The organism is Luteimonas salinilitoris, assembly GCF_041300785.1.
Classification (GTDB): domain Bacteria; phylum Pseudomonadota; class Gammaproteobacteria; order Xanthomonadales; family Xanthomonadaceae; genus Luteimonas; species Luteimonas salinilitoris.
Map to the genome: position 1 here is coordinate 687,659 of NZ_JBFWIB010000001.1, position 57,671 is coordinate 745,329.

General features: G+C 68.9%; 47 protein-coding genes and 2 tRNA genes (2 of these 49 running past the window's edge). 39 read left to right on the forward strand and 10 right to left on the reverse strand.

The window, feature by feature from the left end; translation table 11 throughout:
• The 3 genes from AB5T46_RS02870 to AB5T46_RS02880 all read left to right on the forward strand — a co-directional run.
• Positions 1-866, forward strand: partial view of an HlyD family secretion protein gene (locus AB5T46_RS02870; protein WP_370562317.1) — the 3' portion only. The gene continues 217 nt to the left of window position 1, outside the view; the window shows 866 of its 1,083 coding nt (coding positions 218-1,083); its start codon lies beyond the left edge, outside the window; its stop codon occupies positions 864-866.
• A gap of 83 nt (positions 867-949) precedes the next feature.
• Positions 950-1,879 (forward strand): ABC transporter ATP-binding protein, encoded by a 930-nt coding sequence (locus AB5T46_RS02875; protein ID WP_370562443.1) that lies wholly within the window; start codon positions 950-952, stop codon positions 1,877-1,879.
• A gap of 367 nt (positions 1,880-2,246) precedes the next feature.
• Positions 2,247-3,353, forward strand: coding sequence for an ABC transporter permease (locus AB5T46_RS02880; protein WP_370562318.1), 1,107 nt, complete (start codon positions 2,247-2,249; stop codon positions 3,351-3,353).
• Between the two features lie 67 nt (positions 3,354-3,420).
• Here the strand turns inward: AB5T46_RS02880 and miaB are convergent, their stop codons facing one another.
• On the reverse strand, positions 3,421-4,884 hold the full coding sequence (gene miaB / locus AB5T46_RS02885; RefSeq protein ID WP_370562319.1) for a tRNA (N6-isopentenyl adenosine(37)-C2)-methylthiotransferase MiaB: 1,464 nt from the start codon (positions 4,882-4,884) through the stop codon (positions 3,421-3,423).
• A 129-nt stretch (positions 4,885-5,013) separates the two neighbouring features.
• Between miaB and AB5T46_RS02890 the strand changes: the two genes are divergently transcribed.
• The 7 genes from AB5T46_RS02890 (at position 5,014) to AB5T46_RS02920 (ending at position 10,607) form a co-directional block, all read left to right on the forward strand.
• The gene (locus AB5T46_RS02890; protein ID WP_370562320.1) at positions 5,014-5,958 is read left to right on the forward strand and encodes a lytic transglycosylase domain-containing protein; all 945 of its coding nucleotides are present in this window, start codon (positions 5,014-5,016) and stop codon (positions 5,956-5,958) included.
• Between the two features lie 304 nt (positions 5,959-6,262).
• Positions 6,263-6,916 (forward strand): ubiquinol-cytochrome c reductase iron-sulfur subunit, encoded by a 654-nt coding sequence (gene petA / locus AB5T46_RS02895; protein ID WP_370562322.1) that lies wholly within the window; start codon positions 6,263-6,265, stop codon positions 6,914-6,916.
• Positions 6,917-8,206: a cytochrome b gene (locus AB5T46_RS02900; RefSeq protein ID WP_370562323.1), complete on the forward strand. Its 1,290-nt coding sequence runs from the start codon at positions 6,917-6,919 to the stop codon at positions 8,204-8,206.
• On the forward strand, positions 8,199-8,996 hold the full coding sequence (locus tag AB5T46_RS02905) for a cytochrome c1 (protein WP_370562324.1): 798 nt from the start codon (positions 8,199-8,201) through the stop codon (positions 8,994-8,996). The genes AB5T46_RS02900 and AB5T46_RS02905 overlap by 8 nt, the downstream gene beginning before the upstream one ends.
• A 172-nt stretch (positions 8,997-9,168) precedes the next feature.
• Positions 9,169-9,804 (forward strand): glutathione S-transferase N-terminal domain-containing protein, encoded by a 636-nt coding sequence (locus tag AB5T46_RS02910; protein ID WP_370562444.1) that lies wholly within the window; start codon positions 9,169-9,171, stop codon positions 9,802-9,804.
• A 138-nt stretch (positions 9,805-9,942) separates the two neighbouring features.
• On the forward strand, positions 9,943-10,386 hold the full coding sequence (locus AB5T46_RS02915; protein WP_370562325.1) for a ClpXP protease specificity-enhancing factor: 444 nt from the start codon (positions 9,943-9,945) through the stop codon (positions 10,384-10,386).
• 74 nt (positions 10,387-10,460) lie between these two features.
• Complete coding sequence (locus tag AB5T46_RS02920; protein ID WP_370562326.1) at positions 10,461-10,607, forward strand: hypothetical protein; 147 nt, start codon at positions 10,461-10,463, stop codon at positions 10,605-10,607.
• A gap of 145 nt (positions 10,608-10,752) precedes the next feature.
• Here AB5T46_RS02920 and AB5T46_RS02925 read toward each other — a convergent pair whose 3' ends face one another.
• The 3 genes from AB5T46_RS02925 to AB5T46_RS02935 all read right to left on the reverse strand — a co-directional run bounded on the left by AB5T46_RS02925 (position 10,753) and on the right by AB5T46_RS02935 (position 12,689).
• Positions 10,753-11,076: a DUF3301 domain-containing protein gene (locus AB5T46_RS02925; RefSeq protein ID WP_370562327.1), complete on the reverse strand. Its 324-nt coding sequence runs from the start codon at positions 11,074-11,076 to the stop codon at positions 10,753-10,755.
• A 415-nt stretch (positions 11,077-11,491) separates the two neighbouring features.
• Positions 11,492-12,412 (reverse strand): carboxylating nicotinate-nucleotide diphosphorylase, encoded by a 921-nt coding sequence (gene nadC / locus AB5T46_RS02930; protein WP_370562328.1) that lies wholly within the window; start codon positions 12,410-12,412, stop codon positions 11,492-11,494.
• A gap of 7 nt (positions 12,413-12,419) precedes the next feature.
• Positions 12,420-12,689, reverse strand: coding sequence for a Trm112 family protein (locus AB5T46_RS02935; protein ID WP_370562329.1), 270 nt, complete (start codon positions 12,687-12,689; stop codon positions 12,420-12,422).
• 190 nt (positions 12,690-12,879) lie between these two features.
• On the opposite strand from AB5T46_RS02935, the gene purE reads away from it, so the two are divergent.
• Positions 12,880-13,419, forward strand: coding sequence for a 5-(carboxyamino)imidazole ribonucleotide mutase (purE, locus tag AB5T46_RS02940; RefSeq protein ID WP_370562330.1), 540 nt, complete (start codon positions 12,880-12,882; stop codon positions 13,417-13,419).
• 142 nt (positions 13,420-13,561) lie between these two features.
• On the forward strand, positions 13,562-14,740 hold the full coding sequence (locus tag AB5T46_RS02945; RefSeq protein WP_370562331.1) for a 5-(carboxyamino)imidazole ribonucleotide synthase: 1,179 nt from the start codon (positions 13,562-13,564) through the stop codon (positions 14,738-14,740).
• Positions 14,741-15,079: 339 nt separating this feature from the next.
• Here AB5T46_RS02945 and AB5T46_RS02950 read toward each other — a convergent pair whose 3' ends face one another.
• Positions 15,080-15,667: a Fe-Mn family superoxide dismutase gene (locus AB5T46_RS02950; protein WP_370562332.1), complete on the reverse strand. Its 588-nt coding sequence runs from the start codon at positions 15,665-15,667 to the stop codon at positions 15,080-15,082.
• Positions 15,668-15,819: 152 nt separating this feature from the next.
• Between AB5T46_RS02950 and grxD the strand changes: the two genes are divergently transcribed.
• From grxD to AB5T46_RS03010, 12 genes are all read left to right on the forward strand, one after another.
• On the forward strand, positions 15,820-16,140 hold the full coding sequence (grxD, locus tag AB5T46_RS02955) for a Grx4 family monothiol glutaredoxin (RefSeq protein ID WP_370562333.1): 321 nt from the start codon (positions 15,820-15,822) through the stop codon (positions 16,138-16,140).
• A gap of 5 nt (positions 16,141-16,145) precedes the next feature.
• A complete protein-coding gene (locus tag AB5T46_RS02960) occupies positions 16,146-16,889 on the forward strand; it encodes an SDR family NAD(P)-dependent oxidoreductase (RefSeq protein ID WP_370562445.1) in 744 nt (247 codons plus the stop codon).
• A 39-nt stretch (positions 16,890-16,928) separates the two neighbouring features.
• Positions 16,929-17,528 (forward strand): YhgN family NAAT transporter, encoded by a 600-nt coding sequence (locus AB5T46_RS02965; RefSeq protein ID WP_370562446.1) that lies wholly within the window; start codon positions 16,929-16,931, stop codon positions 17,526-17,528.
• A gap of 250 nt (positions 17,529-17,778) precedes the next feature.
• Positions 17,779-20,952, forward strand: coding sequence for a TonB-dependent receptor (locus tag AB5T46_RS02970; RefSeq protein ID WP_370562334.1), 3,174 nt, complete (start codon positions 17,779-17,781; stop codon positions 20,950-20,952).
• 119 nt (positions 20,953-21,071) lie between these two features.
• Positions 21,072-21,203: a hypothetical protein gene (locus AB5T46_RS02975; protein ID WP_370562335.1), complete on the forward strand. Its 132-nt coding sequence runs from the start codon at positions 21,072-21,074 to the stop codon at positions 21,201-21,203.
• 106 nt (positions 21,204-21,309) lie between these two features.
• Positions 21,310-22,695, forward strand: coding sequence for a nucleotide 5'-monophosphate nucleosidase PpnN (gene ppnN / locus AB5T46_RS02980; RefSeq protein ID WP_370562336.1), 1,386 nt, complete (start codon positions 21,310-21,312; stop codon positions 22,693-22,695).
• A 179-nt stretch (positions 22,696-22,874) separates the two neighbouring features.
• A complete protein-coding gene (locus AB5T46_RS02985) occupies positions 22,875-23,405 on the forward strand; it encodes a GspH/FimT family pseudopilin (RefSeq protein ID WP_370562337.1) in 531 nt (176 codons plus the stop codon).
• Complete coding sequence (gene pilV, locus AB5T46_RS02990) at positions 23,396-23,890, forward strand: type IV pilus modification protein PilV (RefSeq protein ID WP_370562338.1); 495 nt, start codon at positions 23,396-23,398, stop codon at positions 23,888-23,890. Before AB5T46_RS02985 ends, pilV begins: the two co-directional genes overlap by 10 nt.
• Positions 23,887-25,032 (forward strand): PilW family protein, encoded by a 1,146-nt coding sequence (locus AB5T46_RS02995; protein ID WP_370562339.1) that lies wholly within the window; start codon positions 23,887-23,889, stop codon positions 25,030-25,032. The genes pilV and AB5T46_RS02995 overlap by 4 nt, the downstream gene beginning before the upstream one ends.
• A gap of 11 nt (positions 25,033-25,043) precedes the next feature.
• Entirely contained in the window at positions 25,044-25,580 is a 537-nt protein-coding gene (locus AB5T46_RS03000) for a pilus assembly PilX family protein (RefSeq protein WP_370562340.1), read from the forward strand.
• 12 nt (positions 25,581-25,592) lie between these two features.
• Positions 25,593-29,414, forward strand: coding sequence for a pilus assembly protein (locus AB5T46_RS03005; protein WP_370562342.1), 3,822 nt, complete (start codon positions 25,593-25,595; stop codon positions 29,412-29,414).
• 14 nt (positions 29,415-29,428) lie between these two features.
• Positions 29,429-29,905 (forward strand): type IV pilin protein, encoded by a 477-nt coding sequence (locus tag AB5T46_RS03010; protein WP_370562343.1) that lies wholly within the window; start codon positions 29,429-29,431, stop codon positions 29,903-29,905.
• A 50-nt stretch (positions 29,906-29,955) separates the two neighbouring features.
• Here the strand turns inward: AB5T46_RS03010 and AB5T46_RS03015 are convergent.
• The 4 genes from AB5T46_RS03015 to AB5T46_RS03030 all read right to left on the reverse strand — a co-directional run bounded on the left by AB5T46_RS03015 (position 29,956) and on the right by AB5T46_RS03030 (position 31,568).
• Positions 29,956-30,032 (reverse strand) — tRNA-Asn (locus AB5T46_RS03015).
• Between the two features lie 56 nt (positions 30,033-30,088).
• Positions 30,089-30,373 (reverse strand): addiction module antidote protein, encoded by a 285-nt coding sequence (locus AB5T46_RS03020; RefSeq protein WP_370562344.1) that lies wholly within the window; start codon positions 30,371-30,373, stop codon positions 30,089-30,091.
• Positions 30,374-30,375: 2 nt separating this feature from the next.
• Positions 30,376-30,687 carry a type II toxin-antitoxin system RelE/ParE family toxin gene (locus AB5T46_RS03025; protein ID WP_370562345.1) on the reverse strand — a complete coding sequence of 104 codons (312 nt, stop codon included), beginning with the start codon at positions 30,685-30,687 and terminating at the stop codon, positions 30,376-30,378.
• A 125-nt stretch (positions 30,688-30,812) separates the two neighbouring features.
• Positions 30,813-31,568, reverse strand: a complete 756-nt coding sequence (locus AB5T46_RS03030; RefSeq protein ID WP_370562346.1) for a GspH/FimT family pseudopilin — start codon at positions 31,566-31,568, stop codon at positions 30,813-30,815.
• Positions 31,569-31,626: 58 nt separating this feature from the next.
• Between AB5T46_RS03030 and uvrB the strand changes: the two genes are divergently transcribed.
• The 12 genes from uvrB to AB5T46_RS03090 all read left to right on the forward strand — a co-directional run bounded on the left by uvrB (position 31,627) and on the right by AB5T46_RS03090 (position 50,395).
• A complete protein-coding gene (uvrB, locus tag AB5T46_RS03035) occupies positions 31,627-33,660 on the forward strand; it encodes an excinuclease ABC subunit UvrB (protein ID WP_370562347.1) in 2,034 nt (677 codons plus the stop codon).
• Between the two features lie 228 nt (positions 33,661-33,888).
• A tRNA-Val gene (locus tag AB5T46_RS03040) sits at positions 33,889-33,963 on the forward strand.
• 297 nt (positions 33,964-34,260) lie between these two features.
• Entirely contained in the window at positions 34,261-35,136 is an 876-nt protein-coding gene (locus AB5T46_RS03045) for an HpcH/HpaI aldolase/citrate lyase family protein (RefSeq protein WP_370562348.1), read from the forward strand.
• A 175-nt stretch (positions 35,137-35,311) separates the two neighbouring features.
• Positions 35,312-37,612: a sodium:solute symporter family protein gene (locus AB5T46_RS03050; protein ID WP_370562350.1), complete on the forward strand. Its 2,301-nt coding sequence runs from the start codon at positions 35,312-35,314 to the stop codon at positions 37,610-37,612.
• Positions 37,613-37,991: 379 nt separating this feature from the next.
• Positions 37,992-38,864, forward strand: a complete 873-nt coding sequence (locus tag AB5T46_RS03055) for a LysR family transcriptional regulator (RefSeq protein WP_370562351.1) — start codon at positions 37,992-37,994, stop codon at positions 38,862-38,864.
• Positions 38,865-39,254: 390 nt separating this feature from the next.
• Positions 39,255-41,477, forward strand: coding sequence for a TonB-dependent receptor (locus AB5T46_RS03060; RefSeq protein WP_370562352.1), 2,223 nt, complete (start codon positions 39,255-39,257; stop codon positions 41,475-41,477).
• A gap of 88 nt (positions 41,478-41,565) precedes the next feature.
• Entirely contained in the window at positions 41,566-42,801 is a 1,236-nt protein-coding gene (locus tag AB5T46_RS03065; protein ID WP_370562353.1) for a serine hydrolase domain-containing protein, read from the forward strand.
• A gap of 2 nt (positions 42,802-42,803) precedes the next feature.
• Positions 42,804-43,754: a ribokinase gene (locus tag AB5T46_RS03070; RefSeq protein WP_370562354.1), complete on the forward strand. Its 951-nt coding sequence runs from the start codon at positions 42,804-42,806 to the stop codon at positions 43,752-43,754.
• Between the two features lie 27 nt (positions 43,755-43,781).
• Positions 43,782-45,974: a formylglycine-generating enzyme family protein gene (locus AB5T46_RS03075; protein ID WP_370562355.1), complete on the forward strand. Its 2,193-nt coding sequence runs from the start codon at positions 43,782-43,784 to the stop codon at positions 45,972-45,974.
• The gene (locus AB5T46_RS03080; RefSeq protein WP_370562356.1) at positions 45,971-47,854 is read left to right on the forward strand and encodes a glycoside hydrolase family 127 protein; all 1,884 of its coding nucleotides are present in this window, start codon (positions 45,971-45,973) and stop codon (positions 47,852-47,854) included. Before AB5T46_RS03075 ends, AB5T46_RS03080 begins: the two co-directional genes overlap by 4 nt.
• Before the next feature lie 193 nt (positions 47,855-48,047).
• The gene (locus AB5T46_RS03085) at positions 48,048-49,250 is read left to right on the forward strand and encodes a CaiB/BaiF CoA transferase family protein (RefSeq protein ID WP_370562357.1); all 1,203 of its coding nucleotides are present in this window, start codon (positions 48,048-48,050) and stop codon (positions 49,248-49,250) included.
• 140 nt (positions 49,251-49,390) lie between these two features.
• Complete coding sequence (locus tag AB5T46_RS03090) at positions 49,391-50,395, forward strand: transaldolase (RefSeq protein WP_370562358.1); 1,005 nt, start codon at positions 49,391-49,393, stop codon at positions 50,393-50,395.
• A 138-nt stretch (positions 50,396-50,533) separates the two neighbouring features.
• Here AB5T46_RS03090 and AB5T46_RS03095 read toward each other — a convergent pair whose 3' ends face one another.
• Positions 50,534-53,251, reverse strand: a complete 2,718-nt coding sequence (locus AB5T46_RS03095) for a TonB-dependent receptor (RefSeq protein WP_370562359.1) — start codon at positions 53,249-53,251, stop codon at positions 50,534-50,536.
• Positions 53,252-53,517: 266 nt separating this feature from the next.
• Here AB5T46_RS03095 and AB5T46_RS03100 point away from each other — a divergent pair, with 266 nt between their 5' ends.
• The 3 genes from AB5T46_RS03100 to AB5T46_RS03110 form a co-directional block, all read left to right on the forward strand.
• Positions 53,518-56,163 (forward strand): alpha-amylase family glycosyl hydrolase, encoded by a 2,646-nt coding sequence (locus tag AB5T46_RS03100; protein WP_370562360.1) that lies wholly within the window; start codon positions 53,518-53,520, stop codon positions 56,161-56,163.
• 361 nt (positions 56,164-56,524) lie between these two features.
• Complete coding sequence (locus tag AB5T46_RS03105; RefSeq protein ID WP_370562361.1) at positions 56,525-57,487, forward strand: oxygenase MpaB family protein; 963 nt, start codon at positions 56,525-56,527, stop codon at positions 57,485-57,487.
• Positions 57,484-57,671, forward strand: the beginning of a protein-coding gene (locus tag AB5T46_RS03110; protein ID WP_370562362.1) for a class I SAM-dependent methyltransferase. Its footprint extends 484 nt past the window's final position; only the first 188 of its 672 coding nucleotides appear in the window; it begins with the start codon at positions 57,484-57,486; its stop codon lies off the right edge, out of view. Before AB5T46_RS03105 ends, AB5T46_RS03110 begins: the two co-directional genes overlap by 4 nt.

The following is a 57,671-nucleotide window of genomic DNA, read 5'->3' on the forward strand; positions in this document are numbered from 1 at the left end:
AATACGACCGCATCAGCCTGCCGGCGCCGGCGGCCGAGCGCATCGTCGCGATCGAAGTGCGCGAGGGCGAGCGGGTGGAGGCGGGCGCCGCGCTGCTGACCCTGGAGCGCACCCGTGGTGACGCGCAGCTGCAGGCCAGCCTGGCGGAGGTCGAGCGCCAGCGCGACACCCTGGCCGAATTGCGCGCCGGCGCGCGCCGCGAGGACATCGACCAGGCGCGCGCCAACCTGGCCGCGACACAGGCCCAGGCGCGCGATGCCCGCGCCTATTACGCGCGCCTGCAGCCGCTCGGCAGCCGGCAGCTGGTCGCCGCGTCCGACGTCGACCGCGCCCGCGCCGCCGCCGGCAACGCCCAGGCGCAGGTGGCGGCGGCGCAGGCGGCGCTGGACGAGCTGCGCAACGGCGTGCGTCCGGAGCAGATCGCCCAGGCCGAGGCGGCGTTGCGCGCGGCCGAGGCGCAGGCGCGGACGCAGCAGGCGACCTCGGAAAAGCTGAGCGTGGTCGCGCCGCGTGCCGGTCGCGTCGACAGCCTGCCGTACCGGCTCGGCGACCAGGCGCCGGTCGGCGCGCCGCTGGCGGTACTGCTGGTGGGCGAGGCGCCGTATGCGCGCGTCTACGTGCCCGAGCCGATCCGTGCCGACGTCGCCGTCGGCGATGCCGCGCGCATCTTCGTCGACGGCCGCGACCAGGCGTACCGCGGGCGCGTGCGGATGATCCGCAGCGAACCGAGCTTCACGCCCTACTACGCGCTGACCGGCGAGGACGCCGCGCGCCTGAGCTACCTGGCCGAAGTGCAGCTCGACGCCGAAGCCGCCGAACTGCCGGCCGGGCTGCCGGTGCGGGTCGAGTTCCATGCGCCCGAATGACCCGACTCCCCCTCCTACAGAGACGGCAGGAGCAGGGCGGGCAGGAACAGGCCGGGCAGGAGCAGGGCGGGCAGGAGCCGGCCATCCGCGCGCGCGGCCTGACCAAGCGCTTCGGCGAACTGGTGGCGGTCGACGATGTCGACCTGACCGTGCCGAAGGCCCATGTGTACGGCTTTCTCGGTCCGAACGGCTCCGGCAAGTCCACCACCATCCGCATGCTCTGCGGGCTGTTGACGCCGAGCGCGGGCGAGATCGAGGTGCTGGGGCTGAAGATCCCGGAGCAGGCGGAGAAGTTGCGCCTGCGGATCGGCTACATGACCCAGCGGTTCTCGCTGTTCGAGGACCTGAGCGTGCGCGAGAACCTGGAGTTCCTCGCGGCCGTGCAGGGCATGCCGAAGCAGGATTCGAAACGGCGCATCGACGCGCTGGTCGAGCAGTACCATTTCCGGGGCCGCGAGAAGCAGCTCGCCGGCACCATGAGCGGCGGGCAGAAGCAGCGCCTGGCGCTGGCCGGCGCGGTGATCCACGAACCGGAACTGCTGTTCCTGGACGAGCCGACCAGCGCGGTCGACCCGGAGTCGCGCCGCGACTTCTGGGAGAAGCTCTTTGATCTCGCCGATGCCGGCACCACGATCCTGGTGTCGACGCACTACATGGACGAGGCCGAGCGCTGCCATCGCCTCGCCATCCTCGACCGCGGCGCGCTGGTCGCCGACGGCACGCCGGTCGAGCTGACCGCGGAGCTGGAGGGGCGCAGCGTCGAGGTCGCGGCGGAGCAGCCGCGGCGTGCGCAGAAGATGCTGATGGACGTGCCCGGCGTGCTCAGCGTGGCGCAGATCGGCAACAGCCTGCGGGTGCTGACCGGCGAGGACAGCGATGCCGTGCAGCGCATCCGGGCGGCACTCTCGCAGGCGGGGCTGCAGGCCGAAGTGGCCGCGTCGCAGCCGAACCTCGAGGACGTGTTCGTCTCCGCCACCCGCGGCCGCCCGCGCGAAACGGAGGCGGCCGAGTGACGCTGTCCACGCCAAGGCAAGAGCAAATCCCTCCTGCCCCCCTTTTTCAAAGGGGGGTAATCGCGGCTCGAAAGGCAGGTAACCCCGGCTCGAAGGGGATAAGCGTGGCTCGAAGGGAAGTCAGCCCGGCTCGAAGAAGAGCAAGTCTTGTCCGCCGGAGGATAGGGTCGGCCTCCACAGGTCGCGCCGTGCTTGGCGAAACCGGTCCCGGTGCCCTGTGCATCCGCCGCAGCGCTGGTCCGCGACTCTCGCCGTGGGTTGTGATAGCCGCCGCGTTCCCACCTTTGAAAAGGGGGGGCAGGGGGGATTTGCTCTTCACCGTCGGCATCAAAGGCGGTACCCGGCCGCAGGCACCGGGGAATGCCCGATGAACCTGCGCCGCCTGTTCGCGATCGTGCTCAAGGAGCTGCGGCAGATGCGCCGCGACCGCGTCACCCTGGCGATGATCGTCGGCATCCCGGTGATGCAGCTGGTGCTGTTCGGCTATGCCATCAACCTCAACCTGCGCGGCCTGGATGCCGGCATCGCCGACCAGGCGAACACCGCGGCCTCGCGGGCGGTGATCATGGACATGGTCGCCACCGGCGTGATCGCGCCGACCGCCGACGTCGACACGCCGCAGCAGCTGATGGAGATGCTGCGCCGTGGCGAGATCAGCGTCGGCGTGGTGGTGCCGCCGGATTTCGAGCGCCGGGTGAGCGAGGGCCGCGAGGCGGTGCAGGTGCTGGTCGACGGCAGCGACACCGTGGTGCAGAGCGCGGCGATCCAGCTGGCGCAGCTGCCGCTGCAAGGCGCCGCCAACGGCGGCAACGGCCGGCCGCCGCAGGCCGGAAGCGGGCAGATCGCCGTGGTCGCCTTCTACAACCCGGAGCGGCGGTCGGCGGTCAACATCGTGCCGGGCCTGATCGGCGTGATCCTGACGATGACCATGGTGCTGTTCACCGGGGTGGCGATCGTGCGCGAGCGCGAGCGCGGCAACATGGAACTGCTGATCGCCACCCCGGTCAGCCGTTCCGAGCTGATGGTCGGCAAGGTGCTGCCGTATGCGGCGATCGGCCTGGTGCAGACCACCGTGATCCTGCTGCTCGGGCTGTGGCTGTTCCAGGTGCCGGTGCTCGGCAGCGTGCTGCACGTCTACCTGGCGGCGGTGCTGCTGATCCTCGCCAACCTCACCCTCGGCTTGCTGATCTCGACCAAGGCGCAGTCGCAGTTCCAGGCGATGCAGATGACCTTCTTCGTGTTCCTGCCGTCGATCCTGCTGTCCGGCTTCATGTTCCCGTTCGCCGGCATGCCGAAGGCGGTGCAGTGGCTGGCCGAGGTGCTGCCGCTGACGCATTTCCTGCGCCTGATCCGCGGCGTCATGCTGCGTGGCGCCAGCCTGTGGGAGCTGTGGCCCGAGGTGCTGGCGCTGCTGGCGTTCACCACGGTGATGATGACCCTGGCGATCCTGCGCTTCCGCAAGCGGCTGGACTGAAAAAGCGAGGAACGAGTGAAGAGGAACGAGGAACGAGAGAAGGGCTGCCGTATTCCGATACTCGTTCCTAACTTACGGTCACGCGTCCGCGCAGCGAGTTGCTCATCGCCTCGGTGATCGTCACGTCGACGAACTGCCCGATCAGCCGCGGGTGCCCGGCGAAGTTCACCGAACGCATGTTCTCGGTCTTGCCGGTCAGCTCGTTCGGATCCTTCCGCGACGGACCCTCCACCAGCACCGACTGCACGCTGCCGACCATCGCCTGCGAGATCCGCGCCGCGTTGGCGTTGATGTGCGCCTGCAGCCGCGACAGCCGCGCGTGCTTTTCCGCGGCGTCGGTCGCGTCCCCCAGGTCCGCGGCGGGCGTGCCGGGGCGGCGCGAGTAGATGAAGGAGAAGCTCTGGTCGAAGCCGACGTCCTCGATCAGCTTCATCGTCTTGTCGAAATCGGCCGCGGTCTCGCCGGGGAAACCGACGATGAAGTCGGATGAGATCGAGATGTCCGGCCGCACCGCGCGCAGCTTGCGGATCTTCTGCTTGAATTCGATCGCGGTGTAGCCGCGCTTCATCGCCGCCAGGATCCGGTCGCTGCCCGACTGCACCGGCAGGTGCAGGTAGTTGGCCAGCTGCGGTACGTCGCGATAGGCCTCGATCAGCGAATCGGAGAATTCCAGCGGGTGCGAGGTGGTGAAGCGGATGCGGTCGATGCCGTCGATCTCGGCGATGGTGCGGATCAGCAGTCCGAGATCGGCATGGCCCGCCGCATTGTCGCCCGCGCCCTCGGCAGGCGCGATCGGCCCGCGATAGGCGTTGACGTTCTGCCCGAGCAGGTTGACCTCGCGCACGCCCTGCGCCGCCAGTTGCACCACTTCCACCAGCACGTCCTCGAACGGCCGGCTGACCTCCTCGCCGCGCGTGTAGGGCACTACGCAGAAGCTGCAGTACTTGCTGCAGCCTTCCATGATCGAGACGAACGCGCTCGGGCCCTCGGCGCGCGGCTCCGGCAGGCGATCGAACTTCTCGATCTCGGGGAAGCTGATGTCGACCTGCGGCCGGCCGGACTCGCGGCGGGCGCGGATCAGTTCCGGCAGCCGGTGCAGGGTCTGCGGCCCGAACACGAGGTCGACGTAGGGCGCGCGCTTGACGATCGCCGCCCCCTCCTGCGAGGCGACGCAGCCGCCGACCCCGATCAGCACCGGACGGTCGCCCTGCTTGAGCGTCTTCCAGCGGCCGAGCTGGCTGAACACCTTCTCCTGCGCCTTCTCGCGGATCGAGCAGGTATTGACCAGGATCACGTCGGCCTCGGCGGCGTCGTCGGTTAGCTCCAGGCCGTCGCTGGCGGCGAGCACGTCGGCCATCTTGGCCGAGTCGTACTCGTTCATCTGGCAGCCGTGGGTCTGGATATAGAGCTTCTTCGCGGCAGGCGAGCCTGCCGCGGGCCTGTCGGCGGCAGGTCGTGGCGCGGCGGGGCGGGCATCGGCGGGGGCGGGCAGGGTGCCGTCGGCGCCCTGCGGGGCGGTCGTGGTGGTCATGGCGTCTCCGGGGCGCGGTGCTGAGTCCGGGCCGGATGGCTGGTTTTTCGGCCGAACAGTGTAGCCGGTCACGGCCCGGCGCCGTCCGAGGGCTTGGCAACGCCGGGAAATGAGGCGAGACTCCGCCGCATGAAGGGGGCCAGGGGAACCATCCTCACCGTACTGTGCGCACTCGCGGCCTTCCCGGCGGCGGCGGGCACCTTGTACCGCTGCGACAGCGGCGACGGCGTGCCCCAGTACGTCAGCAAGCGGATCAGCGGCGCCGCTTGCACCGTGATCAGCAGCTATCGGCCGGAGCCCGGTCGCGCGCGATCCACGGCCGCGCCGGCCGCCGCCGGAAAGGTCACCGCCGGCAATCGCGTGGAGGGTTCGCCGGCCACGCTGCACAACAACCCGCCGGCGACCTTCATGGGCGAGGGCGCTGCCGCGCCTGTCGCGACAGCCACCGCGCCGGCGAAGCCGCCGGCCACGCAACCGCGCACCCGCCACGTGCAGGGACAGGTCTATTCCTATATCAAGGACGGCGTGCGCCACTACACCAGCCGCGCGCCCAAGGGCGTGGCAGGCGCGAGCTCGGTGCGCACCATCCGCTACAGCTTCATGGAGACCTGCTACGCCTGCGGTGCCGCGCCGGGGGTCAGCTTCGGCACGGTGCGGTTGAACACCGACGCCTACCGCGACGAGATCGCCGCCGCGGCGCGCCGCTTCGGGATCGAGGAGGCGATCGTCCGCGCGATCATCCACGCCGAGTCCGCGTTCAATCCCAACGCGCTGTCCCGGGTCGGCGCACAGGGGTTGATGCAGCTGATGCCGGCCACCGCGCAGCGCTTCGGCGTCGGCAATCCCTTCGACCCGGGGCAGAACATCCTCGGCGGCGTCGAGTACCTGGCCTGGCTGCTGAAGCGCTTCAACGGCGACCTGACCCTGGCCGCGGCCGGCTACAACGCCGGCGAAGGCGCGGTCGACCGCCACGGCGGCGTGCCGCCGTACAGCGAGACCCGGCGCTACGTCGAGCGGGTGGGCGTGCTGGCCGAGCGCTACCGCGGCCACCTGGCCTCCAATACCGCCCCCTGACGCCAGTCGCGCGCTGTAGGAGGGGCTTCAGCCCCGACCCCGCCAAGGAGGGCCCATCGACGATGAACGCGCCGCCGCGCGTTGCGACGGGAAACGAGGGTGGGCCTGTCGTCAGCTTGCGCGGTCGGGGCTGAAGCCCCTCCTACAAGACGGGGCGCCGGAGTCGTGCGGGTGTCAAGACATTGTCGGCCGATTCAGCGTTCCGTTACACTTTACCGTCTTTGCGGCCGCTTCCGGCGAGGGAGCCGGCATGCGGCAGCCAGAATTCAACAAGTAGCTACCGAAAGGGTTTGCGGAGTGCAGGATGGTCAATGAAGCGGTGATCGATCCCGCCGGCGGTGAGGATTCAATCAACACGGGGCGGCGCCGGTTCCTGACCGCGACCACGTCGGTGGTCGGTGCGGTCGGCGTGGGCATCGCGGCGGTCCCGTTCATCAAGTCCTGGAACCCGAGCGCGCGCGCGCTGCTCGCCGGTGCGCCGGTGACCGTCGATATCAGCGCGCTGCAGGAAGGCCAGCGGCTGGTGGTGGAATGGCGTGGGCAGCCGATCTGGATCGTCAAGCGCTCCAAGGCGATCCTCGAGGCGCTGCCGACCCTGGACAGCCAGCTGCGCGACCCCGAGTCCGAGAACACCGACCAGCAGCCGGAGTACGTGCGCGAAGCCAATCCCGAGCTGCGCTCGATCCGCCCCGAGATCTCGGTGCTGGTGGGCCTGTGCACCCACCTGGGCTGCTCGCCGGAGATGGTCGCCGAGATCCGCCCCGAGCCGTTCGATCCGAACTGGAAGGGCGGCTATTTCTGCCCCTGCCACAAGTCGAAGTTCGACATGGCCGGCCGGGTCTACAAGGGCGTGCCGGCGCCGATCAACCTGGCCGTCCCGCCGCACTACTACACCGACGACAACACCATCGTCGTCGGCGTCGATCCCTCGCAGTCCAACGATACGGGGGCCGCATAAATGGCGAACATCGACGACAAGGCCTCCGCGCCCAACGATCCCACCACCGGCGTCATCGCCGCGTTCCAGGCCTGGTTCAACGACCGCACGCCTGGCCTGCTGCCCGTGTACCGCAAGCACATGACGGAGTACTTCGCGCCGAAGAACTTCAACGTCATGTACTACTTCGGTTCGCTGGCGCTGCTGGTGCTGGTGAACCAGATCGTCACCGGCATCTTCCTGACGATGCACTTCAAGCCGAGCGCCGCCGAGGCCTTCAGCTCGGTCGAGTACATCATGCGCGACGTCGAGTGGGGCTGGCTGATCCGCTACATGCACTCCACCGGCGCGTCGCTGTTCTTCATCGTCGTCTACCTGCACATGTTCCGCGGGCTGATGTACGGTAGCTACCAGAAGCCGCGCGAGCTGGTGTGGGTCCTGGGCATGCTGATCTACCTGGTGCTGATGGCCGAGGCCTTCATGGGCTACGTGTTGCCCTGGGGGCAGATGTCGTTCTGGGGCGCCAAGGTGATCATCTCGTTGTTCGGCGCGATCCCGGTGATCGGCAACGGCCTGACCGAGTGGATCATGGGCGACTTCCTGCCCGGCGACGCCACCATCAACCGCTTCTTCGCGCTGCACGTGATCGCGCTGCCGCTGGTGCTGCTGCTGCTGGTGGTGCTGCACCTGGGCGCGCTGCACGAGGTCGGCTCCAACAACCCCGACGGCGTCGACATCAAGAAGGGGCCGAAGGGCAACCGCTGGTCCGCCAAGGCGCCGCTCGACTCCATCCCCTTCCATCCGTACTACACGGTCAAGGACCTGGTCGGCGTCGGCTTCCTGCTGATCCTGGCCGCCTTCATCATCTTCTTCACTCCGGAGATGGGTGGCTGGTTCCTCGAACACGACAACTTCGTCGAGGCCAATCCGCTGGTCACGCCGGAGCACATCAAGCCGGTCTGGTACTACACGCCGTACTACGCGATGCTGCGTGTGATCCCGCACAAGCTGAGCGGCGTGCTGGTGATGTTCGGCGCGATCGCGATCCTGTTCGCGGTGCCGTGGCTCGACCGCGCCAAGGTCAAGTCCTACCGCTACCGCGGCCTGCTGTCGAAGGTGCTGCTGGGCCTGTTCGCGATCAGCTTCATCTGGCTGGGCAAGATCGGCGCCGGCCCGGGCACCGATCCGGTCGAGACCATCATCGGCCGCTTCCTGACCTTCTTCTACTTCGCGTTCTTCATCACCATGCCGCTATGGACCAGGATCGACCGGACCAAGCCGGTGCCGGAGCGGGTGACGACCCATGACTAACTCGGGAATCGGGAATCGGGAATCGGGAATCGTGAGCAGCCGATACCGAGGCTTCGTCCGCAGTGCGGCCGCGTTCGTCGTCAGCCTGTTGATTCCGGCCGCCGCACTCGCTGCCGAAGGCGGCGCGCTGCAGCAGTCGGGTGCCGACATCGCCGACCGCGCGTCCCTGCAGCGCGGCGCGCAGCTGTTCATGAACTATTGCTCCGGCTGCCATTCGCTGAAGTACCTGCGCTACTCGCGCATGGCCGACGATCTCGGGCTCAGCGAAGAGGAGGTCATGCAGAACCTCAACTTCTCCGGCGCCGACTACGGCGAGCACGTCATCGCGTCGATGCCGGCCGCGCATGCCGAGGACTGGTTCGGCAAGGCGCCGCCTGACCTGTCGCTGATCGTGCGCACCAAGGCCGGTGGTCCCGACTGGATCTATACCTTCCTCAAGTCCTTCTACCAGGACGAGTCGAGCACGCTGGGCTGGAACAACACGCTCTATCCGAACGTGTCGATGCCGAACCCGCTGTGGGAGATGCAGGGCCTGCAGCGTCCGGTGTACGGCGAGCCCGACGAGATCGGCGAGCCGACGATCGAGCATCTGGAACTGGCGCAGGCAGGCACGCAGAGCGCCGCCGAGTTCGACCGTACCGCGCGCGACATTTCAGCTTTTCTCGAGTACGCCAGCGAGCCGGCCGCGCTCAAACGCCAGGGTATCGGCGTGTGGGTGATCCTGTTCCTGGCGTTCTTCACGTTCCTCGCCTGGTTGTTGAAGCAGGAGTACTGGCGGGACGTGCACTAGGCGGACCCTCCGCGGGAGCCCGGTCGTCCAGCCGGGTTTTTCCGGATCAGGCCGTCGCAGAACGGCCGATGCGAGAAGGGGAGGGGACGGCTCGGGAACCGGGGCGACCGCCCGCAGTGGGCAGGCGGCGTCGATGCGGCCGGCGGTATCCGGCTGCGGGAGAGAGCCGATGATGGCCGCGAATCCGCGTATGCGTAATGCCCTGACCCTGTTTTCGTCCGTCGACGATGTGCTCTGCCATCGCGTGCGCCTGGTGCTGGCCGCGAAAGGCGTCACCTACGACCTGATCCAGGTGGATCCGCAGAATCCTCCCGAGGACCTGATCGACCTCAACCCGTACCACTCGGTGCCCACCCTGGTCGAGCGCGACCTGGTGCTGTACGCCGCATCGGTGGTCTGCGAATACCTCGACGAGCGTTATCCGCATCCGCCGCTGATGCCGGTCGATCCGCTTTCCCGCGCGCGCCTGCGCCTGGCGATGCTGCGCCTGGAGCATGACTGGGTGCCGCAGATCCAGGCGATCCAGATCGGCAACAAGCAGCAGGCCGAGGCCGCCCGCAAGCGCCTGAGGGAGCTGCTGACCGCGTCGGTGCCGCTGTTCAAGGCCAGCAAGTTCTTCCTGAGTGCGGAAATGAGCCTGGCCGACTGCGCGATGGCCCCGATCATCTGGCGCCTGCGCACGCTCGACGTGCCGCTGCCGAAGGACGGCAAGGCGATCGAGGACTACGGCAACCGCATCTTCCGCGGTCCCGGTTTCGTACGCAGCCTGACGCCGCAGGAAAAGAACCTGCGGGAACTGCCCGGCTGAGTGCGCCGCCGACGCTGCGCAGGCTCCGGAACACGCCGTCCGTCCGTAGGAGCGCCGGGCCTGCAGCCGCTGTCGGAGGCCTAGGAAAGCCGACAGCGCCGGCGGCAACCGGCGGCCTCCGCAGGTACACTTCCGGCCATGAGCGATGAGCACGTACAACGCATGACCAGCCATCGCCCGTACCTGCTGCGGGCGCTGTACGAGTGGATCGTCGACAACGGCATGACGCCGCACGTTCTGGTCGACGCGGAGCAGCCCGGGGTGCGCGTGCCCACGCATGCGGTGAAGGAAGGCCGGGTGGTGCTCAACATCGCCGAGCGTGCGGTGACCCGGCTCGAGATGGACAACGCCGGCGTGCGTTTCAGCGCGCGCTTCGGCGGCGCCAGCCATCCGGTCGACGTACCGATCTCGGCGGTGCTGGCGATCTATGCGCGCGAGACCGGGCACGGAATGGTGCTGCCGGAGGATGTCGGCGGGTCCGCGCCGGATCCCGACGACGAGCCGCCGGCGCCCGACGACGGCCCCGGCGGCGACGATGCGCCGACGCCCAAACGCGGCTCGCATCTGCGGGTAGTGAAGTAGCCGGGATTCGGAACGCGAAACGCAGGACTTGGGAAGCGGAACGCGGGCCGCGGGCGCGGGATTCAGGATTCGGGATGACCAGCCGTTCGGCTGTTGAAAACCGGGATTCGGGGAACGCTAACGGCTCGTCATTCCAGCGCAAGCGGGGATCCATCTTGATCTTGCTGTCGTTCCAGCGTCGCCAGGCTGCTGCAAATGGTTCCCCGCTTGCGCTGGAATGACGAGCAAAACTCTGGCCGGCAGATCCAGCTTGCGCTGGGATGACGAGAAAAAACGCGGTCGGCAGACCCAACTTGCGCCGGGATGACGAGCAAAACGCGGTCGGGCTCCTATGGGCACCGGGTCCCGCACCCGGTGCACCGGCGCTCAATGTGGCAACGTATCCGCCGCTCGCACCGGGCCGCTGAACGACACCAGGGTGTCGCCGCGCAGCACCAGCCGGCCGACGTGCCGCTCGACGCCGTCCTCGGAGTACTCGAAGCGGAAGCTGCGCTCGAAACCGAGTCGGCCGTCGTCGCCGCGGCGCAGGCGCAGGCCGGCGGCATGCACGGTCTGGTCCAGCCATTGCACGCCGGCGGCGCGGCAGGCCTGGCGCCCGATGCGCCCGGCACGCTCGGCGGCGGCGCGCGAGGCACTCCAGAACGCGAACGCCGCGGCGGCGGCGATCATCAGCAGGATCAATCCGGACATGGCGTTACTGTGGGGGCGCCTGGGGGAACGGGCAAGCGGTTCCGGTGACGACGGCGCTCGATACGTTCCGGCACTTGCCTATGGGGGCGGCGGCCCAGGCATGGTGACATGCGACGGCGTGGTTGTAGTCGCCGAGGCCGTCCTCCCGTAGGAGCGCGCCATGCGCGCGATACCCCCGAACCGTGCCGACCAGCGCCTTCCGCCATCCCGGGTGGCTACCGCCTCATGCCGTGGGTGGTCGTCATGGTTCCGCCATACCCGGCATATCCAGCATCGCTGGCATCGCGCATGATGCCGCGCCAGGCCGGTCTTCTCCGCCGCGGTGAGAAATGGGCCGTTGCCGCGGGCGGTGCGAATTCGGTAGTCGAGCTTAGCAAGACGGACCGGCACCTTACCCTTTGGCTTGAGGCGCCGGCTATTCATTGGCGGCACCCGTGGCGACGGGTCTGATCTCACCGCGGCGGAGAAGACCGCCTGGCGCGCCCAGCTTCAGCGACAGGTCGATCGCGTGCACGTGCTTGGTCAGCGCGCCGATCGAGATGCAGTCGACGCCGTCGGCGGCCACGGCGCGCACGCTGTCCAGGTCGACGCCGCCGGAGACCTCCAGCGGAATGCGGGCGCCGGCCGGGGCCTCCGCGGCGATCCGCACCGCCTCGCGGCGCGTGGCGGCATCGAAGTCGTCGATCAGGATGCGGTCGCAGCCGGCCGCCAGCGCCTCGCGCAGCTGCGCCAGGGTCTCGACCTCGACGATCAGCGGCAGCGCCGGATGCAGCGCCCGCGCCGCGGCGATCGCGGCGGCGACCGATCCGCAGACGCGCACGTGGTTTTCCTTCAGCATCACCGCGTCGAACAGGCCGATGCGATGGTTGACGCCGCCGCCGACGCGCACGGCGTACTTCTGCGCCTGGCGCAGCCCGGGCAAGGTCTTGCGGGTGTCGAGGATGCGCGCGCCGGTGCCGTGCACGGCATCGACGTAGGCGGCGGTGGCGGTGGCGGTACCGCTCAGCGTCTGCATGAAGTTGAGCGAGGCGCGCTCGGCGCTGACCAGGGCGCGGGCGCGGCCCGACAGCGTGGCCAGCACGGTCCCGGCCGCGACCCGGTCGCCCTCGTCCACGCGCCAGTCGATGCGCACGTCGGGGTCGAGCGCGCGGTGGCAGGCGTCGAACCAGGGCCGGCCGCACACCACCGCGGCCTCCTTGCACAGCAGGAACGCGCGGTCGGCGGTGTCGGGCAGCAGCGCGGCGGTGACGTCGCCGTCGCCGAGATCCTCCGCCAGCGCGCGCGCGACGTCGGCCTCGACGACCTCTGCCGGAGGCGCTGCGGTCGCGATCGTCATCGCGGCGTCAACCGGCGGGAAAGCCGTCGATCTGTCCGGTGGGAATCGCCTCTTCCACCAGCAGTACCGGGATGCCGTCGTCGATCCGGTAGACGCGCTTGCGGTCGCGGGTCACCAGCGCCGCCTGCAGCGGTTCGGTCTGCACGCTGTCGTCGACGCGGGTGACGCCACCACCGGCCACCGCGCGGTTCAGCGCCTCCAGGCCGGCCTTGGAGAGCAGCGCCAGCGGCTGCCGGCTGGCGGGGCAGACGAGAATGTCGAGCAGCTTGTGGTCCATGAGAGCCGGGATTGGGGATTCGGGATTGGGATTCGTTCAAAAGCGTATCACCTCGGCGTCGCCGCAAGCTCGCGGTCGAACGATGCGGTCGCTTCGGCTCTTGCCGGTTCCGGTGTCCGACAGCCGAATGGCTGGTCATCCCCGATCTCCAATCCCGGCTAAAATACGTTTTTAGCGCCCGGAAACGACCATGCCAGCCACGCCAGCCAATCCCGCAGCGCCGCTCGTCGGCATCGTGATGGGCTCGCGCTCGGACTGGGAGACGATGCGGCACGCCGCCGAACGTCTCGATGCGCTGGGCGTGCCGCACGAGGTCCGCGTGGTCTCGGCGCACCGCACCCCGGACGCGATGTTCGACTACGCGGCATCGGCGCAGGCACGCGGCCTGCGCGCGATCGTCGCCGGCGCCGGCGGCGCCGCCCACCTGCCGGGCATGCTGGCGGCCAAGACCGCGGTGCCGGTGCTCGGCGTGCCGGTGCAGTCGAAGACCCTCAACGGGCTCGACTCGCTGCTGTCGATCGTGCAGATGCCGGCCGGGGTGCCGGTGGCGACGTTCGCGATCGGCAAGGCCGGCGCGATCAACGCCGCGCTGTTCGCCGCGGCCCTGCTGGCTGCCGATCACGAGGACATCGCCGCCGCGCTGGCGGCGTTCCGCCAGCGGCAGACCGACGCCGTGGCCGGCGACGACGACCCGCGGCGCCCGCCGGCAGAGCCCGGTACGCCGGCGTGACCACGGTTGGCATCCACAAGCACGCGCCCGGCGCGCGCTTGTTTCCCTCTCCCCGTCCCTCTCCCGCAAGCGGGAGAGGGGGAGTCGGTGCCATGCGGGCGCGTCGTAGCCGGCAATCCGGATTTCTGGAGCACTTTCGCCCATGACGACAGTAGGAATATTGGGCGGCGGGCAGTTGGCCCGCATGCTGGCGCTTGCCGGCGCGCCGCTGGGCCTGCGCTTCCTGGTGATGGACACGTCGGCGGAGGCCTGCGCCGGGCAGTTCGCGCCGCTGCTGGTCGGCGACTACCGCGACGAGTCGGCGCTGGCGGAGTTCGCCTCGCGCGTGGACGTGGCCACGTTCGATTTCGAGAACGTCCCGGCCGAATCGGCACAGTGGCTGAGCGCGCGCGTGCCGGTGTTCCCGAATCCGCGCGCCCTCGGCCTGGCCCAGGACCGGCTGGCCGAGAAGACCCTGTTCCGCGAACTCGGCATCCCGGTGCCGGCCTTCGCCGATGTCGGTTCGCGCGCGGCGCTGGAGACGGCGCTGGCGGCGATCGGCTTGCCGGCGATCCTCAAGACCCGGCGCCTGGGCTACGACGGCAAGGGCCAGTTCCGATTGAAGCCGGGAGTAGGGAATGGGGATTCGGGATTCGGAGAAGCAGAGGCCGCGGCGGACGCGGCGTGGGCGGCGCTGGGGCCGCAGGCGGATCGCGTCGGCCTGATCCTCGAAGCCTTCGTGCCGTTCGAGCGCGAGTTGAGCGTGGTCGCCGTGCGCGGGCGCGACGGCAGTTTCCGCACTTGGCCGCTGACCGAGAACTGGCATGTCGACGGCGTGCTGTCCGCCAGCCTGGCGCCCGCCAGGGTCGACCCGGCGCTGGCCGAGGCCGCCATCGCGCATGCGGGCAGGCTGGCCGAGGCGCTGGACTACGTCGGCGTGTTCGCGCTGGAGCTGTTCTGCCGTGACGGCGAACTGCTCGCCAACGAACTGGCGCCGCGCGTGCACAACTCCGGGCACTGGACCATCGAGGGCGCGGAGACCTCGCAGTTCGAGAACCACCTGCGCGCGGTGCTCGGCCGCACCTCCGGCGCGACCAGCATGCGCGGGCATGCCTGCATGCTCAACTGGATCGGGGAACTGCCCGACTCGGTGTCGGTGCTGGCGGAGCCGGGCGGTCATTGGCACGACTACGGCAAGTCGACGCGCGCGGGGCGCAAGGTGGGGCATGCCACCGTGCGCGCGGACACCCCAGAGGCGCTGGCCGGCATGCTGCGGCGCATCGGCGACGCCCTGGGCCGGCAGGCGCAGGTGGAACCGGTGATCGCGGCGCTGTCCCGGTAAAGGCCTTGGAGGGGCTTTTGCCGCAAACCGCGCGTTCGTCAGGCCCAAGTTCCCAGATCGGTTGCCGGGCATTGTGATCGAACTCCACCCGCAGGAGGCGCGAATATCGGCACCCGTAGAGCCGAGCTTGCTCGGCTGCGCGGCATGGCATCCGGAGCCACCTGAAGGCAGCGGAGCAAGCTCCGCTCTACGGAACATGGCGCGTCTGCCGCATCGGCTCCTGAGCCTGCGCCCCGTAGAGCCGAGCTTGCTCGGCTGCGCGGCATGGCATCCGGAGCCATCTGAAGGCAGCGGAGCAAGCTCCGCTCTACGCAGGCGGCGGAAACGGAGCCTGGGCGTTCAGCCCAGCCGCGAGGCGGCGAACTCCCAGTTCACCAGCTGCCAGAACGCGTCCAGGTATTTCTCGCGGTTGTCGCGGTAGTCGAGAAAGTACGCGTGCTCCCATAGGCAGCAGGCGAGCAGCGGCGTGTCGCTGCCGGTCAGCGGCGTGACCGTGTGCGGCGTGGCCGCGATCGCCAGGCGGCCGTCGTCGCGCCGCAGCAGCCAGATCCAGCCGGCGCCGAAGCCGCGCAGGGCGGTGGCGGTGAACTGCGCGCGGAAGCCGGCGACATCCCCGAACGCGACTGCCAGCGCGTCGGCCAACGCGCCTTCCGGCTCGCCGCCGCCGCCGGCCGCCGCCGGCTTCAGGCAGCTCCAGTAGAACGCGGTGCTCCAGGCCTGCGCTGCGTGTTCGGCCATCGCGCCCTGGGCCTTGCGCACGATCTCCTCCAACTCGAGCCCGGCGAAGGCGGTGCCCGCGGCCATGGCGTTGAGCCGGTCCACGTGGCCGCGCTGGTGGCGGCCGTGGTGCTGGTCGACGGTGTCGCCGGAAATATGCGGTTCCAGCGCCGTGCGGTCGTACGGAAGGGCGGGCAGTTCGATGGCCATCGGCACCGGTGTTCGGGGGGAATGCGCGGCGGGCGGCCAGGGCCCGCGATCGCATGAAGGCTTACAATGCACGATTCTAACCCCACGTCCCGCAGCCGGCCTTCGCAATTCCTTCGCGCGCCGGCGCGCGGCGTATTGCAGGAGAACGCCCCATGGCTGTCATGCAGCGGATCCAGGCCGAGGTCGAGGGCCACCCGATCGTCCTTTTCATGAAAGGCACCCCGCAATTCCCGATGTGCGGCTTTTCCAGCCGCACGGTGAAGGCGCTGAAGGATGCCGGCGTCACCGACCTGCGCACCATCAACGTGCTCGAGGAGCCGGAGATCCGCGCCAACCTGCCGCGCTACTCCAACTGGCCGACGTTTCCGCAACTGTTCGTCCACGGCGAGCTGATCGGCGGCTGCGACATCGCCCTGGAACTGTACGAGTCCGGCGAGCTGGCGCGGATGATCTCGGAGGCGCAGAAGGCGTGAACGCGGTGCCGCCCGATGCGCGGCCGGCGACGGCCGCGGCGCTGCACGGGCGCGTGGTGCTGGTGGTGGGGGCGCACGGCGGGCTCGGCCGCGCCGCCGCGCTGGCCTGCGCCCGCGCCGGCGCCCGCCTGGTGCTGCTCGGGCGCCGCGTTCCCAAGCTCAACCGGGTGCACGACGCGATCGTGCAGGGCGGCGGCGAGGCGACGCTGTACCCGCTCGACCTGGAAGGCGCCAGCGCCGACGACTACGCCGAACTGGCCGCGCGCATCGAGGCCGAGTTCGGCCGTCTCGACGGCCTGCTGCACTGCGCCGCCTGGTTCCGCGGCCTGACCCCGCTCGAGCACACCGAACCGGCCGCGTTCGCGCGCGCGCTGCATGTCAATCTCACCGCGCGCTGGTGGCTCACCCAGGCCTGCCTGCCGCTGCTGCGGCGCGCGGCCGACAGCGCGGTGGTGTTCGTGATCGACGATCCCGACGCGACCCGCCAGGCTTATTGGGGCGGCTACGGCATCGCCCAGTCCGGGCAGCAGGCGCTGGTGCCGATGCTGCACGCCGAACTCGCCGCGACGCCGGTGCGGATCAGCGGCCTGCAGCCGGGGCCGATGCGCACCGCGTTGCGGGCGCAGATCAGCGCCGAGGGCGACCGGGGGCAGGCGCGTGATCCGGGCGACTACGCCGACGCGTGCGTCCACCTGCTGTCGGCCGAAGGCGCGGCGCAGCGTGGCCGGATCTGGTGCCCGGCGCCGTGAGCCATGCGCCGATGACCGCCTTCCGATGACGGCATGCCGATGACGATCGCCTCCGCCGCACTGCTGCTGTTCCTGATCTTGGATCCCTTGGGCAACGTGCCCGTGTTCCTGAGCATGCTGCGGCGCCTGACACCCAGGCGCCAGCGGGTCGTGCTGGCGCGCGAGCTGCTGATCGCGCTGGCGGTGCTGATGCTGTTCCTGTGGGCCGGCAAGTACGCGCTGGAGCTGATGCACCTGCGCCAGGAATCGGTGGCGATCGCCGGCGGCATCGTGCTGTTCCTGATCGGCCTGCGCATGATCTTCCCGCCGCCGCAGGGGCTGATGGGCGAGCTGCCGGACGGCGAGCCGTTCATCGTCCCCATGGCCATCCCGCTGGTCGCCGGCCCCTCGGGCATGGCGGCGGTGATGCTGATGGGCAGCAACGAGCCCGAGCGCCTGGGCGAGTGGAGCCTGGCGTTGCTGATCGCCTGGGCGGGAACCGCGGCGATCCTGTTCTCGTCCACCTATCTCTACAAGCTGCTCGGCATCCGCGCGCTGACCGCCATCGAGCGGCTGATGGGCATGCTGCTGGTCGCGATCTCGGTGCAGATGCTGCTCGACGGCATCGTCGGCTATCTCCGGATCGGCACGCCGGCCTGAGCGGCGACCACGTGACAAGCACTTAGCGCGCCTTGCTAAGGTGCCGGATAAAAGGCAAGCGGGTCAGTGGCTTGCATCGTTTCGGACCTGTCATTCCGCTGTCATCCGCGGCCATTACCGTGTTAATCTGAAGTTAACCGCTGCGCCTGCATTCGCGTCTCGCGGCCGGGGCTCCCATTTTCCGCATCGCCAGAAACTGGCCGCGCGCACGCACGTGTGGCCGCCACCCACGTATCCGAGGTTATCGACAATGACTCACAAGCACCGCGTCCGACTCTCCAAGCTGTCGCTCGGTCTGATCGTCGCGCTCGCCGCAGCGCCCGCCTTTGCGCAAAGCACGTCCGCCGGTGTCGGCGGTCAGGTGATGGGAGCCGATGGCCAGCCGGTCGCAGGTGCAGAGGTGACGATCGTCCATACCGAGTCGGGCACGGTGAACCGGACCACGACCGATGCGAGCGGACGCTATGACGCACGCGGCCTGCGCGTGGGCGGCCCCTACACGATCACTGTCAACAAGGCCGGTGTCGGTACCGATACCGAGGAAGGCATCTATCTCGATCTGAACAGGGTCAACGCCGTCAACGCGCAACTCGGCGTCGATGCGACGACGCTGGGGACTGTCGCGGTCACCGGCTCGCGCCTGCTGGGCACGTTCAACGCAGACAACAAGGGCGTGGGCACCTCGGTCAGCGGGCGCCAGATGGAACTCCTGCCGCAGGGTAGCCGTTCGCTCGACGATGTCGCGCGTCTGGATCCGCGCGTTTCGGTGACCGACCAGGCCAGCGGCGCGATCTCCGTCGCCGGCGTCAACAATCGCTACAACACCATCTCCGTCGATGGACTGTCGCAGGGTGATCCCTTCGGCCTGAACAGCAACGGCATGCCGTATACCGGCAGCCCGATCTCGGTCGACACCATCGCCGCCTACGACATCAAGATTTCCGATTACGACGTCGCGACAGACACCGTGGGTGCGACCGTCAACGCGGTCACCAAGTCCGGCACGAACGAATTCCACGGCTCCGTGTACTACGTGTACAAGAACGCCGAGGACATGGTCGGCAGCCGCGATGGGGACGACTACAGCCTGTTCGACACCGATACGACCATGGGCTTCACCGTCGGTGGCCCGATCGTGAAGGACAAGCTGTTCTTCTTTGCCTCGTACGAAGAGCAGGAGATCACCGATTTCGGTGGCGCGTCCACGGCCGACGGCTTGACCAATGGCTTTGTGGATCCCGGGGAACTCGAGGACGCGATTGCGGCCGCCAGCGCCCTGGGCATGGAGCCCGGTACCTACGGCTCCGGAGGCGTCAATCTCGACAACGAGCGCTACTTGGTCAAGCTGGACTGGAACATCAGCGACTTCCACCGTGCCAGCCTGACTTACCAGCAGACGGAGGAATTCCGCCCGTCGCCGTACGACGCGTTTTCCGACACCGTGGTGCTGTCCAGCCACTGGTACAACATCGACAACATCACCAAGAACACGTCGCTGCAGCTGTTCAGCGACTGGACCGATAACTTCTCCACCGAGGTCAAGCTCAGCCACCAGAAGTTCGACCAGGTCAACGGCAACCCGATCGACCAGCCGGAAGTGGAGATCGAGACCGCGAACGGCGGTTCGATCTTCATCGGTGAGGACAACAACCGCCACGAGAACCAGATCAACACCGAGCGCTATACCCTGTCTGCGTTCGGTACCTATTACGCCGGCAACCATGCGATCAAGGGAGGTTTCGACTACCTGCGCCACGACGTGTTCAACCTGTACGGGCGTGACCTGCACGGCTCGTACGTGTTCGCCAGCGTCGACGATTTCGCCGCGGGCAACTACGACGTGTACAACCTGCGTCGCCCGTCCGCCGGCTTCACCGAGACGGATACGGCTGCCGCGCTGGTCTATAGCCAGTTCAGCCCGTTCCTGCAGGACACTTGGCAGGTCACCGACAACCTGTCTCTGACCTACGGCGTGCGCATGAACATCCCCAAAGCCGACAAGGCCCCGGTCCGCACCCCCGGCTTCGAAGAGGCCTTCGGTTTCCCGAACGATTACAAGCTGGGTTCGGACAACAAGGTCGTCATGCCGCGCCTGTCCTTCAACTACATGTTCGACACCGAGCGGTATTCGCAGTTGCGCGGTGGCGCGGGCGTCTTCCAAAGCATCCCGCCGTTCGTCTGGTTGGCCAATCCCTACCAGAACAACGGTGTGACCGCGTTGTCGTACCGCTCGTTCGACCCGGCCGACGCGCCGTTCAGCCCCGATCCGTATAACCAGAACGTGCCGGGGGGTGGATCGCCTTCGTTCCAGATCGACTCGATCGACCCGGACTTCAAGCTGCCGACCGTCTACAAGTTCAGCCTCGGCTACGACACGGAACTGCCGTGGATGGGCCTGATCGGTACGGTCGAGCTGCAGCAGATCCAGGCCAAGGACGCCGTGTTCTACCAGGCGCTGAACCTGGGCCCCGCGCAGGGCACTCTGGCCGATGGACGTCAGTACTTCTGGTGCGAGCTCGGCAGCACCAGCAGCAGCAACCGGACCTGCGGCGCCAACCCCGACTTCACCACCAACTCCACGGTCATGGGCAATACGAACAAGGGTTCGGCCACCTCGATGACGTTCGCCCTCAACAAGCCCCTGTCCGAAAACTGGTTCGGCAGCCTCAGCTACACCTTCACCGACGCAGAGGAAGTCGCCTCGGACGGCAGCTCCCAGGCCTGGTCCAGCTATCAGTACGTGTCGCGCGTGAATCCGAACCAGGAGATCACCACCAGGGCCGGCCGCATGGTCCGCGATTCGATCAAGGCCACGCTCGGCTGGGAAAAGGCGCTGTTCGGAAACTACAAGACCAGCATCGCCGCGTACTACAACGGTCGTTCCGGCCTGCCGTACACCTGGACCGTCAACGGTGACACGAACGGCGATGGGATCTTCCAGGATCCGGCGTACATCCCGATGGTCGGCGATCCGATCGTGAGCTACGGCTCGGCCTCGCCCGAGCAGATCGCGGCTTTCCACGAGTTCATTTCGAACAACCCGTACCTCGCCGCGCGCCGCGGCGGCATCGCGGACCGGAACGGCGACCGTTACTCGTGGGTGAACCAGATCGATGTCAGTCTTCAGCAGGAACTTCCCGGCTTCTTCGAGGAACACAAGACGGTGGTCCGACTGGACATCTACAACTTCCTCAACCTGCTGAACAGCGATTGGGGCGAGACGATGGGCGAGACCTTCTCCGACAACACCCGCTACTTGGCCCGGCTGGCATCGGTCAACGCCGATGGCACCTATACGTACGACCTTGGCAGCGCCGACAACCCGACGTGGGAGAGCCTGACTCCGTACGACGCCAGCGGCTCGTATCCTTCCCGCGTGGTATCGCGCTGGTCGGCGATGCTGACCCTGCGTTACCAGTTCTGACCCGCAGTCAATCCTGCAATGCGGAACGGCCGGGCAACCCGGCCGTTCCTGTTTGTGGAGGACGGCCTGCCCGGCCCGCCAACGAGATCGGCTTCCCGCACGGTCGCCGCGTCGCCCGCATGAACGGCATCAACGAGGACGGCCAGTACATCTACGACTTCGACGCGGATGGCGTCTTCGAAGAGCGCCTGTACGACAACACCGGACAGTCGCGCTGGGCGCTGCAGCTCGGCTTCCGCTACAAGTTCTGATCCACGCCGGAACAGGGATTCGAGGAACGGCCGGGCTTGCCCGGCCGTTTCCTTTTCCGGTCGGGGCTGCGCTACAGTGCCGCCCCAACCAAGAAGAACGGCGGCTATGGCAGGCGAGATCAAGGCATCGAGGGCGATGCCGGTGGTGAACGCGCGGATCTACCCGCGCGGCGGGCTGGACGTGCTGTCGCGCGAGGAAGTGGCGCGGCTGAAGGACGCCTCCCATGGCGGCATGCACGACCTGCTGCGCCGCTGCGCGCTGGCGGTGCTGACCAGCGGCAGCGCCTCGGACGACCCGCGCGCCGCGCAGGAGCTGTATCCGGACTTCGACATCCAGGTGCTGCAGCAGGACCGCGGGGTGCGTATCGAGCTGGTCAACGCGCCGGCGATGGCCTTCGTCGACGGCGAGATCATCCGCGGCATCGCCGAGCTGCTGTTCGCCGTGGTGCGCGACCTGGCCTACACCGCGATCGAGCTCGGCGAGGACGCCGTCGACCTGGAGACGACCTCCGGCATCACCGACGCCGTGTTCGGGCTGCTGCGCAACGCGCGCATCCTGCAGCCGGCCGACCCCAACCTGGTGGTCTGCTGGGGCGGGCACTCGATCAACCGCGACGAGTACGACTACACCAAGCTGGTCGGCTACGAGCTCGGCCTGCGCGGCTTCGACATCTGCACCGGCTGCGGCCCGGGCGCGATGAAGGGGCCGATGAAGGGCGCCAACGTCGCCCACGCCAAGCAGCGCCGTTACCAGTCGCGCTACATCGGCATCACCGAGCCGGGCATCATCGCCGCCGAGTCGCCGAACCCGATTGTCAACCACCTGGTGATCATGCCGGACATCGAGAAGCGCCTCGAGGCGTTCGTCCGCCTCGGCCACGGCATCATCGTGTTCCCGGGCGGCGTCGGCACCGCCGAGGAGATCCTGTACCTGCTCGGGCTGATGCTGCGCGAGGAGAATGCGGACCTGCCGTTCCCGCTGATCCTGACCGGCCCGACCGCCTCGGCGCCTTACTTCGAGCAGATCGACCGGTTCCTGCGCCTGACCCTGGGCGAGGCGGCGACCTCGCGCTACGAGATCATCATCTCGGACCCGGAAAAGGTGGCCCGGCGCATGGCCGAGGGCGTCAAGCGCGTGCGCGAGCACCGCCTCGCGCAGCAGGATTCGTTCTACTTCAACTGGTCGCTGGAGATCCCGCTGGAGTTCCAGCAGCCGTTCGTGCCCACCCACGAGGCGATGGCCGCGCTGGACCTGCACCACGGCCGCAAGCCGCACCAGCTGGCCGCCGACCTGCGCCGCGCCTTCTCCGGCATCGTCGCCGGCAACGTCAAGGAGGACGGCATGCGCCGGGTGGAGGAGTTCGGCCCGTTCCAGATCCACGGCGACACCGACATGATGCAGGCCCTCGACGCCCTGCTGCGCGCCTTCGTCGAGCAGCGGCGGATGAAGATCTCGGGGCAGTACCGGCCGTGCTACGAGGTGCTGGCCTGACACAGGTGCCGCGGTAGCCTGGCTGGCGGGGCGGTGGTCTGCCGCTATCCGGCTCCGGATTCCGCCATGGCCCGCGTTCGTCGGGCCAGACGACCGCCTGTCCCTCCTGCGGTTGCACGTGGGCATCTGCCGTATAGGCTACCTGCGCACCCGTCCAGGCGGGCAGGGGAGGAGATCGGATGCGCAATCGGGGGTTCACGCTGGTCGAGCTGATGGTGACGATCGCCATCGTCGCGATCCTGCTGGCGATCGGATTGCCCAGCTTCCAGGGGACGATGCGCTCCAACCGCGTCGCCACCGCCACCAACGAGCTGGTCGGGGCGCTGTCGCTGGCACGCTCGGAGGCGCTCCGCAGTCCCGGCGGGGCGCTCGTCTGCACCACGTCAGACGGAAGCGACTGCGACGGCACTTCCTGGGACGACGGCTGGATGGTGTGGCTGGACTGGAACGGCGACGAAAAAATCGACGATCCCAAGGACCGCCTGCTGCGCTACGTCGAGGGCAACGACAAGCTGCAGATCGTCGCTGAATCGGACGGCGGCGTGACCTACGAGAACATGATCCTGTTCGATTCTCGCGGTCGGACAAAGGACCATTCTGTCGACCTCACCGTGCAGCCGGTCGACTGCCCCACCGGGCACGACCTGGTGCGCACGATCGAAATCACCGCCACAGGTCAGGTCCGTATGGAGAAGAGCGCATGCACCTGAACGTCATCCGTCGCGGCGGCTTCCGCGGCGGCGCCAGCGCGAGCGGTTTCAGCCTGATCGAGGTGATGGTGGCGCTGCTGGTGCTGGCGCTCGGGCTGCTCGGCTTCGCGCTGCTGCAGACGCTCAACCTGCGCTACACCCAGAGCGCCGACTATCGCACCCGCGCCACCAACCTGGCCAACGAGCTGCTCGACCAGATGCGCGTCAACAGCCTGTCGGCGGCGGATTACCCCGCCGCCAGCTTCGATCCGGGCGAAGCGCCCGAGGGTCCATGTGTCCGCACTGTCGACGATGCCATCACGGTGACCGGCGACGACGGCGTGATCGAGCGCTGGCAGTGCCAGGTCGCCGAATCGCTGGGCCCGCAAGCCAGCGCGGTGGTGGCCTACGATCCGGCCAGCGGCCTGGCCAGCGTGGAGATCACCTGGGGCGAACGCTTCACCGCCGATCCGCAGACCACGTTCGAGGTGGAGACCTACCTGTGAGAATCCGTCACCAGCGCGTGCAGGGCCTGTCGCTGATCGAGATCATGATCGCGCTGCTGATCGGCAGCCTCCTGATCCTCGGCCTCGTCCAGGTGTTCGCCGCCTCGCGCACCGCCTACCAGATGTCCGAGGGCATGGCCCGGGTGCAGGAGAATGCGCGCTTCGCGCTCGACTTCATCCAGCGCGACCTGCGCATGGCCGGACACTTCGGTTGTGTCAACGACCAGTCGCACCTGCAGACCCCGGGCGCGATGCGCACCCATTTCGGCGCGACGGCGCTGTACGATCCGCTCAATTTCACCGTGTCCATTGCCGGTTTCGAGGCGCCGGGCACGGCGCCGGGCGACACGCTGGAGATCGGCAGCGCCCCCGCCCTGGGCGCCCTTCCCGGAGGGCTGGGGACGCTCTCTCCACAGCCGATTCCCGGTAGCGACGTGCTGGTGCTGCGCTATCTCGGCAACGTGGGCGCGCCGGTGACCGGCATCGCCGATGTCGGCCCGACCGAGGAGCTGACCCTCGCGACCGGTCGTTGGGACGCACTGATCACCGGTGGCCGTCCCGATCCGGGCTTGTATGGGATCGCCGACTGCAGCCATGTTGACGTCTTCGAGGGGACCTCGACCGGCGGCACCGACGCCGTGGTCACCGTCACCCAACCGGGAGCCTCGCAGGACACCGACCTGGTCGGTCGCTATACGCCGCAACCCTCGGGCCAGACGATGCTCTACCGTGCCGAGTCGCTGGTCTATTACGTATCCACCGGTGCCGGCGGACAACCCTCCCTGTACCGCGCTTATCACAACGGCGCGGAGTACTCCGAGGAGGAACTGGTGGAAGGCATCGCGAGCATGCAACTCGTCTTCGGCCTCGACCGCGAGGATGAACTCGACACCAAGCCCCCGACGGGTTACATCGACAATCTCGACATCGCCCAAGCCGGCTGGGACGACCTGGACTGGCGCCGGGTGGGCATGGTGCAGGTCGGCCTGCTCGCCAGCAGTCCGAACCGCGCCGCGGCGGAGCAGGCCGCAGACCGCCACGTGCTCGGCGTGAACTTCACTCCGCCCGCGGACAACGACGGCCTGTATCGCAGCGGCTACGAATCCACCGTCGCCCTGCGCAACCGTCTCTACGGCAACTGAGGACAGCAGCGATGACACGTCCGGTTTCCGCCCTCCGCAGCAACGCGCGCGCCCAGTCCGGCGCGGTGCTCTACATCGCCCTGATCATGCTGGTGCTGCTGGCCCTGATCGGCATCGTCGGCATGCAGGTCGCTGGCATGCAGGAGCGCATGTCCGCCAACTACCGTGCGGTCAACATCGCCTTCCAGAATGCCGAGGGCATCGCGCGCGCGACCGAATGCGCCATCGAGGACCTGGTCAACCGCACCACCACGCCCGGTTGCGCCCCCGTCACGCCCAACCAGGTTTGCGACGACGGCTTCGACCCGCTGCAATGGGATGTGGACCGGAAGATGGATGCCGTCACCAGCGTCAATACCCGCCTCATCGGCCCCTGCATCAGCGGCAATACTTCGCTGGACATGGGCAGGCCTCTCAACGAGGACCCGAATCCGATCTATCAGATCACCGCTTTCGCCACCGACGAGGCGGATCTCGATCCCGACATCGGCATCCCGCGCCCCGAAGCGACTTCGGCGGCCACCATCGACACCATCTTCAGGCCCTGAGGACCGCGACCCATGGCTTCCCGTCGCATCAAGCTGATCTCCGCCGCGGCCCTCGCTACGCTGGGCGCGGCGGGCTACTTCATCTACTCGGTCTTCGCCGTCCAGGGCCAGGGTGCGCTGGCGCAGGCGCCGCTCAACAATCAGGTGCAGATCCCTCCGGCGTTCATCATGGCGGTGGACGACTCTGGTTCGATGACCTTCCAAAATCAGTTTCCGGGAAGGGACGGCTACGCATGTTGGAGCAGCGGAAGCTTCTTCAGTTCTCCTGGCGTCCTCAGGACCAGCGGAACGTGCAGTTTCGCCTATTCCTATACCGGGCCGCGCATCAGCGACGGCCATTACGGCATTCCGCCAGTGGACAATTACGGCTTCGCCCGCTCGTCCGAGTTCAATCCTGCCTACTACGACCCCACGCTGGATTACCAGCCGTGGCTGAAGAGCAACGGCGACCCCTACGAAGAGGCGAGCATTCCCAACACCCGGATCGACCCGCGGCAGACAGCGACGCTCGCGCTGGCGGACTGGCTGGAGGAAGCAAACGACCGCTCGCGATTCCAGACCAGGACGGGAATGAGGCTTCCGCAAGGCACGCGCTACCGGACCACCGGCTGGGGAGGGTGCGGGGGGCTTTCCGGCGGCAACGATTGGCATACGGTCGGTGAAGCGGCCGGTCACGTGATGACCGCGAACTGCGCCGTCTACATCGGCTATTGGCCGGCCACGTTCTACATGCGCTGGACGTCGAATACGGATCCGTGGCCGCAGCTGCAGGGAACGCCGAACGCCTACAACTCGACCACCGCGCCGCGTGAACGCGTGGACGACGCCTGCGGTACCGGATGCCACATGTGGCGCCACCGGATCCAGCCAAACACGGAGGCGCACCGGAACTTCGCCAACTGGTTCACGTTCTACGGCAACCGCAACCGCGCGATGATCGCCGGCATGACGCGATCGATGGCGGCGGTCAACAACATGCGCGTGGGCTTCTTCACCATCAACAGCCACGGCAGCCACGACAATCCGCTCGCCAATGGCAACGAGCGGGTGTTCATGCGCGACACGGCCGACAAGTCCGATGGCGGAGATCGGGAGCTGCTCTATGCCGACATGATCAGTCTGCCCGCCAACGGCAGCACTCCGAACAGGCAGGCGGTCGCCGCTGCAGCCGAGCAGTTCAGGAGAACCGACGACCAGCGAGGTGGCGCACCGGTACAGCTGTCCTGCCAGCGAAACGCGCTGATGCTGTTCACCGACGGCTACAGCAATCAGGACGGACCCACCGTCGGAAATCTCGACGGCACGATGGGCGCGCCGTTCCAGGACGGCCACTCCGACACGATGGCCGACATCGTTACCCAGTACTACCTGGACAATGGCGGACAGTCGCCGATCAGGCCTGACATGAACCCCGCCCACAACGTGCCGGTGCCGGAGTCCTGCAAAAGCGGTGATGCTGATTCCGAGGTCAACTGCCAGGACAACCTGCACGTCAACTTCTATGGCGTCACCTTGGGCGGCCGGGGTGATCTTTTCGATCCAGACGACGAAACGCAGGATCCTTACGAGGACGCTGCGATCTACAACAACTGGCCTTCACGCCAGAACGACAATCGCAGCACCATCGACGATATCTGGCACGCAACGGTGAACACCCGCGGCGAATACATCAACGCGCGCACGCCGTCGGACATCACCGAGGCGATGCGCCGCATCCTGGCTTCGGTCAGCTCCGGCCAGTCGCCGTCCGGGAGCATCGCCCTGACAGGCGCCCGGCTCGGAACAGGCTCGCTATCCGTGGAACCTACCTACGCCATCGAGAACGAGGGCACCGACTGGTTCAGCAGGCTGCGGGGCTACACCCTCAAGCTCAATCCGGTGTCTCGCGCGGTGGAGGAGACCGAGGCATGGGAGGCCGCCTCGGAGCTGCCGGCTGCGGCTTCGCGGAGAATCTGGGTCGGCCGGGACACGGGCGCCCAGACGTTCGAACCCGCCAACGTCAGCGGAGCCGAGCTGTGCAACAGCTCCGCGCCCGGCATGTCGCGCTGCGATCCGTACTCCTCCTATTTCGGCGACAGCGGCAGTCGCATCGACATCAGCGAGACCGACGCCATCAACTATCTTCGCGGCGACGCGAGCCTGGAGAAATCCAACGGTGGGAAACTGCGCGACCGCACTACCCTGCTCGGAGACATCGTCAACTCCACGCCGGTGGTAAGTGCGCCGACCGACGACTATGGGTATCGTTCGCTGGCGCACACCCTGTGGGCAAGCAGCTATGCGGGCTACCTGGACGACAAGCGTGACGATCGCCGGGTGATGGTGTATGCAGGTGCCAACGACGGGATGTTGCACGCATTCGACGGCGGCATGGGGGTGAACGGCGTGCAGGATTCCAACGGCGGAGTCGAGCGGTTCGCCTACATCCCGCAGGTCGTGCTCGGTCACATGGGCAACCTGCTGTTCCCGCATGACCCCGAGGACGGGTACGACCAGAAGTTCCAGCACCGCTACTACGTGGACGGTCCTGTCACGGTGGGCGATGCGCACTACGCCGGCGCCTGGGAGACGGTACTGGTGGGCACTACCGGTGCGGGTGGCCGCGGCGTCTTCGCGCTCGACGTGTCGGCGGCGGCCACCGCCGGATCGACCAACTCTTTCTCCTCCAGTGCGCGGCTGTGGGAGATCAACAACATCAACGCCAACCTGCACGCCACGGTGCGCGACAACATCGGCCACGTGCTGGGCAAGCCGGTCATCGTGCCGTTCAAGAACGCGGCTGGGGACGTCAGTTTCAAGGCCATCTTCGGCAACGGCTACAGCAGCACCAGCGGCAAGGCGGTACTGTTCGTGGTCGACATCGATACCGGCTCGCCCGGTATCCGCATGATCGAGGCCGTGGAAGACGGGGCCCCGGCCGGCAGCAACGGCCTGGGCAACCTGGTCGCGGTCGACCGCTGGAGCGGCACCGGACTCACCACCCCGGCACGTGACGGTTTCGCCGATACCGTGTACGCCGCCGACCAGAAGGGCGCGGTGTGGAAGTTCGACCTGCGCAACGACCTGCCGGCAGCTGCCAACGGCATGGGATCAATCGATACACCGCTGTTCACTACGTTGGAGCACGAAGAAGACGGTGAGACCTACCGTCAGCCGATCCTGGGCGGGTTGACCGCGGCCGCGGGTCCGGGCGGTGGCGTGATGTTGTTCTTCGGGACCGGCAGCTTCTCCTTCGTCAGCGATGCCAGCGACGATTCGATCCAGTCCCTGTACGGCATCGTCGACCGTGGCGCTGGTGTCACACTGACCCGCAGCAATCTGCTGGAGCAGATCGTTGGCGTTCCCGGAGACGACGAGTCCCGTCAAGTGTCGACCAACACCATGGGGGCCGCGCATCGTGGCTGGTATCTCGATCTGCCGGCGGGCGAACGCGCGGTGGGTTATCCGCGGGTGGAGAGCGGTGTCATCTTCATCCCCACCTATTCGCCGACGGAGGTGGACGGCTGCTCGACCGCCGGGTTCAACTCCCTGTTCGGGCTCAATGCGCTCAGCGGCGCCGCGGCATTGTCGAACGTGCGCCAGGGCGCTCCGGATGGCGAGTCGTACGAAGAGGGAACCGGTGCGATCGCGCTGGATACCGGCGGCACGGCACCGGTGAAGGACGTCGAGGTGATGTCCACGCCGCGCATTCCGCCGTTGAGCGCAGGTGCCGATCCCGATGATCTGGACGAGGCGCTCGAAGCGCAATGCAACATGATCGTCCAGGTGGCCGGCGCTCCGGCGCTGTACCTGCCGCGCGCCTGCGGCCGGCAGTCCTGGCGCCAGATCCGATGACTAGGGGAAAGAGGATGGAACTCGCCAGCACGGCCACGGGAAAGCGTTCGAGCCGCCGATCACCGCGGCGGCCACGCGGGTTCACGCTGATCGAACTGATGGTCGTGGTTGCGATCGTCGCGATCCTCGCGGCGATTGCCTATCCCTCGTACCAGGAGCAGGTGCGCAAGTCGCGACGTGGGCAGGTCAAGGTCGACCTGGTGGAACTGGCGCAGCGGGCGGAGCGCTTTCACTCCGTCAACAACACGTATGAAGGTTTCGAGGCTTCCTTGGCGACGGGGGATCTCGAGTCGCCACGTGGTGGAGGAACGGTGTTCTACACCCTGGCCATTACCGAAGAGGAGGCGGCGGAGTTCGAGATCGCGGCGACCCCGGCGAGCGGCAGCCCGCAGGCCATCGACAGGTGCGGTGTGCTCACCATCAATTCCGCTGGTGTCCGGACGCACTCAAAAGGGAACGATGACGAGTGCCAGTTCGGCAGTACGCCCTGAAGCAGGCAACGAAAAAGCCGCGGATCGCTCCGCGGCTTTTTTGTTCAATCTGGCGCCCGAAGTTGGACTCGAACCAACGACCCCCTGATTAACAGTCAAGTGCTCTAACCAGCTGAGCTATTCGGGCGGGGACGGTCATTTTAGTGGCTTGTCGGCGCGGGTCAAGGTGCCGGTCAGCTGACATTACGCCGCTCCGGCGTGCAACTGCACGCCCACGGCGCGGATCACCTTGAAGAGTGTCTCCGCGCGCGGCTTGGCGCCGGGCGCCAGTGCCTTGTACAGGCTTTCGCGGCCCAGGCCGGCGTCCTTGGCCACTTGGGTCATGCCGCGCGCCTTGGCGACATGGCCAAGTGCACGCACCAGTTCGTCGGTGTCGCCGTCGGCCAGCACCTGGTTCAGGTACTCGGCGATCGCTGCCGGGCTGTCCAGGTGCGCCGCCATGTCGAAAGGGAGCCGTTTCCGGGCCATCATCATCTCTCCGCTGCCAATCGTCGCGCCCGCCTGATGTCCGCCGTCTGGCTATGCTTGTCGCCGCCGCAGAGCAGGATCACCACGACGCCCCGGCGCCGGGTGAAATACACGCGGTAGCCGGGACCTGCATCGACCCGCAACTCCGATACGCCACCTCCGACTGATTTCGCGTCGCCGAGATTGCCGGCAGCCATCCGCTCGATCCGCCGTGCGATGGCGATGCGGGCCTGCAGGTCGCGCAGACCGGCGTGCCATTCGGCGAAGGTCTCAGACTGCTCGACCAGGTAGGCAGTTGGGCGAATTGTATCCAATTAGATACGATTTGGCAAGCGAAGAACGGACGATGCTTCCGGCCCCACGGCACATGTCGGTCGACACCCGCGTTCCAGTGCCTGCCTGGCCTGCGATACGGTTTCTTCGGCCGAGGCGTGCTTGGTCAGCCGCGTGGGCAAGGGGTGGGCTTGACCGGCCGGGCGCTGCGTACGCGGCCGAGGTTGTTGACGATCACCTTGCCGGCAAGACGCTCCCCGGCGCAGACGCGCACGGTCAGGTTGGCGTTGGCGCTGCGGCCGTCGCGCTGGTAGCGCAAGAAGCGCCGTGAGGACGTCAGGGTCAGGCCCGAATCCGTTCCGGAGGGAGCGTCGCGGACGCGCAGGATGTCGCCTGTCCCGTCGGGTTGGCGATTGCGATCCTCGTCCGTGAACACCAGCCAGCCGTGCCGCCAGTCCCGGTCATCACGGCAGCGGTTGTCCGCGGTGCGCGGGCAGACGACGATCTGGCCGCGTCGCATGATCGCGGTGCTGCGCGCCATCGCCATGTCGGCGCTGAGCAGATGCATGGCGGTGCGGACGCGGTGCCGCTGCAACGTGCCGCCGAATGCCGGAATGCCGACGGCCAGGGTCACGGCCACGATCGCGATCACGGTCATCGCCTCGATCAGGGTGAATCCTGCGTCCTTGCGGGTCATGGTTTCGGCCTCCTGCCGGGGGTAGAAGCAGCAGGGTGAAGGCTGGCGGGGCTGGGCGGTATCGGCGATTCCGGGCGTCGGCGTAGGAAAAGTCCCGACCTGGTCGTAGGTCCCAGACGCGGCGGTGACCTGCCGCGAGCCATCATCAACCCGACACGCCACCGCGCGCAGGAGGCGCACCCTGCCACCGATCCTGCGATCGACGAGTTGTCCGGTCGCGGTCATGTCTCCATCTTCGTGATGGGTCTAGACTGGTCGTTTGTCCGCCCCCGACCTCCCCCAGATGAACGACACCGACCAATCCACCGGCTTCCGCCTGGTCGCCCCGTATGCGCCCGCCGGCGAGCAGCCGCAGGCGATCGCACGGCTGATCGAGGGCTTCGAGTCCGGGCTGGCCCGGCAGACCCTGCTCGGGGTCACCGGCTCCGGCAAGACCTACACCATCGCCAACGTCATCCAGTCGGTGCAGAAGCCGACCCTGGTGATGGCGCCGAACAAGACCCTGGCGGCGCAGCTGTACGGAGAGTTCAAGGCGTTCTTCCCGCACAACGCGGTCGAGTACTTCGTCAGCTATTACGACTACTACCAGCCCGAGGCCTACGTGCCGTCGTCGGACACGTACATCGAGAAGGACAGCTCGATCAACGACCACATCGAGCAGATGCGGCTGGCGGCGACCAAGGCGCTGCTGTCGCGGCCCGACGCGATCATCGTGGCGACGGTCTCGGCGATCTACGGCCTGGGCGATCCCGAGGACTACCTGAAGCTGCGGCTGATCCTGGCCCGCGGCGAGCGCATCGAGCAGCGCGCGCTGATCCGCCAGCTGACCGAGCTGCAGTACACCCGCAACGACACCGAGCTGCGCCGCGGCACCTACCGGGTGCGCGGCGAGGTGATCGACGTGCACCCGGCCGAGTCCGACGCCGAGGCGCTGCGCATCGAGCTGTTCGACGGCGAGGTCGAGAACCTCAGCCTGTTCGACCCGCTGACCGGCGAGGTGCAGCGCAAGGTGCCGCGCTACACGGTCTACCCGAAGACCCACTACGCCAGCACCCGCGAGAGCGTGCTCAACGCGGTGGAGACGATCAAGGTCGAGCTGAAGGAGCGCCTGGAGCAGCTGTACGCGCAGAACAAGCTGGTCGAGGCGCAGCGGCTGGCGCAGCGCACCCAGTTCGACCTGGAGATGATGGCCGAGGTCGGGTTCTGCAACGGCATCGAGAACTACTCGCGGCACATGACCCGGCGGCTGCCGGGCGAGCCGCCGCCGACCCTGTACGACTACCTGCCGCCCGACGCGCTGCTAGTGATCGACGAGTCACACGTCACCGTCCCGCAGATCGGCGCCATGTACAAGGGCGACCGCTCGCGCAAGGAGACGCTGGTGGAGTTCGGCTTCCGGCTGCCGTCGGCGCTCGACAACCGGCCGTTGAAGTTCGACGAGTGGGAGGAGCGTTCGCCGCGCACGATCTTCGTCTCGGCCACGCCCGGCCCGTACGAGCGGCGCGAGTCCGACGGCGAAGTGGTGGAACTGGTGGTGCGGCCGACCGGCCTGATCGATCCCGAGGTCGAGATCCGCCCGGTAGCGACCCAGGTCGACGACGTGCTCGGCGAGATCAGCGAGCGCGTCGCGATGGGCGACCGGGTGCTGATCACCACGCTGACCAAGCGCATGTCCGAGAACCTGACCGAGTACCTGGGCGAGCACGGCGTGCGGGTGCGCTACCTGCATTCGGACATCGACACGGTGGAGCGGGTGGAGATCATCCGCGACCTGCGGCTGGGCAAGTTCGACGTGCTGGTCGGCATCAACCTGCTGCGGGAAGGCCTGGACATGCCGGAGGTGTCGCTGGTGGCGATCCTGGATGCCGACAAGGAGGGCTTCCTGCGTTCGGCCGGCTCGCTGATCCAGACCATCGGCCGCGCCGCGCGCAACCTGCGCGGCAAGGCGATCCTGTACGCCGACCGGGTGACGCGCTCGATGCAGGCCGCGCTCGACGAGACCGACCGCCGCCGCCAGAAGCAGGTGGAGTACAACCTCGAGCACGGCATCACCCCGAAATCGATCGCCCGGGCGGTCATGGACATCATGGAAGGCGCCCGCCCCGAGCCGGCGCTGGAGAAGCGAGGCCGCGGCAAGGGCCGCAGGGTGGCGGAGGAGGCCGAGGACTACGCCAAGCTCGGCCCGGCGCAGCTGGCGGCCAAGCTGAAGGCGCTGGAGCAGCAGATGTACCAACACGCCCGCGACCTCGAGTTCGAGGAGGCGGCGCAGGTGCGCGACCGCATCCACCGGCTGAAGGAGGCCACGCTGATCAGCTGAATTGGCCGTGCCCCGTAGGAGCGCGCCATGCGCGCGATGCCGACGTCCTGGCCCCGGCCCGCGTGCTTTCGGCAACCGCAACGTGTCCGAAGCCATTCCCGCACCGCCATACGGCGCGGGTTTCGCGCGCATGGCGCGCTCCTACGGGAGATGGGCGGACGCCAGTTGTGGCGGGCGGACCGCCGGGGTAGAATTCGCGGCCCTGCGCGGCCCTCCGCGCAGGCATCCGGGCGGTTAGCTCAGCGGTAGAGCACTACCTTGACATGGTAGGGGTCACAGGTTCGAACCCTGTACCGCCCACCACCGGCGATCGGTGGGATTCCCCAGCAACGGCGCGGCCTTCGCAGGCGGCGCCGTTCGCGTTTTGGCCGCCCGACGTCGCTCGGGCAGATCTGACGACCTTCGTTCCGCCGCTCCGGCGAACGCCCACGGCTGTGTGGAAGGACCCGCGGACCGGTCGCGGCAGCCCAGTCGGAGCAGTCTTCCGGTGCGAATGCCGCGAGCGCCGGCACGGAAGAAAAAGTGACGTTTGAAAATGGGCGAAGCGATTTTTTATCGCGTTCCGTTCCCGCACACTGCGCGCCATGAAGGGGCCGCGCCATGCGTAGCAAGCTGTTCGTGCCGGGCTCGCGGGCGGAGTTGTTCGCCAAGGCGTTCGCCGGGAGCGCGGATGCGGTGTCGTTCGACGTCGAGGATTCGGTACCGGAGGCGGCCAAGGCGCGCGCGCGCGCGCAGATTGCCGATTTCCTCGGTTCCGGGGCGGTGGCGCGCACGCGAAAGCTGGTGATCGTGCGCGTCAATGCGCTGGCGTCGCCGCATTTCTCCGCCGATCTCGACGCGTTCGCGCGCCCAGGCGTGGCCATGCTGAACCTGCCCAAGGCGGAGGGCGTCGATGAGGTGCGGCAGGCCGCATCGGCGCTGGAGGAGGCCGAACGCCGCAACGGCGTGATATCGCCGATCGGCCTGCTGGTCAACATCGAAAGCGCACGGGCGCTGCGGCGGGCGTCCGCGATCGCGGACGCGCATCCGCGCGTGGCGGGGCTGCAGTTGGGGCTCGGCGACCTGTTCGAGCCGCACGGGATCGAGCGGCGCAGCGCCGACAACGTGCACGCCGCACTGTTCGCGCTGCGGGTGGCGGCCGCCGAGAGCGGCCGGTTCGTCTGCGACAGCGCCTATCCGCTGCTCGACGACGAGGCGGGATTCCGTGCCGAGGCCGAACTCGCGCGGCGGTTGGGCTACCGCGGCAAGAGCTGCGTGCATCCGCGGCAGGTGGCCTGGGCGAACGAGATCTTCCGCGCCGCGGAACCGGACCTGGCGCAGGCGCGCCGGATCGTGGCCGCGGCGGCGCGGGCGGCGGATGAAGGCCGCGGCGCCTTCGTCGTCGACGGCAAGATGATCGACCTGCCGTTCCTCAGGCGCGCGCAGGCGATCCTCGCCGAGGCCGCCGGAGCCGGCGGGAACGATGCGGCGCGCTGAGGCCTTGCCGCCGTCGTCTGCCGGTCACCGGGCGCCCCGTCGCGGCGCCATCCATCCGACGACTCCAACTCCGCCCAGCGGCACGGGCGGCCGGGCGCGGCACGCGGTGCGGCTGCTGGTCGCGATCGCGTTGCTGGCGCTGGCGAATGTTGCGGCGGCAGCGGAAAGCTTGTCCGTGCTGCGCACGAACGCAGTGGCCGCGTGGCCGGCGGACGCGCCGGCGCTGGAGGTGCTGGTCGCCGTGGCGGGAACGCCGGTCGCGCTGGCCGATGATGAAGCCTGGCTGCTGCAGGACGGGCAGTGGCGCCGCGCGTCGTGGTATCCACCGGCCGGCACCGTCGTCGCCGGCGGTTTCGGTTCTTCGGACGGCATGACGTTCCTGCTGCTCGCGCCGCGGGCCGCGCCCGGGCAGATCGACCGCGCGCTGCGTCTGACACTCCAAGGCGGCGTGCTGGCATCGCAGGCCCTGCCCGGATTGCCGGTGGCACTGTCACAGGCGGAGGGTGCCGCACGCGGCGGAGCCCTGCAGTTGGCGGGTATGGATGAGGCAGGCGAGCCGCGGCTGCTGACGCTCGCTGCCGGCGGAAACAATTGGCGCGTTCGCGATGGATGGCCCGGCGGCGGCGCGCCGCGGGCGATGGTCGCCACCGCGACGTCGAGTTACCTCGCTGCCGCACACGCGGACGACGGCGGTGCCGACCGGCTGCTGCGCTGGTCGCCGGACGCCGGCTGGGAAGCGCTCGGCGATGCGCCGGGACGGATCCTGCCGGGCGCCGGCCGGGCGATCGGCCAGGCGCACCTGCTGTTCGTCGTCGACGATGGCGGCGCGTCCGCGGTCATGAGCTATCACGCCATCACCGGCGCCTGGGCGGCCCCGCCGGGTGGCCGGGTCGGGGACGTGCGCGCGGCGACGGCCTGGAAGAACGGCCTGTTGTGGAGTGAAACCGCCGCCGGCACCACGCGGCTCGCGGTCTCGGAGATCGAGTCCGGCCGGCTGCTGCTGCGCTGGCTCGACTGGATCGTCATGGCGTTCTACCTGGCGGCGATGGTCGGCATCGGCGTGTTCTTCTACGCGCGCGACCGCCATGCCTCCACCGCGGACTTTTTCGTCGGCGGCCGCTCGATCCCGTTCTGGGTGGCGGGCGTGAGCCTGTACGCCACCAACGTCAGCTCGATCAGCTTCATCGCCATCCCGGCCAAGGCGTTCGAGAGCAACTGGCAGTACCTGACCAACAACCTGATCGCGGTGTTCGGGCTGATGTTCGTGGCGGTGTGGATCGTGCCGCTGCTGCGGCGGCTGGACCTGATGTCGGTGTTCACCTACCTGGAGACGCGCTTCCACCCGGCGATCCGCATGATCGCCAGCGCCCTGTGCATCCTGGTGCAGATCGGCAGCCGCATGAGCGTGATCCTGTTCCTGCCATCGCTGGCGATCGCCACCATCACCGGCATCGACGTGGTCTGGAGCGTGCTGATCATGGGCGGCTTCACCATCCTCTACACCACGCTCGGGGGCATGAAGGCGGTGGTGTGGACGGATTTCGTGCAGGTGTTCGTGATGTTCGGCGGCGCGCTGTTCGCGATCGGCTTCATCCTGCTGCATATCGACGGCGGCGTGCCGGAGTTCATGGCCACGGCGATGGCCGAGGACAAGATGAAGCTGCTGGACTTCAGCTTCGACCTGACCCAGGCGACGGTCTGGGGTTTCCTGTTCCTGGTGCTGTTCGACGTGGTGCTGACCTTCCCCAAGGACCAGGTGCTGATGCAGCGCGTGCTGTCGACCAAGTCCGGCCGCGACGCCGGGCGCTCGGTGTGGATGTTCGCGGCGATGATGATCCCCGGCGGCTGCCTGTTCTACGGCATCGGCACCGCGCTGTACGTCTACTACAAGTCGCATCCCGAGCGCATGGATCCGCTGCTGCCGATCGACGCGACGTTTCCGCTGTTCATCGCCGCCGAGTTGCCGATGGGCGTCACCGGGCTGATCGTTGCCGGCATCTTCGCCGCCGCCATGTCGACGCTGTCGAGCATCATCAACAGCGTCTCGACGCTGGCATCGGTGGACTTCTACGAGCGGCTGGCGAAGCATCCGACGCAGAAGGCGAGCGTGCGCTTCGCGGAGATCGCCGGCGTGCTGGTGGGGCTGGTGGGAATCGGCCTGGCGCTGCTGCTGTCGCGGCTGGACATCCATTCGCTGTTCGATGTCTCGATCGAGCTCTTCGGCCTGCTCGGCGGCGGCTTCGCCGGCGCCTACACGCTGGGCATGTTCACCCGCCGCGCCAATGCTCCCGGCGTGGCGATCGGCATCGCCAGCGCCATCCTGCTGACACTGGCGGCCTGGTCGGTCGACCTGGTGCACTCCTATTTCTATCTCGCGATCTCGATCCTGGTCTGCATCGTGGTGGGCTACCTGGCGAGCCTCTTCTTCCCGCCGCCGGCGCAGTCGCTGGCCGGGCTGACCGTTCACGATCCCTAGGGCCTGTTAACGCTTATGGCGCATGCCGCGTGGTTTCCCAATGGCCGCCAGGTGGTGCTGCGTCGCGCAGCGCCTTGCTGCCTGCAAGGTCAAGCGGCGCGGCGCCGGCTGGCGGCCATTGGGAAGCCACCCGAAGGGCCGGGCCTGCGGATGCACGGGGCGGCGTCATCACTCGGTTGCGTATCGACATACGCGCCCTCGTTCTTCCTTGCCCCGCACGCCCGCAGGCCCGGCGCGGCATGCGCCATAAGCGTTAACAGGCCCTCGGCCGACGGAAGGCCATGAGCGCGGGGCCATGCCCCCGCCGATGCAGGACTTCCGGCGCTCCCGCGCGCGCTGCCGGTCCGGTAGCGTAGGCCATCGACTCCGGAGCGGCGACGTGGACACCCAATTCCTCAAGACCTTCGTGGCCGTCGCCGACCATGGTTCGATGGCCGCCGCCGCGCGCCTGCTCAACATCACCCCGGCGGCGGTGGCGCAGCAGATCCGCACGCTGGAGCGCGAGATCGGCGCGCCGCTGATCGCGCGCGCCGGGCGCACCGTCAGCGTGACCGAGCCGGGCGCGCGGATCCTCGCGCGCGCCCGCGACCTGCTACGCGACGTGTCCGACCTGCGCAGCGTGGCCAACGACAGCACGCTGGCAGGCGAGCTGCGGATCGGCGCCTGTCCGACCGGACTGGCGGGCATCCTGCCGGACGTCCTGGCACGGATGGTGGAGGCGTTCCCGCAGATCAACGTCTTCATCCGGCCCGGGTACTCGGCCGACCTGTACCGGGCGGTGGAGGCCGGCGACCTGGATGCGGCGATCGTGCTGCAGGCGCCGTACGCGCTGCCCAAGACCTGCGACTGGCAGCTGCTGCGCGAGGAGCCGCTGGTGGTGCTGGCGCCGCGGCGCCTCGCCGACCGCGATCCGCACGACCTGCTGGCGAACGAGCCGCTGATCCGCTACGACCGCAACCAGTGGGGCGGCCGCCAGGCCGACGAGTACCTGCGACAGGCCGGCATCACACCGCTGGAGCGTTTCGAGGTCAATGCGCTCAACGCGATCGCGGTGATGGTCGACCGCGGCCTGGGCGTGTCGCTGGTACCGGACTGGGCGCGGCCGTGGCCGGAAGGGCTGGACCTGGTGCGGATGCCGCTGCCGGGGCTGGTGGAGCCGCGGCGCATCGGCGCGGTGTGGTCGCGCTCGAGCGTACGGATCCGCCTGGTCAATGTGTTGCTCGAAGAGGCCCGCAAGACCGTCGATCCGTAGGAGCGCGCCATGCGCGCGATACCGGCATCGTCGACCCGGTCCACGCGACTTCGGCAGCCGCAGCATGTCCGAAGCCGCTACCGCATTGTCATACGGCGCCGGCATCGCGCGCATGGCGCGCTCCTACGAGGCGCATCATCGCTTTCGCTGTTGCTGCATCGCAGCAAATCTTTTGCCGCTTGATAGGCAAGAAAACCTGATCTCTGAACATAGTCCGCGCCGGTGTGACGCTGTCGACGCTACGCATACGCTGCCTGCGACCCGATCGGGTCGGCGCCGGGAGGGCGTCGCGATGCAAGCGGCGGCGGAATGCCTGCCGCCCTGTCGCACGAGCACGGGCTGCCCTCGCGGCATACCGGGGGCCACCCGAACCAGCAGAGACAATACTCAATGAAGACACCACTCTCCGTCGCGATCGCATGTGCACTGTTCGCCGCCGCACCCGTCATCCATGCGCAGGACGGCGGGGACGCCGCACAGGACACGACCGCCGAGGACGCGACGACCGCCACGACCGATCTCGACCGCATGGTCGTCACCGGATCGCGCAGCCCCAGGGCCGTCGACAAGATCCCGGGCGCGGTCACGATCGTGTCGCAGGAGGAAGTGCAGCGCTCGCTGACACTGAGCGAGGACGCCACCGCGGTGCTGGCGCGGTCGGTGCCGGGTTATTCGGAATCCTCGCAGGCGATGAGCAATCTCGGCGAGACCCTGCGCGGGCGCACCGCGCTGCGCCTGTTCGACGGCATCCCGCAGGGGTCGCCGCTGCGCGAGGGCAACCGCTCGGGCACCTTCACCGACATGGGCATCGTCGGCCGCATCGAGGTGATCAGCGGACCGTCCGCGGCCGAGGGCATCGGCGCCGCCGGCGGCATCATCAACTACCTGTCGAAGACCCCGACCGAGGAGGGGACGCAGGCCACGCTCACTTCGCGCTACTCCACCCAGTTCCGCGAGGACAGCGACGCCTGGAAGGCCGGGCTCACGGTGACCCACAAGAACGACGGCTACGACCTGCTCGCCGCGACCTCGTTCCTCGACCGCGGCATGGCCTGGGACGCGAACGGCCGCCGCGTGGGCATGAACGCCAGCGGCTCGACCAACGACAGCGAGGCCGACAACCTGTTCCTGAAGTGGGGCATGAACTTCGGCGAGGCCGGCATGCAGCGCCTGCAGCTCTCCGCCAGCCGCTTCGAGATCACCGGCAAGGGCAACTACTCCTGGGTCGAGGGCGATCGCGAGCAGGGCATCACCGATTCCTCGGTGCGGATCCCGCCGTTGGGCTCGATGACCGAGTTCAACGACTTCCGCCAGTACGCACTTTCCTACAGCAACGCCGATCTTTTCGGCGGCAGCCTGACGGCCGACGTCTACCGTGCCAGCCAGGCGATGCGCTATCCCGCCGAGGACGGCATCGACCGCCAGGATCCGGAGATCGCCCCGATCGGCGAGCTGATCGACCAGTCCGAGATCGCGACCGAGAAGAGGGGCGCGCGGGTGTCGTGGACGCACTCGTCGCTGTTCGACGTCGACGGCCTGGAGCTGCGGGCGGGCGTGGACGTCGTCGAGGACGAAGCGCAGCAACGCCTGGCCATCACCAATCGCGTCTGGGTGCCGCCGATGGTCTACAAGAGCACCGCGCCCTACGCCCAACTCTCCTGGGACATCGGTCCGGTCACCGTAAGCGGCGGCGTGCGCCGCGAGGACGGCGAACTGGAGGTCGACGACTACACCACCACGTGGTATCGCGATCGACGTTTCGTGAGCGGCGGCACGCTCGACTACCAGGAGAACCTGCCCAACGTCGGCGCGATCTGGCGCATGACCGACGCATGGTCGGTGTACGCCTCGTACAGCGAGGGCTTCAGCCTGCCCAACGTCGGCATCCCGCTGCGCAACATCCAGTGCTCCAACGATACCCCGGAGCCTGGCATCCAGCCGGACGGTTGCCCGAACGATCCGCCGATTTCGGTGGGGGGCATTGTGGATCTGCAGGCGATCGTCGTCGACAACCGGGAGATCGGCTTCAACTGGCGCGGGGAACGCGCGAGCCTGGGCGCTTCGTACTACGAGAGCAATTCCGACTTCGGCTCGTCGCTGATCGTCGACCCGGCCACCGAGGATTTCATCCTCAGCCGCGCGCCGGTCGAGATCAAGGGCTTCGAGGCCTCCAGCGAGTTCCGGCCTTCGGACGACTGGCGCCTGACCGCGCTGTACTCGCGCATCCGCGGCAAGACCACCTTCGGCGGCGACGGTCCGCTGGACCGGGAGATGGGCATCAACGACATCAGCCCGGACAAGCTGTCGGCGGCGGTCAGCTGGCGGTTCCTGCCGCGCGGCGACGTGACCCTCGGCGCGACCATGCTGTTCGACCGCGACCTCAACGAGGGCCTGCCGGAAGACCAGGCCTGGGCCGAGGAGCACACCGAGGGCTACACCCTGTTCGACCTGACCGTGAACTACGACTTCGAGCGCTATGGTCGCCTGTCGCTGGGCATCGAGAACCTGACCGACAAGCACTACATCCTCAGCTGGTCGCAGATCGATTTCTGGAAGAACTATTTCGCCGGACGCGGCCGGATGTTCTCGCTCACGCATACGATCACGTTCTGACGCCGCCGGCGCGGCCCGACCCGAGGTTCCCGACATTTTCCGCAGTGCATTCGACATCCGGGTCGCCGTTGCCCTGCTGGCATGGGCGATGGCGTTCGCGGCCGGCGCCGCGTCGCCGTTGCCTCCGGCCGAGCCGGCGGAGGTGGGGGTCTCGCCGTCGCGCCTGGCCCGCCTGCACGCCTTCATGGACGAGGCCACCGGTCCGCGCGGCTACCTGGGCGGGGTGACGCTGGTCGTTCGCGACGGCCGCATCGTCGACTGGCGGGCCTACGGCCACCGCGACCTGGCCCGCAGCGAACCGATGCCGCGCGACGCCATCTTCCGCCTCTATTCCATGACCAAGACGGTCGCCTCGGTCGCGGTGCTGATGCTGGTGGAGGAGGGCGCCATCGCGCTCGACGATCCCGTTGCGGACTACCTGCCGGAACTTGCCGAGCCCCGGGTGCTCGTCGGCGGCAGCGCCGATGCGCCGCAACTGCGCCCCGCGCGCGAGGCGGTGACCGTCCGCATGCTGCTTACCCATACCGCCGGTTTTCCGGCAGGGCTGGAAGGCGACGGCGAGGCGGCGGAACTGCTGGAGCGTGCCGATCCGCACGCCGCGTCCGACCTGCGCGGTTTCGTCGCGCGCCTGGCGCAGGTACCGCTGGCGGCGGAGCCGGGCAAGCGCTTCGGCTATGACGGCGCCGCACTGGAGGTGCTGGCGCGGCTGGTGGAAGTGGTCGGCGGGCAGCCGTTCGACGCCTTCCTGCAGTCCAGGGTGCTGGCGCCGCTGCGCATGCACGATACCGGCTTCCGCGTGCCGGACGACCAGCGCGGCCGCGTGGCCGATATCACCACCATGGGCGAGGACGGCCGTCTCGTCCGCGACGACGGTCCGAGCGCGGTCCGCCCGGGCGCGCCATTGAACGCATATCCGAGTGGCGCCGGCGGCCTGTATTCCACTGCCGGCGACTACGCGCGCTTCTGCCAGATGCTGCTCGACGGCGGCGAACTGGACGGCGTGCGCATCCTCGGCCGCAAGACCGTCGAGCTGATGCTGCAGAACCACCTGACCATGCTCGACCCGCCGGTCACGCAGTTCAGCGACGCCGAGGGCTTCGGGCTAGGCGGCTATGTGGTACTCGACGTCGCCGCGCGCGGGCGGCCCGGCTCGGTCGGCCAGTTCGGCTGGGCGGGCGCGGCCTCGACCAGCTTCACCATCGATCCGCAGGAGCGGCTGGTCGCCATCCTGATGCTGCAGCACCTGCCGCGCGACGGGGTCGACGACCTGCCGCGCATCGGCGGGAGGTTCCAGACCCTCGTCTACCAGAGCCTGGAGCGATGACGGTGTCCCCCGATGCGGTGGTGCTGGTCGCGGGCTCGGCCAATCTCGATTTCGCGGTGCGTGCGCCACATGTGCCCGCGGCCGGCGAGACCGTGCTCGGGCACGGCTTCGCCACGTTCCCGGGCGGCAAGGGCGCCAACCAGGCGGTCGCCTGCGCGCGCGCGGGCGGCGCGCGGACGCGCATGCTGCTGGCGCTCGGCGAGGACGCGTTCGCCGCGCCGGTGGAGGCGTCGCTGCGCGAGGCGGGCGTGACCTGCGAGATCGTCCGCGTGCGGGATGCGGCCACCGGCACCGCATTCGTCTGCGTGTCCGACGACGGCGAGAATGCGATCACCGTGACACCCGGGGCCAACGCGCGGTTGCATCCTGCACACTTGCCGGCGCTCGACGGCGTGCGCTGTCTGCTGCTGCAACTGGAAACCCCGCTGCCGACCGTCGTCGCCTGGGCGCGCGCCGCCCGCGTCGCGGGCGTGACCGTGATCCTCAACGCCGCGCCGGCGCAGGCGCTGCCGGCGGAACTGTTGACGGCGGTCGACGTGCTGGTGGTGAACGAAGGCGAGCTGGCGACGGTGGCCGGCCACCGCGGCGGCATCGCCGCGGATCTCGCCGCGATCGACGTCGCCGAGGTCATCGTCACCCTGGGCGCACGCGGATGCTGCGCACGCCTGGACGGCGGCCTGCACGTGCAGCCCGGCTTTCGCGTCGACGCGGTGGACACCACCGCCGCAGGCGATACGTTCTGCGGCACGCTGGCGGCGGCGATCGCCCGTGGGCTACCGGTGGCGGAGGCGCTGCGCCGCGCCTGCGCCGCATCGGCGCTGGCCTGCACGCGGCACGGTGCGCAGGCCAGCGTTCCCGCCGCCGATGAGGTCGATGCCCTGCTGGCGGGGTTCGCCGACCCCGCGGGCGATGCGTACGATGACCTGGCCGCGTACTGCGCGGCGGCACGATAACTTTCCCCAACGTTTTTCCGAGCGCCCATGACTTCCGCTTCAGAGCCGACCGTTCCCCGCCACATGGCGCCCGACGACGGCGACCGCCGTCCGCTGCGGACCGAGCACAAGTTCTCCCACGTCACCACCGGCCGTTATCTGCCGACCCCGGGGAAGGCGCCGGGCTGGCCGTTCACCGACATCGGCCTGTGGATGATCGACGCGGCGTCCGGCGCCGACGACTGGATCGCCGAACTGGTCGACTGGCGTCGCGAGCACCTGATCCGCATCGGCTACGACGACGCCAACTACCGCCGGCCGGAACTGCAGTGGGCGCAGTGCAACTTCGTGCACGCGCAGATGATGGTCGAGGACCGCTATTTCTACGATCCGGAGGCGGGGCGCTACACCGTCGACCGCTACCTCGACGATCTCGAGGCGCGCTTCGGCGGCGTCGACAGCGTGCTGATCTGGTTCGTCTATCCCAACATCGGCATCGACGACCGCAACAAGACCGATCTCGCCCACGACCTGCCCGGCGGCAGCGAGGGGCTGCGCGGCGCGGTCGAGGACTTCCACCGCCGCGGCGTGCGCGTGTTCCTGCCGACCATGCCCTGGGACAACGGTACCCGCCCGCCGGAGCGCAGCGACTGGGACGCGATCGCCGCGCTGGCCAGGGCGGTCGGCGCCGACGGCGTCAACGGCGACACCTACAACGGCGTGCCGCGCGCGTTCTTCGACGCCGGCGACGCCATCGGCCATCCGCTGGTGCTGGCGCCGGAATCGACCATCAGCGCCGAGGAGGCGCTGATCTGGAACGTGCAGAGCTGGGGCAAGAAGGCGCCGGACGGTCCGGTGCCGCCGGTGGCCAAGTTCAAGTGGCTGGAACCGCGCCACATGATCAACTACGAGAACCGCTGGGGCCGCGATCGCAGCCACGACCTGCAGTACATCTTCTTCAACGGCATCGGCTGCAACGCCTGGGAGAACGTGTGGGGCATCTGGAACCAGTTCACCCCGCGCGATGCAGAGGCGTTGCGCCGGATCGCGACGATCGAACGCAGGTTCGCGCCGCTGATGGTGAGCATGGATTGGCGCCCGTATACCCCCACGCTGCAGGCCGGGGTGTTCGCCAGCCGCTTCCCGGGCGACGGCATGACGCTGTGGACGCTGATCAACCGGCACGAGTTCGCGGTCGACGGTGAGCAGATCGCGTTGCCGCACCGCGACGGTCGCCGCTACTACGACGTCTGGAACGGCGCCGAGCTGGTGCCGCGAATCGAGGACGGCCGCGCCGTGCTTTCGTTCGCGTTCGAGGCGCGCGGATTCGGCGCGCTGCTGGCACTGGACGCCGGCAGCGAGGTCGAGGGGTTCGAGGCCTTCCTCGCCACGGCGCGCGCACGTGCGCAGACGCCGCTGCAGTCGCTGTCGACGGAATGGCGCTCGCTGCCGCAGCAACTGGTGGCGATCGCGCCGACCGCTCCCGCCGCCAAGGCGCCGGAAGGGATGATCACCGTCCCCGGCGGCGACTTCGACTTCGTCGTCGGCGGCATCGAGATCGAGGGCAACCATTGGGACGGCGTCGACGTGCAGTACCCGTGGGAGAGCAGCGCGCGGCGCAACCACCGCCGGCGCATGCGGATGCGGCCGTTCCACATCGACCGCCACCCGGTGACCAACGCGCAGTTCCATGCATTCCTCGCCGACAGCGGCTGGCGCCCGCGTGATGCGCACAATTTCCTGCGCCACTGGCAGGACGGGGCACCGCCCGCCGGCTGGGAGAACAAGCCGGTGACCTGGGTGGCGCTGGAGGATGCGCGCGCGTACGCGGCCTGGGCCGGCAAGCGCCTGCCGCGCGAATGGGAATGGCAGCACGCGGCGCAGGGCGGCGACGGCCGCCTGTATCCGTGGGGCGACGACTGGCGTGAGGACGCGGTGCCGGCTTGCAACCTCGGCCGCACGCTGCGGCCGCCGGACGATGTCGACGCGCATCCGGCCGGCGCCAGTCCGTTCGGGGTGATGGACCTGGTCGGCAACGTCTGGCAGTGGACCGACGAGTACGTCGACACGCACACCCGCGCGGCGATCCTGCGCGGCGGCAGCAGCTACCGGCCGCAGACCTCGCACTGGTATTTCCCGCAGGCGTACCGGCTCGACCAGCACGGCAAGTACCTGCTGATGGCGCCGTGCAAGGACCGCTCCGGTTGCGTCGGCTTCCGCTGCGTGGCGGATGCGGCGTGAGCGGTGGCGCATCCCGGCGACTCTCGCCCGCGGTTGCCGCCCCGGCGCCGCGGGACGTCGCGCTCGGCGGCCTCCTCGGCGAGGCGCTGGCGGCCAACCACCGCGGCCGCCTGTCGCATTTCATCGTCGACGAGACCAGCCCGGCGATCGCGCTCTTCGATCCGGCACACGCCGCCTGCAACCACGAAGGCGACTGGTACGGCGAGCATGCCGGCAAGTGGCTCTCCGCGGCGGCGAAGGCGGCGGCGCGGACCGGTGATGCGGTGCTGCTGTCGCACCTGCGCCGCGTCGCCGATCACCTGGTCGCGCTGCAGAACGACGACGGCTACCTCGGCAACTACGCGCCGGAGCGGCGTTTCATGCGGCCGCAGCCGCCCGGGCCCGAGACCTGGGACGGCGCGCCCGCGCTGCGCACCTGGGACATCTGGACCCACAGCTACCTGGTCCTGGGCCTGCTCGAAGTGCACCGGCATTTCCCGGCCCCGCGCTATCTCGAAGCGGCGTGCAGGATCGGCGACCTGTGCCTGCACGCGCTGACCGACGGCGGCATCGACATGACCGGCCTCGGCAACCACCACGGCATGTCCGCCACGGTGCTGCTGGACCCGGCGGTGGAACTGCATTTCGCCACCGGCGAGGAGAAGTACCTGCGGCTGGCGCTGCGGGTGCTGGAACAGGCGGATGCGCATCCGCGGCTGGCGCTGCTGACGCGGGCGCTGGCCGGCGCCGATGCGTCCGAGATCGGCACCGGCAAGGCCTACCAGCTGCTATGGAACCTGGTCGGCCTGGCCAAGCTGCACCGGGCCACCGGCGAGCCGCGCTACCTGCGCGCGGTGGAAACGATGTGGGACAACATCCGCAACCATCACCTCACCCTGGGCGGCGGCCCCTGGGGCGGCGTGGCGCACCGCTCGCGCGAGGTATTCAACCCGGCCGGCGTGTTCAGCCCGTACGGCTACGTCGAGACCTGCTCGACGCTGTCGTGGATCCAGCTCAACCGCGAACTGTTCGCGATCACCGGCGAAGCGCGCTTTGCCGAGGAGATCGAGCGCAGCGCCTACAACGACCTGCTCGGCGCGCAGGCGGCGGACGGCGAGGACTGGTGCTACTACGTGTTTCCCAACGGCAGGCGCGTGCACACCACGTACTGGCGCTGCTGCAAGTCCAGCGGCGCGATGGCGCTGGAGGAACTGCCGGCGCTGGCCTGGAGCGTGCTGCCGGGCGGCGTCTCGGTGAACCTGTACGGCGCGTCCGAGGCGGTGCTGCAGGTGCCCGGCGCGGGCGAGGTGCGCCTGCAGCAGGTCACGCGGTACCCCTTCGACGGCCGGATCCGGATCCGGGTGTCGCCGCGGCAGCCTTCCACGTTCGACGTCCGCCTGCGCATCCCGGCGTGGGCACAGCGGGTGCGGATCGCGGTGAACGGAGAAGCCGCGGCCGCGCCGCCGGCGGACGGGTTCGCGACGTTGTCGCGGCTATGGGCAGAAGGCGACGAGATCGAGCTGGACTTGCCGCTGCAGCCGGTGCTGCATCGCGCGACGCATCGCAACGTGCAGGAATCGCGCGCGCCCGACGGCGCACCGGTACGCCAGGAGGTGCTGCGCTTCGACTGGTGCGCGCTCACCCGCGGGCCGCTCGTCTACGCGACCGGCCTGATCGACGGGTTCAAGGTCGAGGAAACGCTGCGGCTGCCCGCCGCGCCCGAGGAGACGTGGATCGAGACGCTGTCGGCGCCCGCGCCGGACACCGCACCCGCGATCCGGCTGTCGCCGGAGGGCAGGGCGCCGCTGCTGTTCTCGCCGTACTACGCGGTCGGCGACCGGCGCGACGGCAGCTGGCGCCTGACCTGGATGCAGCTGGCGCCGGAATTGCGAACTGCGTAGCCGTTTTTTCGATGTTGCCAAGAAATTGTGCTAGCAGAACATATCCGGCGCCGCTGTTTTCCCATGCGGGCATGGGTCAATCTTCTCCTCACTGGATTTCGACGCTCCGGGAGAGCGCCGGCTTTCCCTCTCCCCCGCAAGCGGGGGAGAGGGCGCTGAAAGTGCCATCCACGACACGACACCGGCTTTCTCGATGAACACATCTTCCCCATTCGTGTCTCCCCGTACCGGCCCCGCAGGTCCGCTGAGCGGCGTGCGGGTGTTGGACCTGAGCGCGTACATCGCGGGTCCCTACGGTTGCACGCTGCTGGCCGACCAGGGCGCGGACGTGATCAAGGTCGAGCCGCCCGACGGCGACAACCTGCGCAACTACCCGTCGACGCTGCAGGCCGAGAGCCGCGCGTTCCTGGGCGTGAACCGCAGCAAGCGCGGCGTGGTGCTGAACCTGAAGGCGTCGGACCAGCTGGCGGTGCTGCTGCGGCTGGTGCGCGAGGTCGACGTGCTGGTGCACAACTTCCGGCCCGGCGTCGCGGAACGGCTGGGCATCGATCACGACCGCCTGGGCGTGATCAATCCGCGGCTGATCTATTGTGCAGTCACCGGCTACGGCGAGACCGGACCAATGCGGGACAAGGCCGGCTACGACCAGGTGCTGCAGACCATGACCGGCATCTGCACGCTGCAAGGCCCGCCGTCGGGGCCGCCCGAGCTGGTGTACGGCTCGGTGGTGGACTACTACGCCGCCGCGCTGCTCGCCGCCGGCGTGGCCTCGGCGCTGTACGAACGCGAGCGCAGCGGGGCGGGGCAGTTCGTCGGCGTCTCGCTGCTGCGCAGCGCGCTGACGATGCAATCGGCACGGATGATCTGGGCCGAGGGCGAGGCGCTCGACATCTGGCGCGACATGCGCTCGGGCGGCGTGACCGGCATCCATCCCGCGCGCGAGGGGCACCTCTACATCTCGGCGAACACGCCGCGCTTCTGGCAGGCATTGTGCGAGCGCACCGGGCTGCATGCACTCGCGGCAGATCCGCGCTACGACACCGTGCGCAAGCGCGCGCAGCTGTCGGGCGAGATCGTGCCGAAGCTGCACGCGGCGCTCGCCGCGCGCACCGCGCTGGAGTGGGAAGAGGTGTTCGGCGATGCCGTGCCGTGCGCGGCGGCGCGCCGGGTCGAGGACATGTTCGATCATCCGCAGGTGCTGGCCGAGGAAATCGTGGCACCGATCACGCATCCGCGGCTGGGCAGCTACCGCGGCGTCACGCGGCCGATCAAGTTCGGCCGTACGCCGGGGCCGGCACCGTTTGCGGCGCCGATGCTGGGCGAGCACTCGGACCTGCTTCCGGCGGCGGATGCGGACGAGCCCGCGGCGTCCGCCCGCGGCAAGGCGTGGCGCTAAGGCGTATCGACATTCGCCTCCCATGGCCCTGGCACCGATGCCCCTCCTACAGAGATGGGCTGCGGGGTGAATGTCGACCGGCGCTAGGGCCTGTCATCGGCAGGCTCTAAACTGTGCGCCGGCATGTACAGGAGCGAACGATGACGACGACATCCACGGCGCGGGACACGCAGGCACCGGCAACGGGCGAATCGCGGCTGGTGCAGCTGCGCCGGCACAGCGTGATCGTCGCCGATACCGGCGACTACGAGGCCGTGCGCCGCTTGCGTCCGGTCGACTGCACCACCAATCCCAGCCTGGTGCTCAAGGCGTTGGAGCTGCCGGTGTACGCCGAACTGGTCGAAGGCGAACTGCGGCGCGCGGCGTCGCAGGACGGGGACGCCGGGCAGCGCACGGCGGCGGCGGTGGACCGGCTGACGGTCGGCGTCGGCGCAGCGCTGGCCGGATTGGTGCCCGGCCGCGTCTCCACCGAGGTCGATGCCGACCTGGCGCACGACACCGCCGCCACCGTGGCCAAGGCGCGCAGGTTCGTCGCGCTGTATCGCGAGCACGGGCTCGGGCCGGAGCGCATCCTGATCAAGGTCGCGGCGACCTGGGCCGGCGTCGAGGCCGCGCGGATCCTGCAGGGCGAGGGCGTCGACTGCAATCTCACCCTCATCTTCAACCGCACCCAGGCGCTGGCCTGCGCCGAGGCCGGCGCGTTCCTGATCTCGCCGTTCGTGGGCCGCATCCTCGACTGGTACGTGGCGCACGAGGGGCGCGCGTTCGCGATCGACGAGGATCCGGGCGTGATCTTCGTGCGCGACGTCTACCGCGACTTCAAGCGTCGCGGCCTGGAGACGGTGGTGATGGGCGCGTCGTTCCGCTCCACCGCGCAGATCGAGGCGCTGGCCGGCTGCGACCGGCTGACGATCTCGCCGGCACTGCTGGAGGAACTGGACGCGGCCGATGGCGAGGTGCCGCGGCGGCTTTCACCCGGGCCCGTCGAGGCGGCCGCCACACCTGCGATCGACCGCGCCGCCTTCGATGCCGCGCTGGCACAAGACCGGATGGCGCGCGAGAAACTGGACGAGGGCGTGGCGACCTTCGCCGCCGACCTGCGCACGCTGCGCGAACGCATTGCCGGCAGGCTGGCGGCCGGCTAGCCAAGAGCGCGCCGGCGCAACCGCTCTTGTGGGAGCGACGGCAGTCGCGACTTCCGTCGCTCCCACACGTAGGACCTACTCCTTGTTCGTTTTCGCTGCTTTATCCGTGTCGAATGGCTTTCGAGCGATGCGTTCCAGTCAGAACTTGTAGTTCAGGCCCAGAAGCACCTGGCGGCCGTACTCGTTGTACGTCTGCGCCAGCCCGTTGTCGAAGTAGAACTCGCGGTACTCCTCGTTGGTGACGTTGTTCACCTGCAGCAGCACCGACAGCCCTTCCAGGCGGGTGCCGTCGGCGAAGGCGTAGCCGACCTGGAAGTCGACGATGTCCTCGGCGCCGATGTAGCGGGTTCCCAGGTCGCCGCCGAAGCCGACCACGTCGCCGATGAACGGCGAACGGCTGCGCCGGCTCACTCGGGTGGAGAAGCCCTGGCGCTCGTAGTAGAGGGTGACGTTGGAGACGTGCTCGGACAGGCCGGGGACCGACCGATCCGGGCCATCGGGACCTTCCGGCAGGATCGAGCTCTTGGTCTTGGAGTAGCTGGCGATCACGCCGAAGCCGTCCAGCGGCTGCCACAGCATGTCGAGCGGGACCGAGACCGCGGCCTCGAAACCGTACAGCTCGCCGCCCTGGCCGTTCTCGGGCGTGGTGAACTCGCCGAGATCGGAGACCGGATCGAACCCGCGCGGATCGAACTCGCTGAAATCGTAATCGTTGACGGTACGCTTGTAGATGTAGCTGTGCAGGTCCTTGTGGAACGCCGCCAGAGAGAAGTAGCCGCGGCCGCCGAAGTACTTCTCGTAGGAGACGTCCAGGGCAGTCGCGCGCCAGGGCTCGAGCTCGGGATTACCGCCGTCGCCGGTCCACTGGCCATTGGGATCGCGGTCGGTGCGGATGCTGATGTTGCGGTTGGCGCGCAGGTCGTCCATGCGCGGCCGTGCCATCTGCCGGCCGAGGGCGAAGCGCAGCATCTGGTCGGACGGGAAGCCGAACGACAGGTTCAGGCTGGGCAGCACGTCGTTGTACTGCGCGCCGCCGCTCATCGGGATCGGCGCGTCGGCGTCGCCGAACGGCACCACGAAGCCGGTCGAGCTCTGGTCGGTATGCACCAGCTGCACGCCGATGTTGCCGCGCAGCGCCACCTCGCCGACGTCGGTGTTGAGGTTCCACTGCGCGTAGGCGGTGGAGAGTTTCTCCTCCACGGTCCAGTTCTTGTTGCGGATGTCCGAATGGCTGTGCTCGTCGATCACGTACAGCGGCAGCACCGCGCCGGTGTCGTAGCCGATGCTGCCGCGAATGCCGGTGAAGCCGAGGTCGACCGGCGCGGTCAGCGCGTCCGCCGGGATCGGCACCTCGCCGTCGGGCAGGCGCAGGAACGCCTCCAGTCCGCTGCGGCGGGTCTTCTCGCGGTCGGCGTGGTTCACGCCGAACTCCACGCTGCTGAAGATCCCCGCGTCGAACCGGCGTTCGGCGCCCAGGCGCAGCGAGGCCAGCCGGTCCTCGACCTCGGGGAACTTGATGAAGCCTTCCTGGCCCCAGCCGCCCGGGTCCGTGAGCACAAGATTCGAAGGGTCGGTGTAATCCTCGCGATAGGTGAAGGTCGGCAACCCGGAAGAGCGGTCGATGACAAAATCGACGGTGTCGGTGCGGGTGTTGCTGGCGCTGCCGAGCCCGGAATAGGTCTCCAGCAGCATCTCCTTGCGCTCGGCCTTGGAGTAGCTGAGGTCGGCCACGCCGGACCAGCGCTCGCCGAACTCGAAGGCATTGTTCCAGCCCACCGCCAGGAGTTCGTCCTCCTGGGTGTTGCGGTCGTTGCGCAGCACAGGGCGCACGCCGCTGAAGGTGCCGCTGACCACCTGGCCGTCCTCGACCACTGCGTTGCTCAGCGTGGTGCCGGCGCCCCAGGCCAGGCCGGTTTCCATGAAGCGCAGGGTCTCGGACTTGTCGAAGGTGGAATAGTAGGCATCGAGGATCGAAGTCCAGTTATCGCTGGCCTTGAACTCCACCACAGCCATCAGGCCGTCGCGGACGTTCTCGACCGAGGAGGCCTGCGACTTGCTGCCGCCGAGCAGGAAATTCCCGGGGCTGCCGGCATTGTCGGTCGGATAGCCCCAGGACTCCCAGCGGTTGGCCTGCCCGGGCGAGTCCATGCGCGCGTAGCCCACCGCCACGCCGAGGCGCCCGTCCATGAACTGGTCGATGTAGGAGCCGCTGATCCGGTAGCCGCGGTCGTCGTAGCCGGGATTCAGTTCGCCCAGCGAGTTCTCCTCGGCGCGGGCGTTGAAGGTGATCACGCGCTCGCCGAACGACAGCGGCCGTACCGTCTGCAGGTCGACCGTGCCCGACAGGCCCTGGCCGACCAGCGAGGCGTCCGGGGTCTTGTAGACGACCACGGCGTTGATCAGTTCCGACGGATATTGGTCGAACTCGACGCCGCGGTTGTGGCCCAGGCTGACCTGCTCGCGACCGTTGAGCAGGGTGGTGCCGAAGTTCTCGGCCAGGCCGCGGATGCTGATCGTCGACGAGCGGCCTGCGACGCGCTGCGCCGCCAGGCCCGGCAGGCGCGCGATCGACTCGGCGATGCTGATGTCGGGCAGCTTGCCGATGTCCTCGGCGGAGATCGACTCGACGATCGAGGTCGAGCTCTGCTTGGTCTCGATCGCGTTCTCGATACCGCGGCGGATGCCGGTTACGGTGACGCGGTCCAGATCCACGGCTTCCGCGTCATCGGCGCGGGTGCCTTGCGCGGCGGGTGCCGGGGTGTCGTCTTCGCCGGCGGTTTGCGCGTTCACGTTGGCGGCGAACATCAGCATCGCCGACGACAGTGCAACGCTCAGCAGGTTGCGTTCGAGCTTCATCTCCCCTCCCTAAGGGTGGTGCGGATCGCGGTTCGTGGTGTCGTCCCTTCCGTGGCGTCCTTGCGGATCTGTCCGGCGGAAAGGCGGGTATTTCGGTGTCGCGGCCATGGTAGACCCCGCTTTCACCGCGCACGCTTCCCTGCATACGTATTCATCGCCTCCGCGGGAATGGGTGATGCAGGATCGGCAACCTCTACCGTGTACGGCGACCGCCGCCGCGGTAACCGGTGTCGTTGCCGATGCCGGCCCGGACCCTAGGAGCGCCCGTGCGAGGTTTTTCCGCCGCCAACCATGGTTCCCGCGCCGCATGCCGCAAGGGGCGCACGCGCGTCCGCCGCTGCGCGCTGGCCGCCCTCGGGCTGGTGCTGGCCGCTTCCGCCGCGGCCGACGAGCCTGCAGGGCTGCACGTGCCGTCGCCCGACTGGCGCGACCAGGTGATCTACTTCGTGATGATCGACCGCTTCGACGACGGCGATTCCGGCAACAACGACCAGGGCGCCGGTGAATACGATCCCGCGGACAGCGCCCGCTACAGCGGCGGCGACCTGCGCGGTGTCGCGCGGCGGCTCGACTACATCCGCGACCTCGGCGCCACCGCGGTCTGGATCACGCCACCGGTCGCGCACCAGTGGTGGAACGAAGCCACGCGCTACGGCGGTTATCACGGGTACTGGGCCGAGGATTTCAAGGCGGTCGATCCGCATTTCGGCACCCTGGAGGAGTACCGCGCGTTGTCGCGCGCGCTGCACGGCGCCGGCATGTACCTGGTGCAGGACGTCGTGGTCAACCACACCGCCAACTTCTTCGCCTACCGCGAGGGCTGGGACGAGGGCGATCCGACCCGGCACTTCGAACCGATCCCCGATGCGCGCGGCCGCACCGCGCCCACGCAGCCGCCGTTCGACCGCAACGATCCGCGCGATCCGGCGCAGCGCGCCAAGGCGATCTACCACTGGACGCCGGACATCGCCGACTTCGGTGATCGCCGCCAGGAGCTGGAATTCGCTCTGGCCGGACTGGACGATCTGAATACGGAGAATCCGCGGGTGCGCACGGCGCTGCGCGACAGCTATGGGTATTGGATCCGCGAGGTCGGCGTCGATGCCTTCCGCGTCGATACCGCATTCCACGTGCCGGCGGATTTCTTTCCCGATTTCCTGCATGCCGACGAGGCCGGGGCACCCGGCGTGATGCGCGTGGCGCGCGCGACCGGGCGCGAGGATTTCCTGTCGTTCGGCGAAGGCTTCGGCGCCGACAAGCCGTTCGACGACACCCGGGCGCGCAAGCTCGACGCCTACATGCGCGTGCCCGGCGGGCTGCCGTCGATGATCGACTTCCCGCTCTACGGCACGCTCGGCGACGTGTTCGCCCGCGGCCGGCCCACGTCGGAGCTGCGCCATCGCATCGAATCGATGATGGCGCTGCACGACGATCCCTGGCGGATGCCCAGCTTCATCGACAACCACGACGTCGACCGCTTCCTTGCCGGCGCCGGCGAGCCCGCGTTGCGGCAGGCGCTGCTGGCGATGCTGACCCTGCCCGGCATTCCGGTGATCTACTACGGCACCGAACAGGGCTTCACCGGACAGCGTGCGGCGATGTTCGCCGGCGGCTACGGCAGCGGCGGCCGCGACCGGTTCGATCGCGAGGCGCCGCTGTACCGCTACCTGCAGCGCGCGATCGCGCTGCGCCGCGAACATCCGCTGTTCTCGCGCGGCACGCCGACGGTGCTGGCCGACAACGCCGCAAGCGCCGGTGCGGTGGCCTGGCGCACCGATCACGCCGGCGAAAGCGCGCTGGTGATGTTCAACACCGCCGATGCACCGATGCTGCTCGATGCACTGGACACCGGGTTGCCCGCCGGTACCGTGCTGCGCGGGCTGTTCGCGCTCGACGGCACCCCGGACGACGCGGTGGTCGGCCGCGACGGCCGTCTCACTTGGGTGCTGCCGCCGCGCAGCGGGCAGGTGTGGCGGGTGACCGGCGAGACCGCGGCCGTACCGGAACCGGCCGCGGCGCCCGTCGTGGAGTCGTTGCCGCCGGGGGCGGTGCGCGAGGACTTCACCATGCAGGGCACGGCGCCGGGCGCGAACCAGGTGCAGCTGGTGATCGACGGCGATCTCGCACGCGCGGCTACGGTGCCGGTCGCCGCCGACGGCCGCTGGCGCGCGACCGTGGCCACCGGCGGCATGACCGATCCCGCGGTCGCGCATCGCCTGCTCGCGCGCGACCCCGCCAGCGGCGCGGTGTCGGCCGCGCAGACCTTCCGCGTCGATCTCGACTGGCAAGAGCTGGCCGACCTGGCCGATCCGCGCGGGGACGACGCCGGCCCCGATGGCCGCTACGTGTATCCGTCCGATCCGGGTTGGCACGAGCTGCGGCCGGCGGACATCGAGCGCGTGCGCGTCTGGGGCGCCGGCGGCGCGCTGCGGGTCGCGCTGACGATGCGCGGCCTCGGCGATGCCTGGAATCCCGCCAACGGCTTCGACCATGTCGCCTTCACCCTGTTCCTGCAGCTGCGCGGCCACGACGGCGGCGCCGCGGCGATGCCGCAGCAGCACGCGCGGCTGCCCGACGGCATGCGCTGGCATCGGCGGCTGCGCGCGCACGGCTGGTCGAACGCGCTGTTCTCCGGGGAAGGCGCCGATGAGGCGGAGGAGGGCACGCCGGTCACGCCGGGCGCCGACATCGCCGTCGACCGCGATGCCCGCACCGTCACCTTCACCCTGCCGGCCGGCGTGCTCGGCGATCCGGCCTCCCTGTCCGGGGCGAAGCTCTACATTGCCACCTGGGACTACGACGGCGGCTATCGCCCGCTCGCGCCTGAGGCACAGCCCGCCGGCTTCGGCGGCGGCGACGTCGGCGATCCGCGGATCATGGACGATACCCCGGTGATCACCCTCCCCCCGTAGGAGCGCGCCATGCGCGCGATGCCCGCGCCGCCCGATCATGCAGCCGCACTTCGGTCACGGCGCCGTTTCCGAAGACATGCTCCGCCCTCGAGCCACGCCGGCATCGCGCGCATGGCGCGCTCCTACGGATAGCGGCTCGAGTCGGCCAGCCCTTCGTAGGAGCGGGCCATGCCCGCGATGCCGCGGGTGTCGGACGCGGGTGCGCCGATTGGGTCGAGGCTGCAAGGGCGCCGGCATCGCGCGCATGGCGCGCTCCTACGGTGTCCTGCGCGACCGCACGGAATGACGCAGGCGGCGGGCGCATCTTCCGTAGGGACGATCCGTCAGGCCCGGTTGCGGGCGATACGGCTAGCATGACGGCATGGACGCCCGGTTCCGCGCGCTCGTCGCCCCCGCCACCGCCCGCATCCGTCACTGGGTGCTGAGCGCGTTCCCGCGCGGGCAGAGCGGCATCGACTACGACCACCCCGCCGGCGATCCCGGCCTGTTCGGTCCGGACAGCGTCACCTGGCGCATCCATGCCGATTTCCCCGGCATGCTCTCCGGCGGCCTGTGCGCGTTGATGCTGCAGACGCTGCATCCGCGTGCGCTGGCCGGCGTCTGGGATCATTCCAATTTCCGCGAGGATCTGGTCGGGCGCCTGCGCCGCACCACCGCCTTCGTCGCCGGCACCACCTACGCCGGCCGCGCCGAGGCCGAGCGCCTGGTCGCGCGCGTGGCCACGATCCATGCGCGCGTGCACGGCGTGCTGCCGGACGGGCGCCGCTATGCCGCCGCCGATCCCGACCTGCTCACCTGGGTGCACGTGACCGAGAGCTACGGCTTCCTGCAGGGCTACCGTCGCTATTGCCCGGACGCGCTGCCCGCGGGCGCCGCCGACCGCTACTACGCCGAGGTACGACGCATCGCCGAGGCGCTGGGCGCGCGCGCGGTGCCAGCGTCCGAGGCCGCGGTGCGCGACTATTTCGCACAGGTGCGCGGCGAACTCGCCTGCGACGAACGTTCGCGCGAGGTGCTCGCCGTGCTCTCGCGGATCCGCCTGCCGGTGCCGGCGGCGGGGCTGTCGCGGGCGTTGTTCCTGGGCGCCGGCGCCGCCCTGTTGCCGGCGTGGGCGCCCGCGATGCTCGGGCGCGGTGCGCTGCGGCGCGTGCGCGACGCGGCGGCGGCACGCACCCTGCGGGGCCTCGGGCCGCTGTTCCGTGCCGCGCTCGATGACGGCGTGGCGCAGCGTGCCTGCCGGCGCGTGGGCGTGGATCCCGCGCACCTGCATCGCTGGCCGGGGCGATCGGCGGCGTCCGCGGTCCAGGCAAGCGTCCGTCGATGACGGCCTGTCCGCTCTGCGGCGCCGCGCCGTGCGCGCCAGAAGCGCCGGTGCAGGGGCGGCGCTACGCGCTCTGCGGCGACTGCGGACTGACCTTCATGCTGCCCGGCGACCGGTCGTCGGCGGAAACAGAGCGCACGCTCTACGACCTGCACCGCAACGATCCGGACGACCCTGGCTATCGCGC

Coding starts and splice junctions, on each gene's coding strand:
- AB5T46_RS02975 (WP_370562335.1), top strand. CDS start 21,072: ATGAACGGCATCAACGAGGACGGCCAGTACATCTACGACTTCGACGCG.
- AB5T46_RS02920 (WP_370562326.1), top strand. CDS start 10,461: ATGACCAGCCGTTCGGCTGTTGAAAACCGGGATTCGGGGAACGCTAAC.
- AB5T46_RS02905 (WP_370562324.1), top strand. CDS start 8,199: ATGACTAACTCGGGAATCGGGAATCGGGAATCGGGAATCGTGAGCAGC.
- AB5T46_RS03065 (WP_370562353.1), top strand. CDS start 41,566: ATGGCGTTCGCGGCCGGCGCCGCGTCGCCGTTGCCTCCGGCCGAGCCG.
- purE (WP_370562330.1), top strand. CDS start 12,880: ATGCCAGCCACGCCAGCCAATCCCGCAGCGCCGCTCGTCGGCATCGTG.
- AB5T46_RS02935 (WP_370562329.1), bottom strand. CDS start 12,689: ATGGACCACAAGCTGCTCGACATTCTCGTCTGCCCCGCCAGCCGGCAG.
- AB5T46_RS03105 (WP_370562361.1), top strand. CDS start 56,525: ATGGACGCCCGGTTCCGCGCGCTCGTCGCCCCCGCCACCGCCCGCATC.
- AB5T46_RS02915 (WP_370562325.1), top strand. CDS start 9,943: ATGAGCGATGAGCACGTACAACGCATGACCAGCCATCGCCCGTACCTG.
- AB5T46_RS03090 (WP_370562358.1), top strand. CDS start 49,391: ATGACGACGACATCCACGGCGCGGGACACGCAGGCACCGGCAACGGGC.
- AB5T46_RS02880 (WP_370562318.1), top strand. CDS start 2,247: ATGAACCTGCGCCGCCTGTTCGCGATCGTGCTCAAGGAGCTGCGGCAG.
- AB5T46_RS03045 (WP_370562348.1), top strand. CDS start 34,261: ATGCGTAGCAAGCTGTTCGTGCCGGGCTCGCGGGCGGAGTTGTTCGCC.
- petA (WP_370562322.1), top strand. CDS start 6,263: ATGGTCAATGAAGCGGTGATCGATCCCGCCGGCGGTGAGGATTCAATC.
- grxD (WP_370562333.1), top strand. CDS start 15,820: ATGGCTGTCATGCAGCGGATCCAGGCCGAGGTCGAGGGCCACCCGATC.
- pilV (WP_370562338.1), top strand. CDS start 23,396: ATGCACCTGAACGTCATCCGTCGCGGCGGCTTCCGCGGCGGCGCCAGC.
- ppnN (WP_370562336.1), top strand. CDS start 21,310: ATGGCAGGCGAGATCAAGGCATCGAGGGCGATGCCGGTGGTGAACGCG.
- AB5T46_RS03095 (WP_370562359.1), bottom strand. CDS start 53,251: ATGAAGCTCGAACGCAACCTGCTGAGCGTTGCACTGTCGTCGGCGATG.
- AB5T46_RS02925 (WP_370562327.1), bottom strand. CDS start 11,076: ATGTCCGGATTGATCCTGCTGATGATCGCCGCCGCCGCGGCGTTCGCG.
- AB5T46_RS03075 (WP_370562355.1), top strand. CDS start 43,782: ATGACTTCCGCTTCAGAGCCGACCGTTCCCCGCCACATGGCGCCCGAC.
- miaB (WP_370562319.1), bottom strand. CDS start 4,884: ATGACCACCACGACCGCCCCGCAGGGCGCCGACGGCACCCTGCCCGCC.
- AB5T46_RS03005 (WP_370562342.1), top strand. CDS start 25,593: ATGGCTTCCCGTCGCATCAAGCTGATCTCCGCCGCGGCCCTCGCTACG.
- AB5T46_RS02985 (WP_370562337.1), top strand. CDS start 22,875: ATGCGCAATCGGGGGTTCACGCTGGTCGAGCTGATGGTGACGATCGCC.
- AB5T46_RS03030 (WP_370562346.1), bottom strand. CDS start 31,568: ATGACCGCGACCGGACAACTCGTCGATCGCAGGATCGGTGGCAGGGTG.
- AB5T46_RS03060 (WP_370562352.1), top strand. CDS start 39,255: ATGAAGACACCACTCTCCGTCGCGATCGCATGTGCACTGTTCGCCGCC.
- AB5T46_RS02900 (WP_370562323.1), top strand. CDS start 6,917: ATGGCGAACATCGACGACAAGGCCTCCGCGCCCAACGATCCCACCACC.
- uvrB (WP_370562347.1), top strand. CDS start 31,627: ATGAACGACACCGACCAATCCACCGGCTTCCGCCTGGTCGCCCCGTAT.
- AB5T46_RS03020 (WP_370562344.1), bottom strand. CDS start 30,373: ATGGCCCGGAAACGGCTCCCTTTCGACATGGCGGCGCACCTGGACAGC.
- AB5T46_RS03085 (WP_370562357.1), top strand. CDS start 48,048: ATGAACACATCTTCCCCATTCGTGTCTCCCCGTACCGGCCCCGCAGGT.
- AB5T46_RS02950 (WP_370562332.1), bottom strand. CDS start 15,667: ATGGCCATCGAACTGCCCGCCCTTCCGTACGACCGCACGGCGCTGGAA.
- AB5T46_RS02965 (WP_370562446.1), top strand. CDS start 16,929: ATGACGATCGCCTCCGCCGCACTGCTGCTGTTCCTGATCTTGGATCCC.
- AB5T46_RS03000 (WP_370562340.1), top strand. CDS start 25,044: ATGACACGTCCGGTTTCCGCCCTCCGCAGCAACGCGCGCGCCCAGTCC.
- AB5T46_RS02890 (WP_370562320.1), top strand. CDS start 5,014: ATGAAGGGGGCCAGGGGAACCATCCTCACCGTACTGTGCGCACTCGCG.
- nadC (WP_370562328.1), bottom strand. CDS start 12,412: ATGACGATCGCGACCGCAGCGCCTCCGGCAGAGGTCGTCGAGGCCGAC.
- AB5T46_RS02910 (WP_370562444.1), top strand. CDS start 9,169: ATGGCCGCGAATCCGCGTATGCGTAATGCCCTGACCCTGTTTTCGTCC.
- AB5T46_RS02945 (WP_370562331.1), top strand. CDS start 13,562: ATGACGACAGTAGGAATATTGGGCGGCGGGCAGTTGGCCCGCATGCTG.
- AB5T46_RS02970 (WP_370562334.1), top strand. CDS start 17,779: ATGACTCACAAGCACCGCGTCCGACTCTCCAAGCTGTCGCTCGGTCTG.
- AB5T46_RS03010 (WP_370562343.1), top strand. CDS start 29,429: ATGGAACTCGCCAGCACGGCCACGGGAAAGCGTTCGAGCCGCCGATCA.